Raw genomic sequence first — 55,910 nt, 5'->3', positions numbered from 1 at the left:
CCGAGATCCCGGCCGGGCGCCCCCGAGGCCGGATGACCAGGGACGCCCGCCGCGCCCAGCTGTTGGAACTGGCCACCGAGCTGATCATCGAGCGGGGAGTCGACGGCTTCTCCACCAACGAGCTGGCCCGGCGCGCGGGCATCTCCAACCCGCTGCTGTTCCACTACTTCCCCACCAGGGGCGACATCGTGCTCGAAGTGGTCAGCGCGACCATCGAGGACCTGGTGGAACGGGTGCGCCCGAACCCCGAGCTGTCCCCGATCGACCAGCTGACCGAGGGCCTGAGCCGCTACGTCGGCTACGTGGAGCGCACGCGCAACGGATACCTGTCCCTCGTGCGCGGGGCCGCCGCGGCCGACGCCGACCTGCGCGCGGTCGTGGACTCCAGCAGGACGCGGATCGCCGGGTACTTCACCGACAGCCTCACCGCGGCGGGCATCGAGGTGGACGCCGCGCTGTCGTTGCTGGTCCGCGGCGCCGTGGCGTTCGTGGAGGAGATCGCGCTGCACTGGGTCTCCGGCCCCCAGCTCGACCGCGAGGACCTCGTCGAACTGCTCCGCGACTCGCTGCTGCGCGCGCTCCCCTTCTCCGCCGAGCAACTCGAAGCCCTCACCACCACCTGACGCGCGCGGGGTTCACCCCACCATCGCGAACGCCGCGTTTGGTGCGCCGAACTCCCTGAATGACCCTTTCAGTGCGTTGAGCGCACCGAACGGGTCGTTCAGGGCTTCCCCGCGCACCGAACAGGCCGTTCGCCACGTTGACGTGCTGAATGACTCGTTGAGGTGGTTGAGCGTGGTCAATGACTCGTTCAGCACGCTCAACGGACTGAACGAGTCATTGAGGTGGTTGGAGCCGCCACCGCGACCCCGGAACGGGGAAGGCCCCGCACCACGTGGAGTGGTGCGGGGCCTTCGCCTCTGCGTACTGCGGTGCTACCCGAGCGGGATGGCTTACTGGCCGCCGGAGAGCTTCTCGCGGAGCGCCGCGAGCTGCTCGTCGCTGGCCAGCGAGCCCGAGGACTCGCCACCCGAGGAGTAGTTGCCACCACCGGTCGCGGCGCCACCAGCGGAGCTGGAGGAACCGGCGGCCGCGGCCTCGGCGCCACCGTTCGCGGCGGCCTCCGCCTCGGCCTCGGAGGCCTTGACGACCTGCTTGATGTGGGCGTCGTAGCGCACGCGGGCCTCGGCGTACTGCCGCTCCCACTCCTCGCGCTGCTTGTCGTAGCCCTCGAGCCAGTCCTGGGTCTCCGGGTCGAAGCCCTCGGGGTAGATGTAGTTGCCCTCGCCGTCGTACTCGGCAGCCATGCCGTACTGGGTCGGGTCGAACTCCGAGTCCGCGGTGAAGCCCTCGTTGGCCTGCTTCAGCGACAGCGAGATGCGGCGGCGGTCCAGGTCGATGTCGATGACCTTGACCATGACCTCGTCGCCGACCTGCACGACCTGCTCCGGGATCTCGACGTGGCGCTCGGCCAGCTCGGAGATGTGGACCAGGCCCTCGATGCCCTCGTCCACGCGGACGAACGCACCGAACGGAACCAGCTTGGTGACCTTGCCCGGCACGATCTGGCCGATCGCGTGGGTGCGGGCGAACTGGCGCCACGGGTCTTCCTGGGTGGCCTTCAGCGACAGGGAGACGCGCTCGCGCTCCATGTCGACGTCGAGCACCTCGACGGTGACCTCCTGGCCGACCTCGACGACCTCGGAGGGGTGGTCGATGTGCTTCCAGGACAGCTCGGAGACGTGCACCAGGCCGTCGACGCCACCCAGGTCCACGAAGGCACCGAAGTTGACGATGGAGGACACGACGCCCTTGCGGACCTGGCCCTTCTGCAGCTGGTTGAGGAACTCGCTGCGGACCTCGGACTGGGTCTGCTCCAGCCAGGCGCGGCGGGACAGGACCACGTTGTTGCGGTTCTTGTCCAGCTCGATGATCTTGGCCTCGAGCTCGCGACCGACGTAGGGCTGGAGGTCGCGCACGCGGCGCATCTCCACCAGCGAGGCGGGAAGGAAGCCGCGGAGGCCGATGTCGAGGATGAGACCACCCTTGACGACCTCGATGACGGTGCCCTTGACGGGCTCGTCCTTCTCCTTGAGGGCCTCGATCGTGCCCCAGGCGCGCTCGTACTGGGCGCGCTTCTTGGACAGGATCAGGCGGCCTTCCTTGTCCTCCTTCTGGAGAACCAGGGCCTCGACGTGGTCACCGACGGAGACGACCTCGGCCGGGTCGACGTCGTGCTTGATCGACAGCTCGCGCGAGGGGATGACGCCCTCGGTCTTGTAGCCGATGTCGAGCAGCACCTCGTCGCGGTCGACCTTGACGATGGTGCCCTCGACGATGTCGCCATCGTTGAAGTACTTGATGGTCTTGTCGATGGCGGCGAGGAAGTCCTCTTCCGAACCGATGTCGTTGATCGCGACCTGGGTCTTGGCAGGCGCGGGACCGGCGTAGGAAGGGATGGTGACGGTGTCGGTGGACATTAGGTGGGGTGCTCCGGTACGGATAGGTGTAGTTGGCCTCTGCACGTTCTTTCGCTGCGGGCTTTGTCTAGCCGGCGCAAGTCATAGTGCTACAAGGCCAACAACGAGCGACGAGCGCCCCCTGTTCCGAGCAGTCTGCTTCGAGTACGTCGAGAGATGCCGGTAGCAGGCAGCGCGCACCCACCGCGCGGACGGTATCGTACGCGCCTGCTCGACGGCCGGGCAAACCGGTTACTCCGATCCGATCCCCAGTAGGAGCAGTGTGTCTGAGCAGCACCAGCACGCCAGCGCGGAACGAGCGCTCGGCACGGTCGGGATCGTCAGGCGCGAGGCGGGCGTCGTGGAGTCCCGGTTGGCGAACATCGCCTGGTGGGACGCGGACGCGGACGACTACCGCGAGGAGCACCGGGACTTCCTCGGCGCCGCGGACTTCGTCTGGTGCCCGGAGCGCCTGCGCGAGGAGGACGCCCGGCTGCTCGGCGACGTGAGCGGGCTCGACGTGCTGGAGCTGGGCTGCGGGATGGCCGCGTGCGCGCGGTGGCTGGCCGCGCGGGGAGCGCGCACCACGGCGCTGGACGTGTCGGCGGGCATGCTCAAGCACGCCGCGAGCGACAACGCGGCCACCGGCATCCACGTGCCGCTCGTGCAAGCCAGCGGTGACGCGCTGCCGTTCGCGGACGGCTCCTTCGACATCGTGTGCTCCGCCTTCGGCGGCGTGCCCTTCGTCGCCGACGTCGAACTGCTGATGCGCGAGGTCGCCAGGACGCTGCGGCCGAGCGGCCGGTGGGCGTTCGCGGTGACGCACCCCGTGCGGTGGTGCTTCCCCGACGACCCCGGCCCCGACGGGCTCACCGTGATCCAGTCGTACTTCGACCGCTCGCCGTACGTGGAGGTCGACGAGGTCGGCAGGGCCACCTACGTCGAGCACCACCGCACGCTCGGCGACTTCGTGCGCGCGATCACCGCGGCGGGCATGGCGCTCAAGGACATCGTGGAGCCGGAGTGGCCTGACGGGCACACGGGGATCTGGGGCCAGTGGAGCCCACTGCGCGGCAAGCTGTTCCCTGGCACGGCGATCTTCCTCTGCGAGAAGCTGTAGGACATGACCGGCGACGCGGACCTGCTCAGCGCACAACGAGCCCGCTTCACCGCTGTCGACCCCGCACTCCCCGAGGCCGTCGCGCCTCCGTGCGACGACCGCACCGAGACGCTGACCGCGGCACTGCCGGACGGTCGTCGGGTCACCGCGAGCCTCGCGCACGCTTCGTACCCCGCGGGCTCCGCGCACCGACTGTGGTCTGCGGCGGAGGTTTGGGAGCTGATGCCGCTCATCGGCGACACGGGCAGCGTGGGGCTCAACGCGCTGTTGAACGCGTGGGTGGAACGGATGCGCACGGTGAGCCCGCCGACATCCGACTCCTCGTGTCTGGTCAGTTGGCCCAGCAGGGACGTGGAGGCCACGCGGGTGTTCCTCGACCACGGGTTCCAACCCCTGACCACGCTCGCTGTCCGCCGTTCCGTGCAGCAGCCGCAACCGCGCGTTGAACCGCTCGTGGTGCGACGGGCGCGGAATGCGGACATGGACGCGATGCTCCAGCTGACGCTCGCGGAGCTGCGGTACTCAGCATCGGTCGGCGCGACGGTGTTCCGGGAGAACGCTGTGCCGCTCAAGCGGGACGCGCTGCGCAAGCGGCTCCTCGACGGCGACCCGGTGTGGGTGGCGGAGCGCGACGGGATGACACTGGCGCTCGCCGACTGCGCGTGGACGCCCGTGACGCCCGGCAGCTGGGCGGGGAGCCGGTTGCAGCCCGGCAACTGGGGCTACGTCAACTGCGTGTCGGTGCTGCCCGGCGCGCGCGGCAACGGCATCGGCAGGCGGCTGATGGACGTCGTGCACGCCGAGTTCACGCGCGGTGGCGCGAGCGGGACCTACCTCTACTACAACCCGCCGAACCCGCTGTCCTCGGTGTTCTGGCCACGCCAGGGCTACCGTCCACTGTGGACGCTTTGGGAAGTCCGCCCCGCCACCGCACTGCGCTAACCCGCCGCCCGCCGCGAACGCCTCGTTTGGTGCGCCCAAGTACCTGAAAGGGCCGTTCGGGGAGTTGAGGTACCCGAAGGGGTCGTTCAGGGCGTCCGGAGTACCTGAATGACTCATTCGGTGCGTTCAACCACGCCAATGACTCGTTCAGCACGCTCAACCACATGAAGGAGTCATTGAGGCGGGGAGGGATTGTCCGGTTGGTGAGGGTCGGACGCGGATCACAGGTCGTGGAGTTGCTTCACGTTCGACACAGGACCACTATTTGAACTGACCGGTCAGTTCGAGTAGGAGGCGTCGTGCAGATCCAGGCCAAGGCGGTGGGCGTCAGGGGCCCGCACGGACCGCTGCTGCGCCCCACCTCGCTGCGGGTCGAGCCCGGTCAGGTCGCCCTGGTCACCGGCGAGCCCGGGGCGGGGCACACGGTGCTCGCGCTGACGCTGGCGGGGCGGATGCAGCCGCACGAGGGCGCGGTCCTGCTCGACGGTCGCACGAACGACTCGGGGCTGCGCGCCGGAGTCGCGGTGGTGGACGCGCCGGGGGTGACCGAACCGGACGGCTCGCTGCGGCTGCGCGACGTGATCGGCGAGGAGCTGGCCATGGCGGGGCTGCGGGCGAGCCGCGGGGCGGTGCGCGAATGGCTCGCCGAGCGCGACGCGGAGCAGCACGCCGACGCGCGCTTCGAGACGGTGCCCGCGACCACGCGCACGCGCCTGCTGACGGAGTCCGCCGCGGCGCGGCCCAGGGTGAAAGCGCTGGTCATGGACTGCCCGGACCGGCACACCGACGATCCGCACGCGTGGTGGTCGCTCGCCAGGCAGCAGGCAGAGCAGGGGCTCGCGGTCGTGGCGCTGTGCACCGAGACGTCCTCGCGCCTGCTGGGGATACCCGCCGCGCGTCTCGGCTGCCAGGAACAACCGCCCGCGCTCACCGTCCACCGCCGCCACGAAGCCCAGGAGATGACCAAGTGACCCCGTTCCGCCTCGCCGCGAACGAGCTGCGCCGGCTGACCGCGGGGAAGCTCCCCCGGCTGGCCGTCTTGGCGATCACGCTCGTGCCACTGCTCTACGGCGCGCTCTACCTCTACGCCAACTGGGACCCGTACGGGAAGCTCAGCGAGGTCCCGGCGGCGTTGGTGGTCGCGGACACCGGCGCCAGCCGCGAGGACGGCACGGAACTGAAGGCCGGGCAGAAGATCGCCGACAAGCTCGACGACTCGGGCACCTTCGCCTGGACCAAGACCAACGCGGCCGACGCCGACGCGGGGGTGCGCGACGGGCGCTACACCTTCTCGATCACGCTGCCGGAGGACTTCTCGCAGGCACTGCTCTCCCCCGCCGAGTACAAGCCGCGGCAGGGCATCATCGTGATGACCACCAACGACGCCAACAACTACCTGGTCAGCACGATCGCGGACAAGGTCGTCGGCGAGGTGCGGCGCGCGGTGGCATCCGAGGTCGGCACGGAAGCGGCCGACAAGCTGCTGGTCGGCTTCTCCACGATGCGCGAGAAGACGCAGCAAGCCGCCGAGGGCGCAGGCAAGCTCGCGGACGGCTCGGCGAAGGTCCGCGACGGCGTCGGCACCGCGCGGGAGAAGATCAACGAGCTTGGCACCGGGCTGACGAAGCTCTCCGACGGCGGGCAGAAGCTGCACGACGGCGTCGTCAAGCTCTCCGGCGGGCTGGACGAGCTGAACAAGAAGACCGCTGAGTTGCCCGCGAAGTCCAAGCAGCTCAGCGACGGCGCGAAGCAGGTCTCCGACGGCAACAAGCAACTGGCCGACAAGGGCGCGGCGGTCGCGGACGCGTCGAAGCAGCTGGTCGACACCTTGGACGGCAAGCGGGACGACATCGAGAAGAAGCTGCGCGCGCTCGGGCTGCCCGAGGAGCAGGTGCAGAAGGTGCTGGCCCTGATGACTGAGGCTGGCAAGCCGTTGCACCAGGCCAACGACAAGGTGCAGGGGCTGTCGGGCCAGCTCAAGACGCTCGCCAACGGCGCGAAGCAGGTCTCCGACGGAGCCGCGACGCTCGCCGCGCAGACGCCCCAGCTGTCCTCGGCGATCAAGCAGCTCGACGACGGGGCCGGTCAGCTGGCCGCGAAGACGCCGGAGCTGCGCGACGGGTTGAAGAAGGCCAGCACGGGCGCGGGCCAGCTCTACGACGGCACCAAGCAGCTCAGCGACGGCGCGAACCAGGTCGCAGACGGCAACAAGGAGTTGGCGGGCAAGCTCAGCGAGGGCGTCGAGACGATCCCGAACCTCGACGAGCAGACCCGCAAGGACACCGCGAAGACCATCGGCGACCCGATCTCGGTGCGCGCCATCGGCGAGAACAAGGCGGGCAGCTACGGCGCCGGGCTCGCGCCGTTCTTCCTCGGCCTCGCCAGCTGGATCGGCGCGTTCGTGCTGTTCCTGCTCGTGCGCCCGCTCTCGCGGCGGGCGCTGACCTCGGGCGCGGCGCCGTGGCGGGTCGCGCTCGGCGGGTGGATGCCGGCCGCTCTGCTCGGCAGCGTCCAGGTGTCGCTGCTGTTCCTCGTCGTGACCACGGTGATCGGGGTCAGCCCGGCGAACCCGTTGGGAACACTGGGTTTCATGGTCCTGACGTCACTGGCGTTCACCGCGGTGCTGCACGGGCTCAACGCGCTGCTCGGCCCGAGCGGCAAGTTCGTGGCGCTGGTGCTGCTGGTGTTGCAGCTGACCACGGCGGGCGGCACGTTCCCGTGGCAGACCACGCCGGAGCCGCTGCACGTGCTGCACCTGGTGCTCCCGCTGTCCTACGTGGTCGACGGGCTGCGGCACCTGATCTACGGCGGCGGCTGGGCGAACATGGGCACCGACATCGGCGTGCTCGGTGGATATCTGATCTTCGGCTTGCTGCTGGCGGTGCTGGCCGCGTACAAGCAGAAGGTGTGGACGCCCAACCGCCTCAAGCCGGAGCTCGTGCTGTGAACCCGCGGCCCGCGCGCACCGCGGTGACCAAGCAGAAGCTCTTCGACGCCGCGCTGCGGCTGCTCGGGGAGCGCGGGGCCGCCGAGGTGACCGTCGACGAGATCGCCTCGGCGGCCGGGGTGGCCAAGGGCACCGTGTACTACAACTTCGGCAGCAAGGACGCGCTGATCGACGCCCTGCTGCGGCACGGGGTCGACCTGCTCGCCCAGCGGCTGCGGCCCGCCGAGGACACCGCTGAGCCGGTGGAGCACCTGGTCGGCGCCGCCCTGGAGTTCTTCCGCGACTACCCCGCATTCGGCCAGCTGCTGGTGAGCGAGATGTGGCGCAGCCCAGGGCAGTGGCACGGCACGCTGAGCCTGCTGCGCGATGACATCGTGGCCATCTTCAAGCAGGTGATACAGCGCTCGGCGGAGCAGGGGAAGCTGCCGGAGGGCGTGCAGGCGGGCACGGCTTCGGCGGCCCTGTTCGGCACGCTCCTGGTCGTGGCGCTGGACTGGCAGGTGTTCCAGCCGGAGCGCAGCCTCGACCAGGTGCGCGACTCGGTGATGGTGCTGGTGCGCGGGGTCAGCCCGCACCCGCGATGAGCTTCTCCAGCGCGTCGAGCTGACTGGTGCACCCGGCCTGCCGCCATTCGGGCTCCTCGTGCCCGTCGAGGAACGCGCCCTGTTCGGTGAGCAGGAGCCGGGTTCCACCGGCGACGGCCTCGAACTGCACGGTCGACTGCGAGACGGTCGCGACGGTGTCACCGACGCGCAGGACGCCGCAGTAGAGGATGCGCTCGTCGGGGACGATCTCGCGGTACACGCCCTCGAAGACCAGCGGCTCCCCCTCGCCGTTGACGCCCTTGGCGATCTCCGTGCCGCCGACGCGGAAGTCCAGCTCGTGCTCGGCCTTCGGCCCGGCGAACCACGTGGCCTTGCTCTTCGGGTCGGCCCACCGCGCGAAGACCTCGGCGGGCGGCACGGGGAAGGTCCGCTCCAGCGTGAACGTGGAGTGCTTGATCATGTCCTGCTCCTCACGAGTCGGGTTCCAGTAGCTCGCCCAGCCGGTCGAGTCGGTTCTCCCAGCCGGCGCGCTGGCCGGACAGCCACGCCTCGGCCTGCCGCAGCCCGTCGGGCTGGAGCGCGCACGTGCGGACCCGGCCCACCTTCTCCGTGCGCACCAGACCGCACGCTTCGAGCACCTTGAGGTGCTGCATCACGGCCTGAAGCGTCATGGAGCGCGAGCCGGCCAGCTCGCTGACCGAGGCCGGTCCCCGGACGAGCCGCTCGACCATGTCGCGCCGGGTGCTGTCGGCCAAGGCGTGGAACAGCCGGTCCAGACGCTCTCGATGGTCAAGCATGTACTTGAGTATTGCCCCGACCCGCCCAACAGTCAAGTGATTGCTTGAGTATCTGGGCAGAGAAGATCCCCGCCCAGCTGGGACGGCAGCTGGACGGGGATCGTCGGGGGTGGCTAGCGGCCCGGCCAGCTGGACGGGGCGTCCGCCCAGCCCGCGTTGCTCGCCGTGCTCAGGATCTCGATCTTCGAGCTCTTCTGGCCGGTGCTGACGGCGGTGCCGTTGCCCAGCGAGACCACCACGTGCCCGTAGGTCGAGTTCATGTACATGAAGACCAGGGTGCCCGCGGGCGCGGCTCCGGACTTGAGGCGACCGGAGGACCTGGCGGCGTTGTAGTGCGCCTTGGCCGAGGCGTAGCGGCCGCTGGTGCCGTAGGCCAGCTCGACGAACAGCTCGCAGTAGTGGTGGTACTGGCTCTTGCCGACCATCGACTTCGCCCACGACACGGCCTTGGCGCGGCCGGGGTGGGCGGCGGCGACGGAGACCTCGTCGGCGGCGGCAGACGGAGCCGCGACGGCGACCGGCGCGGCGGCGCCGATGCTGGCCACCGCGATGGCGCAGGCGGTGCCCAGCTTGGCAATAGCGGAAAGACGCATCACAAACCTCCGTTGTGAAGGGGGGCAGGGGACCCACCGCAGAAGATCCGCGCCGCCGCTTGTCTCTCGCTGGTCCCGAATCGTCCTCCCAGCCTCTTGAGAGCGGATTCCAGCAGGTCAGAGCGTGGAGCCATTCGGTTGTTCGAAGGTGTCTGGAACTCATCGGCAGCGGGCGGTGAAGATTGGGCTCCGCGATGGTGGGGAGGCGTGAGAAATGGAATTCCGGCTCCTCGGTCCGCTCGAAGTGGTGGCGGGCAACGAGATCGTGCGCATTCCCGCTGCCAAGCACCGCGCGCTGCTGGCGGCGTTGTTGTTGCGCGCCAACCAGGTCGTGCCCTCCTCCGAGCTGATCACGCAGCTGTGGGGCGAGGACCCGCCGTCCAGCGCGCGCACCACACTGCAGGGCTACGTGCTCAGGCTGCGGCGCACGCTCGGACCGGTGATCCTCACGCGCAACTCCGGCTACCTGATCGAGGTCGGCGAGGACGCGCTGGACCTGAAGCGCTTCGAGCGGCTGGTGGAGCGGTCCAAGGTGGCCGAGGCCGAGGGCGAGCTGCCCCAGGCCGCGCGGCTGCTGCACACCGCGCTCGCGCTGTGGCGAGGTCCGGCGCTCTCCGACGTCGGCTCGGACTGGATGCACCGTGTGGAGGCGCCGCGGCTGGCCGAGCTGCGCGGGCGCACGCTGCACCGCAGAGCCGAGATCGACCTGCGCCTTGGCAAGCACGCCGAAGTGATCGGCGAGCTGACCGTGCTGGTCGCGGAGAACCCGCTCGACGAGGGCTTCAGCGCGCAGCTCATGCTCGCGCTGCACCGGTGCGGGCGCCGCGCCGAGGCGCTGGAGGTCTACCGCCAGGCGCGGCGGATGCTGGTCGAGGAGCTGGGTGTCGAGCCCGGCGCCGAGCTGCGCAGGCGTGAGCAGGAGGTGCTGCGCGCCGAGCCCGAGCAGGTCCGACCGCGAGCCGCCGAGCCGTTGCGCGCTCCGCACGTGCTGCCGCCGGACATCGCCGACTTCATCGGCCGCTCCGAGGAAGCGGCGTCACTGCGCGCCGAGCTGAGGCCCGATCCCGGCGGGTGCAGCCCGAAGGTGATCACCGTGGTGGGCATGGCCGGGGTCGGCAAGACCGCGCTCGCCGTGCACGTCGCGCACGGTCTGCGCGAGCAGTTCCCCGACGGCCAGCTCTTCGCGCGGCTGCGCACGGCGAACGGCCCGGCGAGCCCCGCCGAGGTGCTGGGCAGGTTCCTGCGCCTGCTCGGCATGGTCGGCAGCCACCTGCCCGAGGACGTCGAGCAGCTGGCCGAGCTGTTCCGCGACCGCCTCTCCGGCCGCCGCGTGCTGCTGGTGCTCGACGACGCCGTCGACGCCGCCCAGGTCCGGCCGCTGCTGCCCGGCGACGGCGGCTGCGCGGTGCTGGTGACCGGGCGCAACCGGCTCACCGGGCTGACCGGGCGCTCGATCGACCTCGACGTGCTCACCGAGGAGCAGGCGATCGACCTGCTCGGCGAGATCACCGGCGTGGCAAGGATCTCCGCTGAGCCGGAGGCGGCGCGGGTGCTGGTGCGGCGGTGCGGACTGCTGCCGCTGGCACTGCGCATCGCGGCGGCCAGGCTCCGCTCGCGTCCACAAAGGACAGTCGCGTGGCTCGCGGACGAGCTGGCCGACGAGCACCGCAGGCTGGACCGGCTGGTCACCGGCGACCTGGCCGTGCGGGCGAGCATCGGGCTCAGCGAACAGGGTCTGGACGACGAGTGCAGGCGCGCGCTGCGACTGCTGAGCGCCGTGAAGGTGCCGAACTACCCGGCCTGGCTGAGCGCGGCGGTGCTGGACCGCTCCCCCGAGCAGACCGAGCGGATCATCGACGAGTTGCTGGACGCGCAACTGCTCGAAGACGCAGGTGGATCGGCGCGCGTCCGCTTCCACAACCTCGTCCGGATCTACGCCGAGGAACAGCTCGAACTCGCACCCGAGCCGGTGTTGGAGCGCGCACTCCCCGCGATGGTGCGCGCGGCCGAGGAACGCGGCGCGCACCTGCCGAGCAGGTCGTGGAATGGCTGCGCGCCAAGGGAAAAGCCCTCCAGCGGCCTGGAGTGGTTCATCGCGGAGCAGCCCGTGCTCGTCGGCGCGGTGCGACAGGCCGCGGCGACGGGCGACGCCGAATCGGCGTGGCGGCTGACCTCGGCGCTGACCGGCTACCTCGACCTGCGCGGCGACTGGGACGACTGGCGGCGCACGCACTGCTGGGCGTTGTCGGCGTGCCGCTCAGCCGAGGACTGGCACGGCGCGGCGCGCATGTCCTACGGGCTCGGCCTGCTCGCCGCCGCCCGCGACCGCTACCCGCAGGGAGCGCGGTGGTTCGCCCGCGCGCTCAGCGGCTGGCGCTCCCTGGGCGCGCGCTCCGAGCAGGGCCACGCGTGGATCGGCATCGGCGACATGCACCACCAGCTCAGCGATCTGCGCCGGGCTTCGCGGTGTTTCCGAAGGGCCGCAACGACCTTCGCGGAGATCGGCGATGAGCGGGGCGCGGCGTGGGCCCGGATGAGCCTCGCGCTGGTGCACCGCGACCGCGGCGAACGCGATCAGGCGCTGGAGTCCCTGCTGCGCACGATCGAGGACTTCGACCGGCTCGGCGACACGTACTCGGCGACCGAGGCTCGTTTCTTCCTCGCACTCACCTACAACCGGTGGGAGCGACCCGAGGAGGCGCTGAGCTGCGCGGAGACCGCGCGAACGGCTTTCGCCGAGATGGGCGCGCGGCTGAAAGAGCTGCGCTGCCAACGAGTTCTGGGGCACGCGCTGGCCTCCTCCGGCGATCCCGACGCGGCGCAGCCGCTGTTGGAGGAGTGCGTGCGGGAGTTCCGCGACCAGGGCGACACCTTCAGCGAGGCCGTCAGCCTGTGGAGCCTCGGCGAGCTGATCCGGCGGCACCGAGGGCCCGCCGACGCGGTGGAGGTCCTGACCAAGGCGTGCTCGCTGTTCACCGCGGCCGGGGTACCGACCTGGCGCAGGCGGGCGGCGGCGAGCCTGCATTCCGCGCTGCGCGGCTGAAAGCCTGAGCCGGGCGGTCCCCCGTCAACCCCGTGCGGGGGACTCGCCCGGCCAGGGCGTCGCGCTCCGTCAGCCGGGAAGGCCAGGACGCCCGACGCCGGTCTCGAACTGGAACAGCTCGCCCGTGGCGCGCCACATCTCGCAGCGGTTCGGCCAGGTCCTGGTGTAGGACACCGCGTTGCCGCGGTAGGTGCCGTACGCGGTCGCGGTGACCGGGCTGTACTCGTCGGTGCACGGACCCTCGCGGTGGCTCAGGCGCGCGATGTCGCCGTAGACCTCCCGCAGCCGGTCGCACGCCTGGTGGGTGCGGGAGTGGGTGCCGCCGAGCGGCTCGCACGCCAGCAGCGCGGTGTGCCCGGCGGGCAGCGCGCGCTCCCCCGAGGCCACGGTGAGGACCAGCGCGATCGGTCCGGCGCCGCGCACACCGGAGGAGCCCGCGGCCATCGCCGGGGCCGTGCACACGCCGGCGAGCAGCACGCCCGCCAGGACCGCCTTGGCCAACCTCATTCGTGGACCTCCTCGACTCACCTGGCGCGTCGGCTCGCGCCACCGATTCGGGGATATCCGATCACGATCAGCGGAGCCGCCTTGACCATCGAGCACCGCTCCACCGCATCGTGAGCGCCATCAGACCCGGTCGATGCGGCGGCATCACACACTGTTGATCACAAACCTGAGGGTTGCTCGGCAACCGCCTGAACCTTCCACGGAGCCGAGCCCTCCCCTATCACCGTCCGCACCCGCCCCCACCGTCCACAATGGACGTTCCGCCCCCACGCACGCCAATGCCGCGTTTGGTCCGTTGAACGTGCTGAACGAGTCATTGAGGACGGTCGACCACCTCAACGAGTCATTCAGTGCGTTCAACCACCTCAACGAGTCATTCAGGGCGTAAGCGGCCTGGAGGACGTGGGCTAGTGGGCGGCGTCGTCCCAGGAGCGGCCGTAGCCGACGGAGACCTCCAGCGGGACGGAGAGCTCGTAGGCGCCGCCCATCTCCGCGCGGACGAGCTTCTCGACCTGCTCGTGCTCGCCGTCGGCGATCTCCAGCACGAGTTCGTCGTGCACCTGCAGCAGCACCCGCGAGCGCAGCTGCGAGGTGGACAGCGCCTTCTGCACGCCGAGCATGGCGACCTTGATGATGTCGGCCGCGCTTCCCTGGATCGGGGCGTTGAGCGCCATCCGCTCGGCCATCTCGCGGCGCTGGCGGTTGTCGCTGTTGAGGTCCGGGAGGTAGCGGCGGCGGCCGAGGATGGTCTCGGTGTAGCCGTCCTTGCGGGCCTGCTCGACGATCTGCTGCAGGTAGTCGCGAACCCCGCCGAAGCGCGAGAAGTACGCGTCCATCTGCGCCCGCGCCTCCTCGGCGGAGATCTTGAGCTGCGCGGCAAGGCCGTAGGCGGACAGGCCGTACGCCAGGCCGTAGGACATCGCCTTGACGCGGCGCCGCAGCTCGCCGGTGACCTCGGTCGTCGGCACGTCGAACGCCTTGGACGCCACGTAGGTGTGCAGGTCCTCGCCGGTGTTGAACGCCTCGACCAGGCCCTCGTCGCCGGAGAGGTGCGCCATGATCCGCATCTCGATCTGGCTGTAGTCGGCGGTCATCAGCTCCGCGTAGCCCGAGCCGACCACGAACGCCTGCCGGATCGTCCTGCCGTCGTCGGTGCGGATCGGGATGTTCTGCAGGTTCGGGTCGGTCGAGGACAGCCGCCCGGTGGCTGCGATGGTCTGGTTGAAGGTGGTGTGGATGCGCCCGTCCGGGGCCACCGACTTCAGCAGGCCCTCCACGGTCACCTTCAGCCTGGTGGCGTCGCGGTGGGCCAGCAGGTGCTCCAGGAACGGGTGCTGGGTGTCCTCGAACAGCTTCTGCAGCGCCTCGGCGTCGGTGGTGTAGCCGGTCTTGGTGCGCTTGGTCTTCGGCATGTTCAGCTCGTCGAAGAGCACCACCTGCAGCTGCTTCGGCGAGCCGAGGTTGATCTCCTTGCCGATCTCTGCGTAGGCGTCCTGGGCGGCCTGGCGCACCTTCGCCGCGAACGCCGACTCCAGCTCGGTGAGCCGGTCGTCGTCCACCGCGATGCCCGCGGCCTCCAGCTCGGCCAGCTCCAGCAGCAGCGGCAGCTCCAGCTCGGCCAGCAGCCTGGTGCCGCCGGTGCGCTCCAGCTCCTCGTCCAGCGCGTCGGCCAGCTCCGCGACCGCGCGGGCGCGCACGATCTCCGCGACCGCCGCGCGCTCGGTGTCCTCCTGCTCGTCGGAGAGCAGCGAGAGCTGGCCGTCGGCATCGCCCTCCTCCGCGCGCAGCTCGCGCTGGAGGTAGCGCAGCACCAGGTCGCCGAGGTCGAAGGAGCGCTGCCCCGGCCGCACCAGGTAGGCCGCGAGCGCGGTGTCGGTGGTCAGCCCGGCCAGGCTCCACCCCCGGTCGCGCAGCGCGTGCAGCCCGCCCTTGACGTCGTGCGCGGCCTTCGGGATCGCGGCGTCGGCCAACCAGGCGGCCAGCGCGCGCTCGTCGTCCTCGGTCAGCGCGGAGGAGGCGAGGTAGCCGCCCTCACCGCGCGCCCCGGCCAGCGCGAGCCCTTCGAGGTCGCCGCTGCCCCGGCCCCAGCTGCCACGCAGCGCGAGGCCGATCCGGTCGCCGCCGCGCGCGTGCTGGTCCAGCCAGGCCGCGACGCCGCCCGGCGCCACGAGACCGCCGGTGACCTCGAAGCCGTCCTCGGCCTCCGGCTCGCTGGTGGACAGCGTCGCGAACAGCCGCTCGCGCAGGACCCGGAACTCCAGCTCGTCGAAGAGCTTGTGCACGCCGTCGCGGTCCCAGTCGCGGGCCGCGAGGCCGTCGATGGTGACCGGCAGCTCGACGTCCTTGACCAGCTCGGTGAGCTGGCGGTTGAGCAGCACCGAGGACAGGTTGTCGCGCAGCGCCTGGCCCGCCTTGCCCTTGACCTCGTCGGCGCGGTCGACCAGCTGCCCGAGCGAGCCGAACTCGGTGATCCACTTGGTGATCGTCTTCTCGCCGACGCCGGGGATCTTCGGCAGGTTGTCCGAGGGGTCCCCGCGCAGCGCCGCGAAGTCCGCGTACTGGTCGGGGCGCACGCCGTACTTGTCCAGCACCGCCTGCGGGGTGTAGCGCGCCAGCTCCGAGACGCCCTTCACCGGGTAGAGCACGGTGATGTGGTCGTTGACCAGCTGCAACGCGTCGCGGTCCCCGGTACAGATGGCCACGGCCAGGCCCTGCTCGGTGGCCTGCGTGGCGAGGGTGGCGATGAGGTCGTCGGCCTCGAAGCCCTCCTTCTCCAGCGTGGTCACGCCGAGCACCGCGAGCACGTCCTTGATCAGGCCGACCTGGCCGCGGAACTCGTCCGGCGTGGCGCTGCGGGTGGCCTTGTACTCGGGGAACTGCTCGGTGCGGAAGGTGACCCTGGAGACGTCGAAGGCCACCGCGATGTGATCCGGCGCCTCGTCGCGGAGCAGGTTGATCAGCATCGAGGTGAAGCCGTAGACCGCGTTGGTCGTCTGGCCCGTGCCGGTCTGGAAGTTCTCCTTCGGCAGGGCGTAGAAGGCGCGGTAGGCCATCGAGTGGCCATCGATGAGCAGCAGCTTGCGGTCTCCGGGAGCACTCACGCCGGGGAGTCTAGGCCGAGGCACCGACACTCCGATCGAGCTACTCCGGCCAGACCTCCAGGCCCACGCTCCGCGCCGCCTCCGCCAGCCTCCTGTCGTAGGTCACGAACGTCATCAGCTCCGCCCCTGGCTGCCCCGAGAGCACCTGCGCGGTGGCGAGGTGAACGGCGTTGAGGGAACGCGGCAGCGGATCGGCGTACACCGCCGCCGTCTGCCGCACGGTCGCGTCGATCTCCACCAGGTACAAGGACGCCAGAACGCTGGGGACCCTGGCGATGGCTTCCGGGGCGTTTCGTCGCACCGCGCGCGGCAACTCGACCTCGGCCAAGGCGGAGGCGACCCGCGGTAGTCCGTTCCGCTGGGCGGCGTTGAGCCAGGTGACCAGGTCCTCGGAGTGCTCCTCCCTGCGCACGAGCTTCATCAGCGCGGCGGTGTCGAGGTAGATCACCAGCGCTCGTCCTCGCGATCAGCGGCCAGCGCGGCGGCGGAGTCCACGTCCGGGTCCCCCAGGACCGGCGGCATCGACACCGGCCCCTGCGGGATTCGCGGCGGTTGGGCGCGCCCGCTCAGGACGAGCTGGTCGAGCACCCGGTCGCGCTGCCGCACCGGAGTGAGGTGCGCGATGGGCACCCCCCGGTCGGTCACGGTGTAGGCGTGACCCTCGCGGACCCGCTGGAGGGTGGCCGAGGTGCTCTGGTTCAGCTCGCGCACGCCGATCCGCTCGCTCCCGCGCCACACCCGCACGTCGAGTTCCTCGACCAGGTCCCTCTCGCTCATGGGCGCAAGTGTAGGACAAAATGTTCTACATTGGGACCGCCCGACAGGGGAATGCTTTTCGAGTCCCAAGGGTTCCGTTTTATGCTGTCGATCCCGCCGTCCCCGCAAGGAGCGCCCGTGAACCTCCCCGCAGCCGTCCCGAACCTGGTGCAGGCAGAGCAGCTCACCGACAAGCTCGGCATCGAGATCACCGAGTGGAACGCCGAGCGCCTGGTCGGCACCATGCCCGTCGCGGGCAACCGCCAGCCGTACGGGCTGCTGCACGGGGGCGCCAGCGCCGCGTTCGCGGAGACGCTGGGCTCGATCGCGGCGGTGATGAACGCGGGCGAGGGCCGGATCGCCGTCGGCCTCGAGCTGTCCTGCACCCACCACCGCGCCGCGCGCGAGGGCGTGGTCACCGGCGTGTGCACGCCGCTGCACGTCGGCAGGACCACCGCCACCTTCGAGATCGCGATCACCGACGAGTCGGGCAAGCGCGTCTGCACCGCCCGCCTCACCTGCGTGGTGCGCGACGCCCCTCCCGGCGAAAAGGCTCGATGATCTTCGGCAGATCTAAAGCCACCCCTTCGGCAGATCTAAAACCAGAATCGAGTATCGACAGCTCAGCGACCCGCAGCGCCGGGAAAGCGGATGCCCGGGAACCGGGCTCCGACGCATACTGCGGCATGGACTTCGCGGGGCTGACCGACGACGGTGACGGGCCCCCGTGGGTGGCGGCGGACGAGTCGGGGTGGACCGGCGGGGCGGTGCTGCACCAGCGCGTGATGACGCACGCGACGGTGCGCGTGGACGACGTGCTCGCGGGCGCGCTGCTGGGAGAACTGCGCGCCAACACGGGGCTTCGCCAGAGCCGCGAGGTGAAGTTCTGGCAGTTCGAACGGGACAAGCCGCTCGCGGCGCTGGTGGACCTGCTCGGCGAGGGTGGAGCGCTGCACGGCCGCGCCTCGGTGCTGGTCGAGGACAAGGTCGCCCTCACGGTGTCGACGATCGCCGGGCTGCTCATCCAAGAGGACCCGGAAATCCTTGTCCGCCAAGGAGAAGCACTCCTGGGTACACAGTGGACACAACTGGCCACGGCGCTGGCGGGCTTCGCGAGGGGAACGCGCCGCAACGGCAGGGCGGTGGACCTCGACGAGCTGTTCGCGCTCTTCGCGCGAGCCCGCGAAACGTGCGCGGGACACCCTGCGGCGGAGGTCCTCGCGCACCTGGCAAACAGCCGCGAACGGGCGAAGGAGCTCCTGGCCGAGGAGCCGCCGAGCCTGGACCCGCTCCCCCGCATGCTCGCGGAGCACGTCGAGCGCAGAACGGCCGAGCTCGGCGAGTTCCGCCTGTTGCACGACCGGCACAAGGTGCTGGCCGAGCTCGCGCCGGAGCAGAAGGTGCACACCTTCGCGGTCGGCGCTTCCGATGAGCACCCGTCCGTCCAGCTCGCGGATCTCATCAGCGGCGCGGGACGCGTGGTTTTCGAGCAGCGCCAAGGGAATCCGAGCAAGCAGGGCGCCGCGCTGCGCGAGGTCGTCGAAGCATTCCTGGTCAACGCGTGAGAACGGGCACCCTCCACAGTGGAGGGTGCCCGTTCACGGGAACCGCGCCTCAGGCAACGCCGAGGTAGGCCTCCTTGACCGACGGGTCGGCGAGCAGCTCCGCCCCCGTGCCGGTCTTCACCACGCGCCCGGTCTCCAGAACGTAGCCGCGGTGCGCCCTGCTGAGCGCCTGCTGCGCGTTCTGCTCGACCAGCAGCACGGTGGTGCCCTGCTCGTTGATCTCCTTGATGATCCGGAAGATCTGCTGGATGAACTGCGGCGCCAGGCCCATCGACGGCTCGTCGAGCAGCAGCAGCCTCGGCCGGGCCATCAGCGCCCGCCCGATCGCGACCATCTGCTGCTCACCGCCGGACATGGTGCCGCCCACCTGCGTCTTGCGCTCGGCCAGGCGGGGGAACAGGTCGAAGACCCGCTCGAAGTCCTCGTCGATGGCCTTGCGGTCCTTGCGGGTGTAGCAGCCCATCTCCAGGTTCTCCATCACCGTCATACCGGGGAACACGCCCCGGCCCTCCGGTGACTGCGAGATCCCGCGCACCACGCGCAGGTCGGCCCGCATCTTGCTGATGTCCTGGCCGTCGAAGACAACCGAACCGCCGGAGAGCGGCCGGATGCCCGAGACGGCCCGCATCGTGGTGGTCTTGCCGGCGCCGTTGGCGCCGATCAGCGAGACGATCTCGCCTTCCTCCACGTGCAGCGTGATGTCGGTCAGTGCCTGGATGCGCCCGTAGTGCACGCACATCCCGTTCAGCTCAAGCAGCGCCATCGTCGGGCACCCCCAGGTAGGCCGCGATCACCGCGGGGTTGTCCCTGATCTCCGCAGGCAGGCCCTCGGCGATCTTCTTGCCGAACTCCAGCACCACGATCCGGTCGGTCACACCCATGACGAGCTTCATGTCGTGCTCGATGAGCAGGACGGTGTAGCCGTCGTCGCGGATCTTGCGGATGAGCCCCATGAGCTCTTCCTTCTCCGCCGGGTTGAAGCCGGCCGCCGGCTCGTCCAGGCAGAGCAGCTTCGGCTCGGTGGCCAGCGCGCGGGCGATCTCCAGCCGCCGCTGGTAGCCGTAGGGCAGGTTGCGCGCCTTGTCCGCCGCCCGGTCGGCGATGCCGACGAACTCCAGCAGCGCCATGGCCTTGTCCACCGCGGTCTGCTCCTCCCGGTGGTGCCGGGGAAGCCGCAGCAGCGCGCCGATCACGCTGGTCTTGTGCCGCGCGTCGGTGCCGACGACCACGTTCTCCAGCGCGGTCATCTCGCTGAAGAGCCGGATGTTCTGGAACGTCCGCGCGATGCCGAGCCGGGTGATCGCGTTGCGCTTGGACCGCCCGAGGGGCTTGCCCTCCAGCAGCACCTTGCCCTTCGTCGGCCGGTAGACACCGGTCATCACGTTGAAGCAGGTGGTCTTGCCCGCTCCGTTGGGCCCGATCAGGCCGAGGATCTCCCCGCGCCGGATCTGGAAGTTCACCGAGTCCATGGCGGTGAGCCCGCCGAAGGCCATGGTGACGTCGTCCAGCTCCAGCAGGGTGTCCCCGACGGCGACGGCGATGTCCCGGTCGGCGGCGACGGCCTCGGCCACCTCGGCCTCGTGCGCCGCGCGCTCCTCCGGGCTCATCCGCTCCAGCTCGGCGACCAGGCCGCCCTCGGCGGGGACGTCGGGCTCGGAGGTGTCGTTGGTGCGGTCGTCGCTCATCCCTGAACCCCCTTCGCCGAGTCGGTCATCGCGCTCTCCTTGGCGATCTGCTCGGGTCTGCCGAGCAGTTTGCGGTACGCCTGTCTGCCCTTGGCCAGCAACCGCTGGCGCGAGCCGAGCAGACCCTGCGGACGGAAGATCATCAGCACGATCAGCGCGAGGCCGAAGATCAGGTACTTGTACTCGGCGATGGCCTGGAAGCGGTCGGGCACGTAGGAGATGACGAACGCGCCCAGGATCACCCCGACCTTGTTGCCGGAGCCGCCGAGCACCACCGCGGCCAGGAACAGCACCGAGGTGACCACGTCGAACTTCTGGTTGTTCACGAAGCCGACCTGCCCGGCGTAGATCGCCCCGGAGAGGCCACCGATCGCCGCGCCCATGGTGAAGGCCCAGATCTTGAACTTGAACGTGGGCACGCCCATGATCTCGGCCGCGTCCTCGTCCTCGCGGATGGCCACCCACGCGCGGCCGACGCGGCTGCGCTCCAGGTTGCCGACGAAGATCAGGATGATGATGATCACCGTGACGACCAGCCAGTACCACGGCGTGCCGTCGGAGGAGTTGAAGATCGCGGTGCCGTCGGCGTTGAGGCCCTCCGGCCGCCCGACGTCCTGGAAGCCGCGCTGGCCGCGCAGCGGGGTCACGTTGTCGGCGAGCAGCCGGACGATCTCACCGAAGCCGAGCGTGACGATCGCCAGGTAGTCCCCGCGCAAGCGCAGTGTCGGTGCCCCGAGCAGGACACCGGTGGCCATCGTGATCACCACCGCGACCGGGATGATCGCGATCCACGGGTAGTCCCACCGCAGCGCCGAGTCCGGGCTGGTCAGGATCGCCGCGACGTAGGCGCCGACGGCGAAGAAGCCGACGTAGCCCAGGTCGAGCAGACCGGCCTGGCCGACCACCACGTTCAGCCCGATCGCGATCAGCGCGAAGCGCGCCGCGTTGAACAGGGCGATCTGGAAGTCGGTTCCCGGCTCGGTGGTCAGCAGCGGCGGGTTGAGGATCGGCAGCGCGTAGATCAGCACCACCAGCGGGATGAGCACGCCCCACTGCTGGAACCGGTTCAGGCCGTTCCACCAGTCGCGCACGCGCTGCCCGAACGGGGCTCTGCCTGGAGAGCGGCCCTGTGCAGAAGTCTGTTGGTGCGCGTTCATACCCGTGCCTTCCCAAGGGACTCGCCGAGGATGCCCGTCGGCCGGAACATCAGGATCACGATCAGCAGCACGAAGGCGACGATGTCGCGCCACTCACCGCCCAGCAGGGACTGGCCGTAGTTCTCCACGACGCCGAGCAGCAGGCCGCCGAGCAGCGCGCCGCGCAGGTTGCCGATGCCGCCGAGCACCGCGGCGGTGAACGCCTTGATGCCCAGCAGGAAGCCGCCGTTGTAGACCACGCCCTGCGGGATCTGGAGCATGTAGAAGACCGCGGCCGCACCGGCGAGCACACCGCCGATGAGGAAGGTCAGCATGATCACGCGCTCCCGGTTGACGCCCATCAGCGTCGCGGTGACCGGGTCCTGCGCGACCGCGCGAACGCCCCTGCCGAGGCGCGAGCGGTTGATGAACATGTCCGCGACGACCATGAGCAGCAGCGCGGCGACGATGACCAGCAGGTGGATGTTGGTCACCCGGGCGCCGAAGATCGTGAAGACCTCGGTCGGCCGGATCAGCCGCAGCGCGGGCTCCGGGTTGGCGCCCCTGGTGACGAAGAACAGCTGCTGGATCACGAAGGAGGCGCCGACCGCGGTGATCAAGAAAACGAGCGTCGGCGCGTTGCGCTTGCGCAGCGGCCGATAGGCGACGCGTTCCAGAACGACCGCGGAGACCCCGGAAATGATCATGGCGACGGCCATCATCAACAACAGGTAGCCGATGATCTCGACTATGCCGAGCCGGGCCGTCGGTCCCGGTTTGAGACCGAGGGCCTCCAGGGTGAAGTAGGCGCCGAAAGCGCCGGTGATGAAGATTTCGGAGTGCGCGAAGTTGATGAGGCGGAGAACGCCGTACACCAGCGTGTAGCCCAGCGCGATGAGGGCGTAGATGCTGCCGTAGGCGAGCCCGTCGACCGTGTTGCTCCAGAACTGGTCGAGGAAGAGGCCGACGTTGAAGTCGATCCAGCTGTCCTCGGCCTGCGCGAGCATGGCCGTAGCTTGAACAATCACTGATCTGCCCGTTCCCGTGCAAAGCGCCAGGGGCACGGCGACGGCAGGCGCTTCCCCGCCGTGGCCGTGCCCCTGTGCGACAACCGTTGCGTCGTGCTCTGCCGGTTAACCGATCGGCTTGTTCTTGACGATCTTGCCGCCCTCGACCTTGTAGGACCAGACGGGCGTCTCGGTGAGCTCACCGGTGGCGTCCCACTTGAACTTCTTGGTCAGGCCCTGGCCCTCGTAGGTGCGGACGAACTCCAGCACGCTGGCGCGGTCCTTCTTGCCGCCGTCGATCGCCTTGAGCAGGATCGTCGCGGCGTCGTAGCCCTCGGCCGAGTAGGTCGACGGGTCGGTGTTGGCCAGCTTCTTGTACTCGTCGGTGAACTCCTTGAACTCATCCGCCGGAACGCACGGGCAGGTGAAGTAGGAGCCCTCGGCGGCGTCGCCGGAGTTCTTGACGAACTGGTCGTCCTTGGTGCCGTCCGGGGCGACCAGCTTGGCGGTCACGCCCTTGTTGAACAGCTGGTCGGCCAGCGGGGCCGCCTCGGTGTAGTAGCCGGAGTAGAAGATCGCGTCCGGCTTGGCCGCCTCGACCTTGCTGACGGTGGCCGCGAACTCCTTCTGCTTGCTCTTGACCTGGTCCTCGCAGACCACCTTGCTGCCCAGCGCCTCCTTGACCGCGGCGGCCAGGCCGCTGCCGTACTCGGAGTCGTCGCGGATCACGCAGACCTTGGAGGCCTTGAGGTCGTTGGTGATGAACTTGGCCGCGGCCGGGCCCTGCACGCTGTCGTTGCCCAGCGCGCGGAAGAAGGTCTTCCAGCCGTTCTTGCTCAGGCCCGGGTTGGTCGCCGAGGGGCTCAGCGTGACCAGGCCCGCGTCGGAGAAGGTCTTGCCGACGGCCTTGGACTCACCGGAGAACGGCAGTCCGACGACACCGAGGATGTCCGGAGTGTTCACCGCCTGCGCGACGACACCCGGGGCCTTGTCGGGTGAGCCCTCGGAGTCGAACTCCCGCAGGTTCACCTGACAGCCGGGGTTGGCCGCGTTGTGCTGCTTCACGGCGAGGCGAGCGCCGTTGAGGATGGCGAGGCCCAGCGCGGCGTTGTCACCGGCGATGGTGCCGATGTAGGCGAGCGAGGCGTTGCTGCACTGCGCCTTGCCGTCGCCGCGCGGGTCGGCGGCATTGGCCGCCTTGGTCGGTCCGGCGGCACCGCTGGTGCCACCTCCGCCCGTCGTGTCGCCGCCGCCGCCCCCGCACCCTGCGATAGCCAGAGCCACCACGGCAGTCGTCGCAAGGGCCCGCACGAGTCGTGTCCCAGACACCCGTACCTCCGTAAACCCAATTCACCACAATGCACGTTTGCCTGGTGGTGAGCCCCGTTCGATCAGGGGCGTGGTCAGGGCAGGAAGCTAACTGCCGAAAAGCGGCATTGCACAGCAACTGTGGACGCTCGTAGCCACATCGTGACGATGAAGAGCAACCGGACTCGGCCAATAGTTTGGCAACCACAGACTTTCGTCACCGATGGGTGACGCGACCGTTACTTCCGGTCAACCAATATTCTCCACGACGGCATCCGCAACCGCCTTCATGGTGGTACGGCGGTCCATGGCGGTGCGTTGAATCCAGCGGAAGGCCTCGGACTCGTTCAGGCCCTGCTTCGTCATCAGCAGACCCTTCGCCTTCTCCACCACCTTGCGGGTCTCCAGGCGCTCGGTCAGCCCGGCCACCTCGGTCTCCAGCGCCTGCAGCTCGGCGAAGCGGGAGACCGCCAGCTCGATGGCCGGGACCAGGTCGCGCTTGGCGAAGGGCTTGACCAGGTAGGCCATCGCCCCGGCGTCGCGGGCGCGCTCGACGAGGTCGCGCTGGCTGAAGGCGGTCAGGATGACCACGGGGGCGATGCGCTCGCCCGCGATGGCGGCGGCGGCCTCGATGCCGTCCTTGCGAGGCATCTTCACGTCCAGGATGACCAGGTCCGGGCGCAGCTGGGTGGCCAGCTCGACGGCCTCGACGCCGTCGGCGGCCTCGCCGACGACCTCGTAGCCCTCCTCGCGCAGCATCTCGACCAGGTCGAGGCGGATGAGCGCCTCGTCCTCGGCGACCAGAACGCGGCGCTGGACGGGCGTGGCCTCGGGGGCCTCGGTAGCCGGCTGGGTCACCGGGGTCCTCCTCAGATCGGGCTCTCGGGTCGGTTCCGCAGCTTACTCGCGGGAGGTGTCCGGGACGGGCGCGCGAGGCTGTGACGTTGCCCGACCCGGCCACCCGCCCGCGATCGTCCACAGTGGACGCTCATCCGCACCGTCCGAGGTGGACGGTGCGCGCGAGCGCGTCATGGCCGGGCGGCGCGCCCGTCTCCCCTCTGGGCGCACCGGGAGGTCGGCTCGGCTGACAACGCCGGTCCGCTCGGCTATAGAGGAAGAAGACCCCGAGCGGGACGGAGGACTCCCATGAACGACGAACCCCGCCGCACCCGGTCCGTCATCGGCACCATCGGCCTCATCGCGGGCGGAGTCGTCGCCGCCGTCGCGGTCCCGATCGCCACCACCCTCGGCGCGCTCGGCGCCGCGCTGTTCGTGGCGGCCAAGCACAGCGGCCCGGAGCCGGCGCCGGTGTTCGGGCCGAATCCGGCCGTGGAAGAAACGATCGAGGGCCCCGGAACGACAGACAGGGCAGCGGGCGCCGAACGGGCGCTCTAGCGACGCGGTCACCGAGATCCAGCACACCGAGACCCAGCACCGAGGAAATCGGCGGTGGCCGCGAAGGAAATGGACAGCGAACGCGCGGGAAGCTCCGGCCGAAATGTGGTTTCGGCCACCGATTACCGCGGGTATTCCCGGACCGGCAGCAGCACCGGCTGCCGCTCCACCTGGAGGGAGGATCATCCGATGGCCGATAGGCGCGGAAAGAGAAGGTCGGCGATCGCCGTCGCACTGACCCTCGGAGTCTCCGTTGGCGTCCCCCTCGCCGTCACCACGCTCGGCGCGGTGGGTGCCGCGTTGTTCGTCGCGGCGAAGTACACCACCGCCGACCTGAACCCAACGCCCCACGCGGCCCCCGTGGCCGCCGTCGAGGCTGCCGCGGGCCCGGAAACCCCGGCAGGACCGGGTGTGGCCCCGAGCACGGAGAGCTAGTCGCAGCACCGCACCGCGATGGCCGTCGACCCCCTGGTCGGCGGCCATCCGCACGTCTCGGCACGTCTCAGGAACGCCCCGGCCAGCGGTGTTCACGGCGCGTCACCCGCGCCACCCGGTCGAGTGGTCCGCGCTCCCTACACAGCCCCGACCTCCGCTGATAGGGTGACGCGTTTACGCATTCCGGTGAAAATGAGAGCGTTTCGGCATCCGCCGGGAGGCGTGCCCTCTAGGGTGTACTCCCTCGATCACCCTGTGCTATCGTTCCCGTCATTTCGACGGCCTGTTCGCACTGGGAAAGGGAAATCTCCAGCTGAATATCGTTGGGAAATAAACGGTAGCTTCGAAAGTCGCAGAGCAGGCATTTCTACCACTATCCCCGGGACGGCATTCCTCCCACCTGCGCACGGTCCCGGGGTAGCACACGAACTTGTGGAGCGTCGTGAAGACCGACAGCGAGATGAACAAGAGCCACAAGTCGATCAGAACAAGGCTCACCGGCACGGTTCTGATCCCCAGTGTGGCGCTCATGGTGATGTGGCTGGGTGGCGCGTCGTTCTTCCTGTTCGAGAGCGTCTACGTGCGCGCGGTCCTCAGCGGTGTGCGGGATGTGTCCATCCCCGCCGTGACCGCGCTCGCCTCCGCGGAGAAGGAGCGCCAGCTCAGCATGGCCTACCTCGGCAAGCCCGAGAGCGGGCTGGCCGAGCTGCACTCCCGCCAGCAGCAGACCGACCGCTCGCTCACCACGATGCAGACGGCGGCCAACGAGCTGGCCAAGAACGCGCCCAAGGAGATCGTCGACCGGCTGACGCGGCTCAACGGGCTGATCGCCCAGCTGCCGAGGAAGCGCTCCCAGGTGGACACCAGGGAGATCAGCAAGCCCGACATCTACAGGTTCTACAACGACATGCTCGACGCGGGCACCGACCTCTTCGAGACGCAGGCCCGCGTCCTGCCCGACGTGACGGTGGCGCTCGGCGGCCTGACCTCCTCCGCGCTGTTCCGGGCCAACGACCTGATGTCCCGTGAGACGGCGCTGATCGCCAGCGCGCTCGTCTCCGGCACGCTCAGCCCGCAGGACCACCTCGAGCTGACCAAGCTCGTCGGCGTCTACCACACCGAGCTGAACACGAAGATCGCCTTCACCCAGCCCAAGGTGCAGGAGGGCTACACGCAGCTGGTCGAGAGCGACGCGTGGAAGCAGCTGGAGCAGGCCGAGCAGTCACTGATCAGCTTCGGCCCCTGGTCCTCCACCGGGCGCAACCGCACCGAACCGCCGGTGAACGAGCGGCAGTGGACCGACATCACCACCCAGGTCGGCAACAGGTTGCTGGACCTCACGATCCTCAACGCCGACGAGGTCTCCGGGATCGGGCTCGCCGAGGCCGACACCGCGTTGATCAACGTGGCCATCGGCACCGTCGCGGCGCTGCTCGCGGCCATCGCCGCGATCGTGATCGCGCTGCGGATGTCGCGCAAGCTCGTCGACAAGGCGCTCGTCGTGCGCCTGGCCAGCCTGCGCAACGAGGCGCTGGAACTCGCCCACCGCAAGCTGCCCAACCTGGTCAACCGGCTGCGGCGCGGTGACACCGTCAAGGTCTCCACCGAGATCCCCGAACTGGACTACGGCAAGGACGAGATCGGCCAGCTGGCCAGCGCGTTCAACGCCGCCCAGCTCACCGCCGTCGCGGCCGCGGTCAAGGAGGCGCAGGCCAGGGAGGGCATCAACAACGTCTTCCTCGGCATCGCCCACCGCAACCAGGGCCTGGTGCACCGCCAGCTGAAGATCCTGGACCGGATGGAGCGGCACGAGGAGGACCCGGAGCAGCTGGAAGGGCTGTTCCAGCTGGACCACCTCGCCACCCGCGCCCGCCGCAACGCCGAGAACCTGATCATCCTCGGCGGCGAGCAGCCGGGACGCCGCTGGCGCAACCCGATCCGCCTGGTCGACGTGCTGCGCGCGGCGATCTCCGAGACCGAGCACTACGTCCGGGTCCGGCTGCAGCGGGTGCCCGAGGCCGCGATCGTCGGCTCCGCCGTCGCCGACACCATCCACCTCGTCGCCGAGCTGGTCGACAACGCCACCTCGTTCTCCCCGCCCCGCTCCCAGGTCCAGGTGCACGGCTCGCTCGCGGCCAAGGGCGTCGTGGTGGAGGTCGAGGACCACGGCCTCGGCATGAGCGAGGACGACCAGGCCGCGGCCAACGCGATGCTCAACGACCCGCCCGAGTTCGACGCGATGGCGCTCAAGGGCGACTCGCGACTGGGCCTGTTCGTCGTCGCGCGGCTGGCCTCCCGGCTCGGGGTCAAGGTGGAACTGCGCACCTCCCCCTACGGCGGCACCAGGGCGATCATCCTGATCCCCAACGAGGTGCTGGCCTCCCGGGTGGCGCAGGACGACGGCAGCGCCGGGACCAACCCGGGGCTCGCCCGCCAGCACCCGCACACCCCGCCCAACGGCACGCCGTTCCCGCCGCAGAGCCGGACCGAGCAGACCGGGGTCGACCAGGCGGCCGCCCAGCAGCGCGTCACCCAGGTGGACTCCGGCGCCCGGCTCGGCGCCGACCTGGAGAGCTTCTGGTCCGAGCCGCTCGGCGACTCCGAGGACGCCGACGGCGGACGCCCGCTGAACCTGCTCGGCGGGCTGAGCTTCGAGGCCGTGCGGGAGGTGCCTGGACCCGAACCGATCGCCGACGAGCCCGGGAGCGGCCACCCTGTGGAGACGCCGAGGTACAGCCACACCGGACCCATCCCGGTGTATACCGGCAATAGCCAGACAGAGCCGCCCGTTACGGAAGCTGCCCGACCGGCCTGGGAAGATAGCGTCACACAACGCCCGGCCTTACCGCAGCGCAAGCCGCAGCAGAGCCTGGCTCCCCAGCTCAGGGCGGAACCGGCACCGGTCCCGCAGGCCGCTGAGGACCCGGCTGAGAACCACCGCTCCGCAGAGGAGATCCGCAACACCATGTCCGCCTTCCAGCGGGGCACCCGCGAGGGCCGCAACGCGGACAGTCCGTTCGAGTCATGAGCCACGTGGAAGACGGAGAAGGTCACCCCCACATGAGCGAGAAGTCTAATCAGCACACCGACCTGAACTGGCTGCTCGACGAGCTGGTCAGCCGCACGGTCGGGGTCCAGCACGCGGTGGTGCTCTCCGCTGACGGGCTGCTCATCGGGCGTTCCAAGGCGCTGTCCAAGGACGATTCCGAGCACCTGTCGGCGATGGCCTCGGCTTTTCAGAGCCTGGCCCGCGGCACCGGCAGGCACTTCGGCGGCGGCGCCGTCCGGCAGACCGTCGTGGAGATGGAACACGCGTTCCTCTTCGTCACCGCGGCCGGGCGCGGTGCCTGCCTCGCCGTGCTGGCGGAGGAGAACGCCGACGCCGGCATGATCGCTTACGAGATGAACCTGCTCGTGAAGCAGGTCGGTGTGTACCTGAGCTCTGCTCCCAGGTCCGAACAGGCCGCGGCCAACGGCGCGTCGAGGGCGTGATGTGATGTCCGAACCAGATGACCGATGGTTCGACGAGGCAGCAGGTCCCCTGGTCCGTCCCTATGCCATGACCAGGGGCAGGACCCGTCCCGGGAACACCGACCTCGACCTGGCGACCCAGGTCGTCACGGTGTGGACCGAGAACGACTCGGGCTCGCTGAGTCCCGAGCACCAAGCCGTCATCGAGCTCTGCCGCACACCGTTATCGGTGGCCGAGGTGGCCGCCTACGTCGACGTCCCGCTGGTCGTGGTGAAGGTGCTGCTCAGCGACCTCATCGAACGCGGGGACGTGGTGGCACGAGCGCCTCGAACGGCGAACAACCTGCCGGACCGGAATCTACTTCAGGCGGTGCTTGATGGTGTCCGTAGAATCTGAGGCCCAGGGAGCCGCGATGGTCATCCCCACCTCGGTCAAGGTCCTCGTCGCGGGCGGTTTCGGCGCCGGCAAGACGACGATGGTCGGCTCGGTCAGCGAGATACCCCCGCTGAGCACCGAGGAGCTGCTCACCGAGGCCAGCACCGACGTCGACGACCTGGTGGGCGTCGAGGAGAAGACCACGACCACGGTCGCGCTCGACTTCGGCCGCATCACCATCAATCCCGAGATCGTGCTCTACCTTTTCGGCACGCCGGGACAGAACCGGTTCTGGTTCATGTGGGACGAACTGGCCAACGGTGCGATCGGGGCGATCGTCCTCGTGGACACGCGCAGGCTCGACAGCTCGTTCCCGTCGGTGGACTTCTTCGAGCGCCGGAAAATTCCGTTCATCATCGCGGTGAACTGTTTCGACGACGCCCACCACTACCAGACCGACGAGGTCCGGCAGGCATTAGCGCTGAGCGCGGAGATTCCCATTCTCATGTGCGACGCGCGGGAGCGGGAATCGAGCAAGCAGGCTCTGGTGCGGCTGGTGGAGCACGCGCTCAGCAGGGTGCCGGCGACGGCCGACGGCTCTCGCTAGGCCCGAGCCCACCCGAGTGTGGGACACCCGATCAGCGACACCCACGCGTGCGACGGCGCCCGGGAGCGTCCGGCGGCCCCTCGGGCCACGGGACCCCCGGGCGCCGTCGCACGAACGTGCCGTACTCTTGCGCCGAAAAGAACGCGCTGGTTACGATCTCGCGAAGACACAGAGGGTGAAGTTGGAGCGAGCGAGATTCGCATTGGTGTCAGAGTGTGCGGCCCGGGGCCACAAGGTGTCGTGCGCTAGATAACTCGCGGTAACCGCTACGACACTATACGGTGAAACAACAGTCACCGTATGGGCGGTATTGGCAACAAGATCATCTCGCGTAGCATTGTCAAATAGTTGACAGTCCAATTTCTCTGCAAGAATAATCGTCGGCCGAGGGCTGTCGATCGGTTCGGCAAGCTGTTCGTTCTGGCAGGAGGAGCCTATTCATGGACTTGTCCGCTATTTCGCTTAGCGATTACGCCAGAGAGCAGTTGCGCAACATGCATCGCGCCGTGGGTCTGGCTGACGCGCCCAGCGAACTGATCGATCCGATCGGCGACCTGTTGGGCCCCGGCGGGGCGCATCTGCTCTCTGAACCACCATTATGGTCATCCGAACTCTCGGACGACAAGACTCCAATCGAGTTCTCGGTGGCGTTTGAGGGCGAGCAAACGCCTACCGTGCGCTTATGCGTCGAGCCGCTGGCGAAGAGCCCGAGCCACGCCGCGAACGTGCAAATCTCCAAAGAAATACTGCAATTTTACTCCGAACGGTTCAGCTTCTCTCTGGACCAGTTCGACCAGGTGAGCGAACTGTTCCTCGATCCGGGACTGCCCGGCCGCTTCTCGGTCTGGGTCTCGGTCGTGCTGAAGCGGAACGACTCACCCACGTTCAAGGTGTACTTCACGCCCGACCAGCAAGCGCTTCCCGCCGCGCCCGAACTGATCGAGCAGGCGCTCGTCCGGCTCGGTTTCACCGAGGCTTTCGCGCCGTTGCGCAGGCACGTGATGCGGCCGGAGCCCGGACTGGACCAGTTCACCTTCTTCTCGCTCGACCTCGGTGAGCGCATGCGCTCGCGGGTGAAGGTGTACGCGTCGCACTACAACGCGGACACCACCGACATCGAGCGGGCGGCGAGGCTGGCGCGCGGGGTGGAGCCCGGCAGGCTGCGCGACTTCTGCTACCTGGTCGGCGGCGGTCCCGGGCCGTTCGCGGCGCGCCCGCTGATCTCCAGCTACGCGTTCGTGGAGGGCGACACCGACCGGCCCAGCGGCTACACGCTGCACCTGCCGATCAGGGACTACGTCACCGACGACCAGCAGTCCAGGGCGCGGGTCAACGCCCTGCTGTCCCAGCACGGCTTCCCGACCGCGCCGTTCGAGCGCGCGCTCGGGGTGATGGCGCGGCGGCCGCTGGAGGGCGGGGTCGGCATGATCCCCTACGCCTCGCTGCGGCTGGGCCTCGTCCGCCCGGGGGTGACGATCTACCTGGCCTCCGAGCTCTACGATTCGGTGCGCCCGCGCTCCTGGCACGCGCTCGCGGAGAACTTCTCCGCGCCCGGCACGGTGGTGCCCACCGGCCGGACCTCGGAGGACCTGTCCCTCAACTCGGTCACCTAGAGAGGACCGCCCGCAGCATGCCGATCATGGAGCCGTACCGGATCAAGGTCGTCGAGCCGATCCCGATCACCACCCCCGAGGATCGACGACGCTGGTTGGCCGCCACCGGGTACAACCAGTTCAGCCTGCGCAGTGAACAGGTCACCATCGACCTGCTCACCGACTCGGGCACCGGTGCGCTCTCGGCGGCGCAGACGGCGGCGGCGGCGAGCGCGGACGAGACCTACGCGGGCGCCAGGTCCTTCTACCGCTTCCGCGAGGTGGTCAGCGACCTCACCGGCTACCAGCACATCCTGCCGGTGCACCAGGGCCGGGCGGCCGAGCGCATCCTGTTCGGTTGCGTGCTGCGCAAGGGCATGATCTCGATCAGCAACACCCACTTCGACACGACCAGGGCCAACGTCGAGCTGCTCGGCTGCGTCGCGCTGGACATCCCGTGCGAGGAGGCCGCCGACCTCGACAGCACCGAGCCGTTCAAGGGCAACATCGACCTGGCGCGGCTGGGCCAGCTGCTGAGCGGGCCGGAGCGGCCACGGATCGGCCAGGTGCTGATGACGATCACCAACAACGGTGGTGGCGGTCAGCCGGTGTCGATGGCCAACATCGAGGCCGCGAGCCAGCTCTGCCGCGAGCACGGCGTGCCGTTCTTCCTCGACGCCGCGCGCTTCGCGGAGAACGCGTGGTGGGTCACCAGGCGGGAGCCGGGCTACGCGGACTGGACGCCCCGGCGGGTGGCGCAGCGGGCGTTCGCGTTGGCCGACGGGTGCGTGGCGAGCCTGAAGAAGGACGGCATCGTGCACATGGGCGGCCTGGTCGCGGTCAACGACCCCGAGCTGGCCGAGCAGTGCGAGATGATGTGCACCGCCACCGAGGGCTTCCGCACCTACGGCGGGCTGGCCGGGCGCGACCTGGAGATGCTGGCGCAGGGCCTGATCGAGGTCACCGACCCGCAGTACCTGCGCGCGCGGGCGGACGCGACGCGCTACCTCGGCGATCTCGCGAAGTCCGCCGGGGTCTCGATCGTGGAGCCGGCGGGCATCCACGCGATCTACCTCAACGCCAAGCGGTTGCTGCCGCACCTGAGCGCGGCGCAGTTCCCCGGTCACGCGTTGGCCTGCGAGCTCTACCTGCAGGGCGGAATCCGCTGTGTGGAGCTGGGATCGCTGTACCTGGGCACGCTCGACGAGCAGGGGCGGTTGCAGAGCGGTCCGCCGTTCGAGCTGGTGCGGCTGGCGGTGCCCCGGCGGGTGTACACGCAGAGCCACCTGGAGTACGTGGGCGAGGTGCTGGAGGAGATCGCCAAGCAGCCCGAGCGCGTGCCCGGCTACCGGATGACGCACGTGCCGAAGCTGTTGCGGCACTTCAACTGCCGCCTGGAGCAGATCCGCGACTAGGACAGCTCGTCCGTTTCGTTCCGTTCTTCCGGTATTCGGGGGTTCGAGCACCTCCCCGATAGGGTGATCACCGGTATCCCCCAGTCGGAGGAGGGAATATGCCCAGCACGTCTGCCCTGCCGGTCGGCCAACCCTGTTGGGCTGAGCTCCCGACCGCGGACTCGGCGGCGACGCGGGAGTTCTACCGCGCGGTGCTCGACTGGGAGTACGAGGTCCGCCGGGACGACCAGGGCGCGGAGTACACGATCGCGACCCTGTTCGGCGAGCCGGTGGCCGGGCTGCGCCCGCACGAGGGCGCGGTGCGCGACTGGACGCTCTACCTCGCCGTGGCCGACCTGGCCAAGGGCGCGCACCAGGTGCGGCGCTTCGGCGGCTCGGTGCTGGAGCAGCCGCAGGTGATCCCGGGGCTCGGCGCGAAGGTGCTCGTCGACGACCCCAGCGGGGCGACGGTCGGGCTGTGCCAGCCCGCGCGTGACTGGAACTTCACCGTGGGGCTGCCGGGTTCGCTGGTGTGGGCGGAGCTCGTCACGCCGAGGCCGACGTTGGCGGACCGGTTCTTCGGCGCGGTGTTCGGCTACGAGCAGCGCCAGGTCGCCGACGGCGTGCGCGTGGACCACGTGGTCTGGTACGTCGAGGGCGAGTCGGTGCTCGCGCGGGTCAGGATGAACCTGGACACCGCGGAACCGGTGCCGCCGAGGTGGATCGCGCACTTCGCGATCGACCCGGACGTCGGCTTCGACGAGACGCTGGACCGCGCGCGGGCGGCCGGGGCCCGGCTGCGGTTCAAGCCTTACGGCTCCACCCTCGGCAAGGTCGTGGTGCTCTCCGACCCGCTCGGCACGAGGTTCGCGCTCATCGACCCGAGCCAGGCCGTCGACGAGTACGACTCCCCGCCCGAGGACCCCTACGACGACTGAGCCTGACTGTCAGGGGTCGAACCTATGGTCGGCCCCATGACGGATCAGGTGGTCGAACTGCGCCAGTACACCCTTCGCCCGGGGACCAGGGACACGCTCGTCGAGCTGTTCGACCGCGAGTTCGTGGAGACCCAGGACGCGGTCGGCGTGCGCGTCATCGGGCAGTTCCGGGACGAGGCGAACCCGGACCGCTTCGTGTGGCTGCGGTCCTTCCCCGACATGGAGCGGCATGAGCGGTCGCTGAGCGCCTTCTACAACGGAGAGGCGTGGGCCCAGCACCGCGACGCCGCGCGGGAGACGATGGTGGACACCGACAACGCGTTGCTGCTGCGACCGGTCGGCGAAGGTTTTCCCTTGCGTGACAGGCCTTTACCGGGTTCGACCGAGTTACCGGAGAGCCGCTTCCTCGTCACCGTCCACTACGGCGACGAGCCGTTCACCGACGCGTTCGCCGACTCGCTGGGGTACGAGCCGTTGGTGTGCCTGCGTTCCGAGTACGCCGCGAACACCTTCCCCGCCCTGCCCGTGCGAGAGGGCGAGCACGTGTTCGTGACGGTCGAGCGCTTCGCCGGAGTGCTGCGCGGTGGCGAGCGGACGGAGGAGGTGGTGCTGCGACCCACGTCGCGCTCCGGGCTGCGGTGAGCTGGCCGGTTCCGGGTTTGGCGCCTCAGCTGAAGTACGACATCCAGTGGTCCCAGAAGGCCTGGACCGCGAGCAGCGCGATCATCACCAGCCAGGTGGTCACGACCGTGCTGTGGAAGCGCACGAGCAGCGGTGCGCGCAGGCGGCCCAGGTAGCCGCGGTCCATGTTGTGCACGGTGGTGTACCAGAAGATCGGGATGGTGACGGCCCACACGACCATGCAGTACGGGCACAGCGCGCGGATGTCGTACATGCTCTGGATCATCAGCCAGTGCACGAAGACCACGCCGAGGGTCGCGCCGGCCTGCAGGCCGGTCCACACCCAGCGCGGTAGCCGCGCCCCGGCGAGCAGCACCACGCCGAGCGTGGTCACCACCGGGAACGCGATCACGCCCAGCACCGGGTTGGGGAAGCCGAACAGCTCCGCCTGCGGGGAGCGCATCACCGAGCCGCAGCTGAGCACCGCGTCCAACGTGCACGACGGGATGTGGAAGGGGTTGGCCAGCAGGAGGAACTTCTCGATCACCAACGCGAACGAGGCCGCGGTGCCGAGCACACCGCCGATCGTCAGCACCCACGCGATGAGCCTCGTCGAGAGCACCGGCTCGTCGTCGTAGTCCTCGTCGTCCTCGTCGTCGTAGCCGTCGTAGCCGTCGTGCTCGGCGCTGTCCGCGTCGATCGCCTCGCTGCTCGCCGGGCGGGCTGGCTGGGAGGTCGCCTCGTCGTGCTCACCGCTCTTGTCGCGGGGGTCGCCCGTGGTGTCGGGTGCGGCGGTGCTGGGCCGGTCGGTCACGCCTGTCGCCTCCGGTCGTCGCTCGCGCCGGTGGACGCGGGTCTCGTGGCCGTGCCCGCGACGAGGTCGGTCGTCATCGCGGTGCTGGTTGGTGCGGTGCCGATTGTGGCGGTCTTGATCGCTGCGGCGCTAGGTCCGCTAGGTCCAGTCCGGAAGGTGGTTGAGCTGCCGGTATCGGTGCCAATGCCACCAGAGGGTTGGGGCGTCTTCAAGACCGTCAAACCACCCTGTCGATCATCGTCAACCACGGCAAACCCACCGCACCACGGGTTGTCGTGGGTGAAGACGGACAAACCCAGACGGAAGGGGAGGGGGCTCATCGGCCAGCCAGGGCGTTGTCGATGGCGGTGCGGAGGTCCTGCATGGAGCGGGGGGTGAGCTTGGCGCCGTTGACGTAGAAGCTCGGCGTGCCCTCGACCCCGGCGGTGGCGCCGTCGGCCTGGTCCTTGGCGATGCGCGCGGCGGTGGCGGGGTCGGCGACGGCGGCCTTGAACTTGGCGAGGTCGAGGCCGAGTTCGGTGGCGTAGCCCTCGAAGACGCCTCCGCGGGACTCGGTGCTGTGACCCCAGCGCTCCTGGTTCTCGAAGAGCTTGATGTACATCTGCTCGAACTTGCCCTGCTGCGCGGCGGCCTCGGCGGCGCGGGCGGCGTTGTGGGCGTTGGGGTGGCTGTCGATCGGGAAGTAGCGCACGACGTAGGTGATCTTGCCGGCGTACTCCTTGCGCAGCTGCTCGACGGCGGGGAACGCGCCCGCGCAGGCCTCGCACTCGAAGTCGAGAAACTCGACCATGGTGGCCTTGCCGTCGGCGGCGGTGGAGATCTTGTGGCTGTCGGGGCGCACGAGGACCTCGGCGGGCACGCGCGGCACCTGGGAGGTGGTGGGGGCCGGGGCGGCGCCATCGGCCTGGGGAGTGCCACCGCCTCGGAGCAGCACGAACGCGGCCACGATGATCACCACCGCGGCGATGGTGCCGATGGTGATCTTGGCGTTCTTCGTCATCGTGCGCGCTCCTGTGCGTGGGCTGTCCGCGCCCTGTGTACCCGGGGACCTGTCAAGGCGGGGTGATGTCGCCACCCACCCTGTCACGTCAACCTGGGTTGACTTCAGCGCGCCCGTCAACCTAAGTTGACGCCAGGAGGTGGTGGGCGTGCGGGGACGGACGTTGAGCGCGCGGGTTCGGGGAGCGGGACCGGCGGTGGTGCTGGACTGCGGCGGTGCGGGCGCTGGGGTCGACGGGGGTTGGGGGCCGGACCTGGAGGAGCTGCTGGCGCGGAGCTGCACCGTCGTCAGCTACGACCGCGCCGGGTCGGGGCGCTCCGGCGGGGAAGCTCGGAGCACGGTCGCGGCGATGGCTGACGATCTCCGGGAACTGGTGCGGGAGTTGGGGATCAGCACGCCAGCGGTCTTCGTGGGCTGGTCGTTCGGAGCTCTGGTGACGCAGGTGTACGCGGCACAGCACCCGGAGGACGTGGTCGGGCTGGTGTTCGTGGACCCGACGCCGACAGGCGAGCGGCCGGGGTCGAAGGTGATGCAGCGCGCGGGGTTCGAGGTCACTCCCCTGCTGTTGCGGATGAACGCGCGGACCCGCGAGCTGGGGCGCGCGCTGCGGCACATGCGGGAGAACATCGCCGAAGCGACCGAGACCGTGGAGCGGGACGGGTTGCCCGCAGTGCCGTTGCGGGTGCTGGGAGCCTCCGTGCGGCCGAGACTGCCGAAGGCGCAGGCGGAGTTCCAGGACCGGAGCCTGCGGGAACTGGCGGCGCGGTCACCGCTCGGCGAGTTCGTGCTGGTCGACGGCGCGAGCCACAACATCCCGTGGGAGCGACCCGAAAGCGTGGTCGACGCGGTGCGATCGGTGCTCGCTGGTTGACCTCGCCCCTGGGGCGAGCCGCAGACTGCGACAGTGCAGATGCTCGACCCCGCAAGCGGGTCTTCGGTGACGATGCTCGACCCCGCAAGCGGATCTTCGGCGACCGATTCCCACCTGCTCGCCGGGCGGTTCGGGGCGGCAACGCGGCTGTCGCCGAAGGCACTGCGCCTCTACGCTGAGCAGGGGTTGCTGGTGCCCGCGCGGGTCGATCCGGCGACGGGGTACCGCTACTACTCGCGGGAGCAGGTGCCGCGGGCCAGGCTGATCGCTCGGCTGCGCCAGCTCGGCCTGCCGGTCGCGCGGGTCGCCTGGCTGGTGACGCTTTCGCCCGAAGCGCTGGTCCTGGAGCTGAGGTCGTGGTTGCGGGCGCAGAGCGAGCGGCTGGCGGAGCAGACCGAGATCGTGGAGGCGGTGGCGCGGCACGCCGAAGGCGCTCCCGCTGCCGCCGTCGAGGTGCGCGCGGTGGCGGCCAGCAAAGTGCTCTACCGCCAGGGATTCGTCGACGTCGTGAGCCTCCTTGACTTCATGGCGGAGGCGGAGGCCGAACTCCGCGAGCACCTGCGGGCGCACGGGCTGGCCGCTGACGGCGCGATGAACGTGCACTACCACGACGAGATCACCCGCGACGGCGAAGGCCGCGTCGAAGCCTCGATCGCCTACGAGGGCAACATCGAGCCCGCGGCGGACCTGCGCATCAGGCTCAGGCCAGCACTGCGCGAGGCCTACGTCCCGGTTCCGGCGGAGGACGCGCAGTTCCCCCAGGTGCTGCGGTTGTACGACGCGGTCGAGACGTGGCTGGACGACCAGGGTCTGACCACTGTGGACAGTCCATACGAGATCTACCCAGGCACGGGTGGCGCGCCCTTCGACGTCGCGTACCCCCTCAACCCCTAGGAAGCACCGCCATGGCGCACTTTTCCTACGTCGGCTCCGGCCCCTACTGCTACAGCAACTCATTCGCGATGATGTTCGGGGCGGACGCGCCGTCCACTGCCGTGATCGAGGTCGCGACGGGGAGCCCGTTCGGCGTGCAGCTGGTCGGCGGGCACCTGCCGTTCTTCGATCCGCACGGCTGGGTCCCGGAGACGGGTTTCGACACCGCGCTGACCGCGCTCGGGTGGACTTCGACGCAGAAGCGGGGCGAGAACGCCGACGAAGCGCTCGCGCTGATGCGGGAGTCCCTTGTGGACGGTCCGGTGTGGGTGGGCCCGGTGGAGATGGGGCACCTGCGGCACCAGCCGGAGATGACCGGGGCGATCGGCGCGGACCACTACGTCGTCGTGCTCAGCGTGGACGACGAGCGGGTGCTCATGCACGATCCGCAAGGATTCCCGTACACCTCGTTGCCGCTGAACGACTTCGTGGAGGCCTGGCGGATCGAGAAGATCGAGTACGGCACGCCGTTCACGATGCGGACGGGCTTCACCAAGGTCGTTGAAGTGTCCGAAGTGGACGCGATCACGGCTTCGGTGCCCAACGCGGTGCACTGGCTCTCCCAGGGCGACAACGGTGCCGCGGTCGAAGCGCTCGCGGCACTGGTCGAAGCCGGGCAGCACCCGCGCGAGCACCTGGTCCACTTCGCGGTGCGCGTGGGTGTGCGGCGGTTGGCCGACGCGGCGACCTGCTTGGCGCGCATCGGGTTCACCGAGGCATCGGAGATCGCGGGCGAGCAGGCGCGCGTGCTCGGGTCGACGCAGCACCCGTTGGTCGTCGGCGACCACAAGAGGGCCGCCGACGCGTTGCGGGCGCTCGCGCCGACCTACGACAAGCTGCTCAGCGCTCTTCGAGATCGCCTTCGGTGCTGAGGTAGATCTGCTGGAGAGCGTCCAAAGTGGACTTCTCCGGGTGCTCCCACATGCCCCGGTTCGCGGCTTCGAGCAGGCGTTCGGCGATGCCGTGCAACGCCCACGGGTTGGACTCGGTGAGGAACTTGCGGTTCTCCTCGTCGAGCACGTAGGTCTCGGTGAGCTTCTCGTACATCCAGTCCGCGACAACGCCCGTCGTGGCGTCGTAGCCGAACAGGTAGTCCACCGTGGCCGCCAGCTCGAAGGCGCCCTTGTAGCCGTGCTTGCGCATCGCGGCCAGCCAACGCGGATTGACCACACGGGCGCGGAAGATCCGTGTGGTCTCCTCGCTGAGCGTCCTGGTGCGCACTGCGTCCGGCCGCGTGCTGTCGCCGATGTAGGCGGCGGGTGCCTTGCCGGTGAGCGCGCGAACCGTGGCGATCATGCCGCCGTGGTACTGGAAGTAGTCGTCGGAGTCGGCGATGTCGTGCTCGCGGGTGTCGATGTTCTTGGCAGCAACCGCGATCCGCTTGTATGCGGTCTCCATGTCCGGCCGCGCCTGCACTCCGTCCAGCGAGCGGCCGTAGGCGTAGCCGCCCCACACCGCGTAGACCTCGGCCAGGTCGGCGTCGTCGCGCCAGTTGCGGCTGTCGATCAGCGGGAGCAGGCCGGCTCCGTACGCGCCCGGCTTGGAGCCGAAGATCCGCATCGTGGCGCGGCGCTCGTCGCCGTGCGCTGCCTTGTCGGCGAGCACGTGCGCGCGGACGAAGTTCTGCTCGGCGGGCTCGTCCAGCTCGGCGACCATCCGCACCGCGTCGTCGAGCAGCCCGACCACGTGCGGGAACGCGTCGCGGAAGAAGCCGCTGATGCGCATGGTGACGTCGATGCGCGGGCGCTCCAGCTCCGCGAGCGGGATCACTTCGAGGCCGGAGACGCGGCGGGACTGGTCGTCCCAGACCGGCCGGACGCCGAGCAGCGCGAGGACTTCGGCGATGTCATCGCCCGAGGTGCGCATGGCGCTGGTGCCCCAGATCGACAGACCGACCGAGGGCGGCCACTCACCGGTGTCCGCGCGGTAGCGGGCGAGCAGCGAGTCGGCCATCGCCTGGCCGGTCTCCCACGCGAGGCGGCTGGGCACCGCCTTGGGGTCGACGGAGTAGAAGTTGCGCCCGGTCGGCAGCACGTTCACCAAGCCGCGCAACGGTGATCCGCTCGGCCCCGCGGGCACGTAGCCGCCGTCCAGCGCGTGCAGCACCATGTCCAGCTCGTCGGTCGTGCGAGCCAGGCGCGGGACCACCTCGACCGCCGCGAAGGTAAGGATCTCGGTGATCTGCTCGTCAGCTCGGCCCAGGACATCGCGGGAGACGTCGAGCGCCGCCGAGGCGTCCCACTGCGCGTTCTCCATGCCCTGCACCAGGTTCCGCGCGGTCTCCTCCACCGCGTCGGTGCCGGCCCTGGACGCGCTGCCGTCCTCGACGAGCCCCAGCGCCTCGCGCAGGCCGGGCAGCGACGTCGCGCCGCCCCACATCTGCCGCGCCTGGAGCATCGCCAGCACCAGGTTCACCCTGGCCTCGCCGGTGGGCGCCTGGCCGAGCACGTGCAGGCCGTCGCGGATCTGCACGTCCTTGACCTCGCACAGCCAGCCGTCGACGTGCAGCAGGAACTCGTCGAACTCCGCGTCGTGCGGGCGATCGGCCATGCCCAGGTCGTGGTCGAGCTTGGCGGCCTGGATCAGCGTCCAGATCTGCGCGCGGATCGCGGGCAGCTTCGCCGGGTCCATCGCGGCGATGTTGCCGTACTCGTCCAGCAGCTGCTCCAGCCGCGCGATGTCGCCGTAGCTGTCCGCGCGCGACATCGGCGGCACCAGGTGGTCGACGAGCGTGGCGTGGGCGCGGCGCTTGGCCTGCGTGCCCTCGCCGGGATCGTTGACCAGGAACGGGTAGATCAGCGGGAGGTCGCCGAGCGCGGCGTCCGGACCGCACGCGGCGGACATGCCGACCGTCTTGCCGGGCAGCCACTCCAGGTTGCCGTGCTTGCCGACGTGCACGACCGCGTGCGCGCCGAAATCGTCGGCGAGCCAACGGTAGGCGGCCAGGTAGTGGTGGCTCGGCGGCAGGTCGGGGTCGTGGTAGATCGCGATCGGGTTCTCACCGAAGCCGCGCGGCGGCTGCACCATCACCACGACGTTGCCGGTGCGCAGCGCGGCCAGCACGATCTCGCCGTCCGGGTCGGCGGAGCGGTCGACGAACAGCTCGCCGGGCGCGGCGCCCCAGTGCTGCTCCATCCCTTCGCGCATGTCCTCGGGCAGCGTTTCGTACCAGGAGCGGTAACGGGCGGCGGGCATGCGCACGGGGTTGCCGGTGAGCTGCTCCTCGGTCAGCCAGTCCGCGTCCTGGCCGCCAGCCGCGATCAGCGCGTGGATCAGCGCGTCACCGTCGAGCGAGGCGAGGCCCGGCAGCGCGTCGGGGCCGTCGAGCGGGCCGACGTCGTAGCCGCGCTCGCGCATCTCGGTGAGCAGCCGCACGACGCTGGCCGGGGTGTCGAGCCCGACCGCGTTGCCGATCCGGGAGTGCTTCGTCGGGTAGGCCGAGAGCATGATCGCGATGCGCCGATCGGCGGGCGCGATGTGCCGCAGAACGGCGTGGCGGTACGCGATCCCGGCCACCCGGCGGGCTCGTTCGGGATCGGCGACGTAGACCGTCAGGCCGTCCTCGTCGATCTCCTTGAAGGAGAACGGGACGGTGATGATCCGCCCGTCGAACTCCGGGATGGCCACCTGCGTCGCAGTGTCCAAAGGGGACAGTCCGTCGTCGTTCTCGTCCCACGCGGCGCGGCTGCTGGTGAGGCAGAGCGCTTGCAGGATCGGCACGTCCAGCGCCGCGAGCGCCCCGACGTCCCAGGCCTCCTCGTCGCCACCCGCCGACGCGGCGGCGGGCTTGGTGCCCCCGGCGGCGAGGACGGTGACGACGAGCGCGTCCGCTTTGCCCAGCTCCGCCAGCAGTTCCGGCTCGGCCGTGCGCAGCGAGGAGCAGAAGATCGGCAGCGCCCTGGCTCCGGCCTCCTCGACAGCGTCGGCCAGGGTGTGGATGAAGGATGTGTTCCCCGCCACGTGATGGGCTCTGTAGTAGAGGATCGCGACGGTCGGGCCGCTGTCACGTCCGCTTTCTCGTTCCAGAGGCCCCCATGTCGGTGTGGGAGCGGGCGGCGCGAAGCCGAAACCGGTCAGCAGCACGGTGTCGGAGAGGAACTTGTGCAGCTCGGCCAGGTTCGCCGGACCGCCGTGCGCGAGGTAGGCGTGAGCCTCGGCGCAGACGCCGCCGGGCACCGTGGACAGCTCCATCAGCTCGGCGTCGGGGGCCTGCTCGCCGCCGAGCACGACCACCGGGACGGAGCCCGCGAGCAGCGCGTCCAGGCCTTCTTCCCAGGCCCTGCGGCCACCGAGGATGCGGACTACGACCAGGTCAGCGCCCTCGACGAGGCCCGGAAGGTCCTCGACCTCGGTCCTCGCCGGGTTGGCCAGCCGGTAGTCGGCGCCGCTCGCGCGGGCGGACATCAGGTCGGTGTCGGAGGTCGACAACAACAGCAGCACAGCACGCTCCGCTCCCCCGGGGTCCTCGCCCCGGCTCGTGTGGGCACAGCGCTGCCGGAGTTCCTGGCTCCTCTTCGCAGAGTGACAGTGGCGGGACCGCGCCGGATTCACACCGGCTTCCTCCTGGCAGTGCCGTTCGTGGTGACCCTACCGACTGTGCGCGTTCGTTCCGAGTGGCAAGTAGCATCCGGCTCGTGCCAGCAGACGCCCCAGCCGACCGCTCGCGCCGGGACGCGTGTCCCGGCGCGGTCTCCGTGCACAACGCGGCGGACGGCGGGCTGGCGCGCATCCGGGTGCCCGGCGGCACGATGACCGCTCCGCAGTTCCACGCGGTGTTCGCGGCGTCGGCGGCGTTGGGCGACGGCCAGTTGGAGCTGACCTCGCGGGCCAACATCCAGATCCGCGGGTTACGGCTGGGCGCCGAGGCGAAGCTGGCGGAACGGCTGCGCGAGGTCGGGCTGCTGCCCTCGGTGACCCACGAGCTGGTGCGCAACATCATCGCTTCGCCGTTGGGTGCGGAGCAGCCGTTGGTCAACGAGTTGGACCGGGAGCTGTGCTCGTGGCCGGAGCTGGCCGAGCTGCCCGGCCGCTTCCTGATCACCGTGGACAGCCAGGGCGACGTGAGCGGATTGGGCGGGGACGTCGGGCTCGCCAAGGTCGGGCCGGACTGGGCGCTGCTGCTGGCCGGTGAGGACACCGGTGTGCGCGTGCCGGAGAACCAGACGGTGACGACGGTGATCGCTGCCGCGCAGGAGTTCCTGGTGGAGCGCAGGCGGCAGGGTTCGGTCGCGTGGCGGATGAACGAGCTGACTGAAGGGCCGCAACGGGTTCTGCAACGGTTGGGACTTCCCGCGACGCGCCGCAGGCTAATGGTCCGGCCAGCTGTGCCGCTGCCGACCGGGTTCGCGACTCCTCGGACGCTCGTCGTCGGCGCTCCGCTGGGCAGGCTCGACGCGGCGCAGTGCCGGGAACTGTTGCGCGCGGCGGGTTCCACGGTCCGGTTGACGCCGTGGCGCAGCGTCGTGCTTCGCGGCATCGAACCGTCCACTGTGGTCGGTCGTGACCTGATCACCGATCCGAACTCGCCGTGGCACGGAGTGACCTCGTGTGCAGGAATGCCGGGCTGTGTCAAGGCTTTGGCCGATGTGCGCGCGGATGCCGCAGCGTGGCTGCGGTCCCGTCCCGAACCGAGTGCGCAGCGCGTGCACTGGTCGGGGTGTTCGCGGCGGTGCGGCCGTCCACAGGGCAGCGTGGTCGACGTCGTGGCGACCGGCGAGGGCTACCAGGTCAACGAGAAGCTGGCCAACGACACGGCCGCCGCGATCGCGGTGGCTCGGAGGGACATGTGACCGGGTACATCAAGGACGGCGCGGAGATCTACCGCCGGTCCTTCGCCACCATCCGCGCGGAGAGCGAACTGGACGGGCTCCCGCAGGACATAGCGCGGGTGGCGGTGCGCATGATCCACGCGTGTGGGATGACGGACCTGGTGCAAGACATAGCTTTCTCGCCGCGCGTGGTGGCTTCGGCTCGGGCGGCACTGCTCGACGGAGCGCCGATCCTGTGTGACGCCACCATGGTCGCGGCCGGGGTGACGCGCAAGCGCCTTCCCGCCGACAACGAGGTGCTGTGCATGCTCGGCGACCCTCGCGTGCCTGATTTGGCTGTGCAGCTGGGAAACACGCGCAGCGCGGCGGCGTTGGAGTTGTGGCGCGACAAGCTCGAAGGCTCGGTGGTGGCGATCGGCAACGCGCCCACCGCGCTGTTCCACCTGCTCGACATGATCGCGTCAGGGGCGCCTCGACCGGCGGCCGTGCTCGGCGTTCCGGTGGGCTTCATCGGGGCCGCCGAGTCGAAGGAAGCACTGGCGGACAACGACGTGGGGCTTGAGTACCTGGTCGTCCGAGGTCGGCGCGGCGGCAGTGCGATCACCGCGGCGGCTGTCAACGCGATCGCGAGCGAGGAAGAATGAGCGGGCGGTTATACGGCGTCGGCGTGGGGCCGGGCGACCCCGAGCTGGTCACGGTCAAGGCAGCGCGGCTGATCGGCGCGGCCGATGTGATCGTCTACCACAGCGCCCGGCACGGCCGCAGCGTCGCACGTTCCATCGCTGAGCCCTACCTGCGCGGCGATCAGATCGAGGAGCAGCTGGTCTACCCGGTCACGACCGAGGAGACCGACCACTCCGGCGGCTACCAGGGCGCGATCGACGAGTTCTACGAATCCTGCGCGCAGCGCCTTGCCTCGCACCTGGAAGCCGGGCGCGACGTGGTGGTGCTCGCGGCGGGCGATCCGTTCTTCTACGGCTCCTACATGCACATGCACAAGCGGCTCGCGCACCGCTTCCCCACCGAGGTCGTTCCCGGCGTGACGTCCGTGAGCGGCGCGTCCGCCGAGCTGGGGCGGCCGTTGGTGGAGCGCGACGAGACGCTGACCGTGCTGCCGGGAACCCTGCCTACCGAGGAGCTGGCCACACGCATCGCTGCGATCGACTCCGCCGCGATCATGAAGCTGGGGCGCACTTTCGAAAGCGTTCGGTCTGCTTTGGACAGTGCTGGACGGCTCGAAGACGCGTGGTATGTGGAGCGCGCGACGACGGGCAGGCAGCGGATCTCGCCGCTGGCCGATGTCGATCCCGCTTCGGTGCCGTACTTCTCGGTCGCGATCCTGCCGAGCAAGGCGCATCTGCCCGATCCGTCCACGTCGGACACTGCTCGATCTGGCTCCGGTTCCGGCGAGGTCGTCGTCGTGGGGCTCGGTCCGGCCGGGCGGGAGTGGACGACGCCGGAGGTGCAGGCTGCTTTGGCTTCGGCCGACGACCTCGTGGGCTATGTGACCTACATCGACCGTGTGCCGCCGAATCCGCGCCAGCGCAGGCACGCCTCGGACAACAAGGTGGAGGCCGAGCGCGCGGCGTTCGCATTGGACCTCGCCAAGCGTGGTTCGCGGGTTGTCGTTGTGTCCTCAGGTGATCCCGGCGTGTTCGCGATGGCCAGCGCCGTGCTCGAAGTGGCGGGCGAGGAGCAGTTCGCCGACGTGCCCGTGCGCGTGCTGCCCGGTTTGACCGCCGCGCAGGCCGTCGCGAGCCGGGTCGGCGCTCCGCTCGGGCACGACTTCTGCGTGCTGTCGTTGTCGGACCGGTTGAAGCCGTGGGAGATCATCGCCGAGCGGTTGACGGCGGCGGCTCGGGCGGATCTCGTGCTGGCGATCTACAACCCGGCCTCACGGAGCCGGACCTGGCAGGTGGAGCGGGCGCGGGAGCTGTTGCTGGAGCACCGTTCGCCGGACACTCCCGTGGTGATCGGCCGCGATGTCGGCGGGCCTTCGGAGGCCGTTCGCGTCGTGCGCCTCGAAGACCTCGATCCGTCCACTGTGGACATGCGGTGTCTGTTGCTCATCGGGTCCTCCATGACCCAGGTTCGCGACGGGGTGGTGTTCACTCCGCGCCGCTATCCCGCATGATCCAGTCGCGGGCCTCGGCCACCGTCGCGACGTGGGCGACGCCTTCGGGCAGCGGCGGGCGACGGAGGACCAGCACGGGCAGGCCGAGGTGACGCGCCGCGACGAGCTTCGCCTTCGTCATCCTGCTTCCGCTGTCCTTGGTGACGATCACGTCGATCTCGTGCTCGCGGAGCAGGTCGATCTCACCGTCCACTGTGAACGGTCCGCGATCGAGCACCACGTGGGACCTCGGCGGCAGCTCGTCCGGCGCGTCCACCGAGCGGACGAGGAAGTACTTGTCCAGCTTCATGAACGCGTGCAGGTCGCGTCTGCCTGTCGTGAGGAAGACGCGCTCTCCCAAGGACTTCACGGCTTCGGCGGCTTCGTGGATCGAGTCCACCCAGTGCCAGCGGTCACCCGGCTCCTCGGTCCAGCCCGGTCTGCGCAGCACCAGGAACGGCAGGCCGAGCCGCGTGGTGGCTTCGGCGGCCGAGGCGGTCATCGTGGCCGCGAAGGGGTGCGTGGCGTCGACCACCTCGTCGATCTCGTTGTCCGCGAGCCACGCCATGAGGCCGTCCACGCCGCCGAAGCCGCCGATGCGCACTTCGCCAACGGGCAGCTTCGGGTCGCGGACGCGCCCGGCGAGCGAGGAGATCACCCTGCGCCGCGGGTGGACCTCTTCGGCGAGGCGCCGCGCCTCCCCGGTCCCACCCAGGACCAGCACCGTTCTCGTCACTGTTGCATCCTCTCCTGGTGAGCACGAAACTGCGCTTCGGCTGGACGACGGGGGCGTGCGCCACGGCCGCGACCACGGCCGCCTACACGGCGCTGCTCACCGGCGAGTTCCCCGACCCGGTGGAAATCGTGCTGCCCAAAGGACAACGGCCGAGCTTCGCGCTCACCCGCGAACAGCTCCGACCCGATTTCGCGTACGCCACGGTGGTGAAGGACGCGGGCGATGACCCCGATGTGACTCACGGCGCCTTGATCTCTTCGACTGTGTCGCACGGTTCGCCTGGCAGCGGCGTGGTTTTCCGCGCGGGGCCGGGCGTCGGCACTGTAACCAAACCCGGGCTCCCGCTGCCTGTCGGGGAGCCCGCGATCAACCCGGTGCCGCGCGAGATGATGCGTTCGCACGTCGCGCTCGTGGCGGCGGCGCACGGGGGCTCCGGTGACGTCGTCGTGGAGATCTCGGTGGACAACGGCGAGGAGATCGCCAAGCACACGTGGAACCCCCGTTTGGGAATCCTGGGCGGACTGTCCGTTTTGGGCACGACCGGGATCGTCGTGCCGTACTCGTGCTCCGCGTGGATCGACAGCATCCGTCGCGGTGTCGACGTCGCGCGCGCCGCCGGATATCAGCACGTCGCGGGGTGCACCGGGAGCACGTCGGAGCGGGTCGCGGCGGAGCTGTACGGCTTGCCGGAGGACGCTCTGCTGGACATGGGCGACTTCGCGGGCGCGGTGTTGAAGTACATCAAGCGGCATCCCGTGCCGCGGCTGACCATTGCGGGCGGGATCGGCAAGATGTCCAAGCTCGCCGATGGGCATCTCGACCTGCACTCCGGGCGTTCGCAGGTGAACCACGAGCTGCTGGCTTCGTTGGTGGCGCAGGCGGGCGGCTCCGCGTCGCTCGTGACGGCCGTGCGCGAGGCCAACACCGCGCTCGGCGCGCTGCACCTGTGCCAGGAGGTCGGTCTGCCGCTAGGTGATCTCATCGCGGCGGGCGCGCTCGCCACGTGCCGTTCCGTGCTGGCAGTGGCTCCCGTCTCGGTTGACGTCGTGGTGATCGACCGTGCCGGAGTGATCGTCGGCCGCGCTTAGCCGCGGCGAACAGGTGCTTCACAGGCGCACCTCGGTCCGGCTATGGTTTTGGGCGAGTGCCCAAGTCACTTGCCCAAGAAAGGGAGCGCGATGCGGACGCGTGGCCACGAGGTGCGGGAACGGCTGACCGAGGCGGCGGCGGAGCTGATCGTCGAGCTGGGCTGGAGCGGGGTCAGCACGCGGGTGCTCGCCGAGCGGGCCGGGGTGACGCCGGGGTTGGTGCACTACCACTTCTCCTCGCTCCAAGCCCTGCTGACCGAGGCCGCGGTCGGCGCGCTCAGGCGGATGGTCGACGGCCTCGGCGCGCTGCTTGAGCAGGCGCAGACCCCGGAGGACGTGGTCGAGCACCTGACGGCGACGATGTCGGAGCACTCCGGGATCGATCCGATGTCTTTGCTGGTCAGCGAGACATTTCTCGCGACGACGCGAGACGCTGAGCTGCGCAGCGCCGTGGCCGCGGTGCTCGCCGACTTCCGGGCGGGCCTGAGCGCGCGCTTCGCAGAACTCGGCGTGGAGGCACCGGAAGCGACGGCCGCGGTGCTCGCGTCGACGGTGGACGGGCTGCTGCTGCATCGCGCTCTGCTACCCGAGCCCGCGGCCATGACGGCTGTGCTGCGCCGGATCGTGGCGGTGCGGTCATGAGGGTCGTGATCTGCGGAGCGGGGATCGCCGGGCTGGCGCTCGCGGTGCGGCTGAGCGCGAGCGGCGAGGACGTCGTGGTCCTGGAGCGCGCGTCGGGGCCTCGCGCACAGGGCTACATGATCGACTTCTTCGGCCCGGGGTACGCGGAAGCGGAGCGGATGGGGTTGCTGCCCCGATTGCGCGAACTGGGCTACCGCATCCCCAGGGCGAGCTACGTCGACGAGGACGGACGCGTGCGCGCGTCGCTCGGGTTCACGCGGTTCGCCAAGGCGATCAACGGCGGACTGATCAGCATCATGCGGCCGGACCTAGAGCTTGCGCTGCGCGAAGCGCTCCGCGTGGACGTGCGCTTCGCGACGACGGTCACGGGAGTGGACAACCGCGCGGACGGCGTCACCGTCACGCTCTCCGACGGCACCTCGATGGCGGCGGACCTGCTCGTCGGCGCTGACGGCATCCACTCCTCGGTCCGCGAAATGATCTTCGGTGAGGAGCGGGAGTTCCTGCGCTACCTCGGTTTCCACACGGCGGCCTTCACCTTCGACGACCCCGACGTCCGGGCCGAGGTGACCAACGGGTTCTGCCTCACCGACACCGTCGACCGGCAGATGGGCCTGTACGCGCTGCGCGACGGGCGGGTCGCCGCGTTCACCGTGCACCGCGCCGCCGATCCCGTTCTGCCGGACAACCCCACGTCCGCCGTGCGCGAGGTGTACGGCTCGATGGGGTGGATGGTGCCCCGCGCGCTCGCGAAGGCGCCCGAGGAGATCTACTACGACCAGGTCGCGCAAATCGTTGCGCCCCAATGGAGTTCGGGGCGGGTTGTGCTCATCGGCGACGCCTGCCACGCGGTGTCGCTGCTCGCCGGGCAGGGCGCCTCGCTCGGGCTGGCGGGAGCTGGGCTGCTCGCTGACGAACTGCTGACCAGGCCGACGATCGCCGAAGCGCTGGCGAGCTACGAACGCCGGTGGCGCCCGGTCGTCGAGGAGAAGCAGCGCGTCGCCCGCAGCGGGACGCGGTGGTTCCTGCCAGATTCGCGAGCACGCTTGTGGGCGCGCCGGGTGGCGCTGAAGCTGGCGCGGCTGCCGCTCGTCGACCGTGCCGTGGCGACAGCGCTCGTCGGCAAGCTCTGAGGTCAGGTGCGGCAGCGCGCGGCGGAGTAGAGGTGGCTGTCGAGGAATCCGCTCGCGGTGAGCACCTTGCCGACCACGATGACCGCCGTCGTGCGGATGCCTGCGGTGTGCACCTGGGCGGCGATGTCGGCGAGGGTTCCGCGCAGGACGACCTCGTTCTCCCGGCTCGCCCACGCCACGACCGCGACCGGGCAGTCCGCGCCGTAGTTCGGCACGAGTTCGGCCACCACCTCGTCGATCCGTTGCACCGCAAGGTGAATCACCATCGTCGAGCGGCTGCGACCCAACGACGTCAGGTCCTCCCCCTCCGGCATCGGCGTGGACCGCGCGGAAGTTCGGGTCAGCACAACGGTTTGGCCGACGCCAGGCACGGTGAACTCGCGCTTCAGGCTCGCCGCTGCCGCTGCGTAGGCCGGGACGCCGGGCACCACCTCGTACGGCACACCGGCGTCGTCCAGGCGGCGCATCTGCTCGGCCATGGCGCTGAACAGCGACGGGTCACCGGAGTGCAGCCGCGCCACGTCCTTGCCTTCTCCGTGCGCCGCAACGAGTTCGGCCAGGATCTCGTCCAGGTTGAGCTTCGCGGTGTCGATCACGCGAGCGTCCTCCGGGCACAGTTCGAGCAGTTCGTCCGGCACGAACGCGCCCGCGTACAGGCACACGGGCGCGGACTGGATGACTCGCTGACCGCGCACCGTGATCAGGTCGGCCGCACCGGGCCCGGCTCCGACGAAGTACACGGTCACGGCAAATCTCCTTTGGTAGCAACCCAGATCGTCACGGGCATCATCGCTCGCCAGCCGGTGAACCCACCGACGGGCGCGCCTCTGCTCACTGCCAGGCGCACCAGTTCTCCGCCGAGTTCGGCGTGCCAGCGCGCGAGAACCGCTTCCGACTCGACGGTGACCGCGTTGGCCACCAATCGCCCGCCCGGCTTGAGTTCGTCATAGCAGCGTTCGACAACGCCGGGCACGGTGACGCCGCCGCCGATGAACACCGCGTCGGGCTGTTCGTCCGGCAGCGCTTCGGGAACTTCGCCGAGCAGCACGCGAATCGACGGCACGCCAAGCTTTTCCGCGTTGGCCGTGACGCGAGCGGCGCGCTCGGGGTGCTTCTCGACGGCGATGGCTCGGCAGCTCGGATGCGCGCGTGACCACTCGATCGCGATGCTGCCCGCTCCTGCGCCGATGTCCCACAACAGCTCCCCCGGCACCGGCGCGAGCATGGCCATGGTCACCGCGCGGACCTCGCGCTTCGTGAGCTGACCGTCGTGGTCGAAGGCGTCGTCGGGCAGGCCCGGCACTGCGGAGAGCTTCGGCCCGACGCACTCCACGGCGATCACGTTGAGCGCGGCGCACTTCTCGCGCCACTCCGCCGCTGTCGAGCTGATCATGCGTTCGTCGGGGCCGCCGAGGTGTTCGAGCACGGTCAGCGCGCTGGCGCCGAATCCGCGCTCCGTCAACACCTTCGCGACCTCGGCGGGCGTGTTGCCGTCCGCGCTCAACACCATCAGTCGGCGGCCGGGGTGCAAGACGGCGTTCGCGGGGCGGCCCACCGCGGAGACGACCTGCACCTCGTCGAGCGGCCAGCCGAGGCGGGCGCAGGCGAGGGAGATCGACGACGGGTGCGGCACGACGTGCAGGCGGTGCGCTCCGACGAGCCGCGCCAGGGTCGAGCCGATGCCGAAGAACATCGGGTCACCGCTGGCCAGCACGCAGATCGCCTTGCCGCGATGGGCTTCGAGCAGGCCCGGCAGCGCGGGCAGCAGCGGTGACGGCCAGCTGACCCGCTCGGCGCCGCCGGGCACGAGGGCGAGTTGCCGCGAGCTCCCGAAGAGCACGTCCGCGGCCAGCACGAGGCGGCGCGCGCTCTCCGGAAGTCCGTCCCAGCCGTCGGCCCCGATCCCGACGACCGCGATCTGGTCAGCGTCCACGCGCTGACCCTACGACAGCTGCGAGGTGATCCAGTCCGCGTAGTGAGCAACACTGCTTCCGACGGTCGGGTAGCGCTTCTGGCCGCACGGCCCAGCACCCCACGAGATCACGCCGACGAGCTTCCCCTTGGCGTACATCGGGCCGCCCTGGTCGAGGACGCAACCGCCCGTGCCCTCGCCGCCGCCGACGCACAGCGCGCCATCGCCGACCGGGAGGACGTCCTTGTAGTTCGCGGCGCACGTGGCGTGCGGCACCGGCTTCTGCGTGACCTTGCGCAGCGAGTTCTGCGGCTCGTTCTTGGCGTTGAACCCCCACCCGGCGAGGACCACGTCGCCGCTCGCCTGCTCGCGGCTGAGCTCGGCGGGGCGGATGCGCTTGGTGGGCGCGACCTTTTCGGCCAACCGAAGGACCGCGAGGTTGTTCGTCAGGTTGGCGACGTCGTAGGCCGGGTGCACGGTGACCTTCTCCACGGCGACCGTGCGCTGTCCCGACGCCGGGACGCGCAGGGAATGCCCGCCCAGCACCACTTTCAGCGTCGCGGGGTCGGGTTGGCGCACGCAGCTGGCGACCGTGAGCACGTGCTGCTCACCGATGAGGATCGCGCCGCACGCGAGGTCGGGGCCCTCCTGAACGTATGCGGCGGAAGGGAATTCCCCCGACTTCGCCGCGCTCCCACCGGCGATGGCGTTCGCCGGAACGGCTGGCAACAGTGCTGTCAAGGAAAGTGTTGCTATTGCGAGGGGCTTTCGGCGCACGATGGCGGTTTCCCTTCGGGTGGCGTGAACATCGGCCCGCAGAGTATGGCGAAGATCGTCGGGGATGGCATGCTCGCCGCATGGCACTCTTCACGCTTGACGAGGCACGTGCGGAGCTGCGGAGGCTTCTGCCCGTGTTGCGCGAGATCGTCGCCGTGCGCGCCGACGCCGCCGAACTCGCAGGCGCGGTCGCCGAGGGCGGGCGCTGCGTGCGGCTCGGCGGTCTGCCGGAGTTCAAGGCGGCGCAGGCGAGGCTCGACGAGTTGATGACCCACGTTCAGGGGACCGGCGCCGAGCTGAAGGGCTTCGCGCCGCTGCTGGTCGACTTCCCCGCCGAGCTCGACGGCGTGCCCGTGCAGCTGTGCTGGCTCGAAGGCGAGGCCGAGCTCGGCTGGTACCACCGTGCCGACCTCAGCTTCGCCGCCCGCCGTCCCCTTCCCTGACCGCTTGGGGACAGGGGCGCCTTGTGCCATCGTGGCCGCTCGATGTTCAGGGGGTGTGATCGTGGTGCACGAGCTGTCCGAGAAGGTCCGGCGCTGGGTGAGCGACGCGGTGGGCGGCGCCTCAGTGGCCACAGCTACCGGCTTGCGGCAGGGAGGCAATCCGTGGTTGTTGACCTTCGGCGTCGAGTCGGCCGTGCTGCGGCTCGGGAACCCCGCTGATCCCGACCACCGCCGGCGGTTCGCCACCGAGGTCGCGGCGCTGCGAGTCGTCGGCGACCACCAAGTGCCCGCGGCCGAGCTGATCGCGTCGGATCTCGACGGTTCCGCGACCGGCTTCTTGGCGGTGCTGACCACCGTCCTGCCCGGGCACAGTCGCATCCCCACGGTTGCCACCACCGAGCGGTTGCAAAGCTTGGGGGCCGCCGCGGCCGCGTTGCAGGCGATCCCGTTGGCGCCTCAGGCTTCTCTGCCGCTGCGGACCCGCTCGATCGCGGACGTGGACTTCGCGGCTCAACGCCGGGAGAGGGGCACCACCGCGCTGCTGGCGGCTGCGGAAGAACGCCTGCGGCAGCTTCCCGTGCCCGGCGGCCCGACCGTCTTCGTGCACGGTGACCTGTGGTTCGGGAACACGCTGTGGTCCGGCGACCGCTGCACCGGCTTGGTCGACTGGGACTGCGCCGGGGCCGGATCGCCCGGGGTCGACCTCGGCGGGGCGCGCTTCGACGCGACCCTGATGTTCGGGCTCCCCGCCGCCGACCAGGTGCTGGCGGGCTGGGAACGCGCTGCTGGCCGCCGAGCGGAGCAGGTCGCCTACTGGGACGTCGTCGCCGCGTTGGTCTCCTTGGCCGACATGGCTTTCTGCGTTCCGGCGCTCCACGACCAGGGCCGGACAGACCTCAACGCCGACCTTCTCGGGCAACGACGGGACGCGTTCCTCAGCGCCGCACTGCGCCAGCTCGACGCCGCGACAGGCTAGACGTTGGGGATGACGCGCTTGTCGTATCCGGTCTGGACCAGGCGTTCGCAGGCGGACCAGACCTCGGAGGGCATCTCCTGCGGGATCGCGTGGCCTTGGTCGCCGTAGACCTTGATGCGCTGGGTGTCGGCAACGATGGTGTTGATGACCCGGGCGTCGTCGCCGATCCCGGCCAGGTAGTCCACCAAGCCGACATCCTGCGAAACGCAGATCACTTCGACCTCGGGCCACACCTTCCGGCAGGCGGCGTACGCGCGGCGCTGTTGGTACGGGCGCGAGATCAACATGACCGACCGCACCGCAATCCCCCGCGACTCCAGCAGAGCGCGGGACAGCTCAATGTTCGCGCCAGTGTGCTTCGCCTCGGGCTCCACCAACACCGCATCGTTAGGCACGCCAAGGGAACGAGCGTGCTCGCGATAGTGGACAGCCTCCCCGCGCGGGAACCGGTCGATCGTGGTCGGAGCGTTCGCACCGCTGAAGACGATCAGCGGGAAGTAGCCCGCGTGGAACAGCTCCGCGGCTTGCGTGGCGACACCGAGGTCATGGCTGCCGAGGCCGATCCCGACATCGCACGGGCGCAGCTCGTGGCCCATGTGGTTGTAGTCCCACAACACCTGAACGTCGGCCAACACCTCGGCGGGCAACCGCTCCCCCATCGCGCGCTCCTAGTCAGGGATCGGGAAGCTGTAGGACCAGGCGAATCGGCTCGCCGCATGCACGCCCCGCGCGAACACGGTTTCAGTGATCGCGTCCGGCTCCAAGCCCTGCATGGTCAAAACCGCGAACTGCTCCTGAGCTACCGATCGCACCAGCTCAGCGTCGAGATCGTCAGCGCCGCATCTTCTTCAACACGCCCAGCTCGAACGCGAACGACGCGATCTCCTCGGCACCTCCGTCGTCGAGCGGGCTGGTCTCAGTGCCGGTACCACTGGCCACGTGAACGTCCCTTCTAACGGTCAGCGAGCTTGATCGGTGCCGATGCTCCCGCGTCAACGCTGGCAATCTTGCACCCTAGGAGCATCGGCCTGGCAGCATGAAGTTGTCCTCACGATGCCTGGTTCGGGAGTTGCTCATGACGATTCAGAGCACTGAGACGACATTTCGCGGTCTCGACGGACTTCACCTCGCGGGCACACTCGTGCTGCCTGATCTCCCTGTCGAGCGCGCGGTAGTTCTCGTGCATGGTGGCGGAGTCACTCGTGATGAGGGCGGGTTCTTCACCAGGCTAGCCGTCGCTCTGGCGGAGTCAGGGGTCGGCAGCTTGCGATTCGACCTGCGAGGCCACGGCGCGAGCGACGGCAGCCAGGCAGACCGCACGCTGTCGGCCCACCTCAACGACATTCGCTCGGCCTTCGAGCACACTCGATCGTTGTGGGGCGCCCCGGCCCTCAGCTTGATCGGGACCAGCTTCGGCGGCGGACTGGCCGCTTACTACGCAGCACGTGGTCCCGATGACCTGTCGCGACTCGTGCTGCTCAATCCCCAGCTCAACTACAAGGACCGCTATATCGACCAGAAGCCGCACTGGCACAACGACCAACTCGCAGACGAAGAGGCGGAGCGTCTCCGAAAGTTGGGTTACCTAGAGCACTCGCCGACTGTCAAGCACGGCCGTGCGTTCTTGAACGAGGTCTTCTGGATCAGGCCGAACGACGCGCTCGGCGACATCGTTGCGCCAACGCTGATCGTGCACGGTACGAAGGACACCTTCGTACCGGTCGAATTGTCGCGCTGGGCGGCCCGGCAACTCCGCGTGGAGCACGAACTCGTCGAGATCGAAGGAGCACAACACGGTTTCGCGGTGCACGAGGACCCCGAGTACCTCGATCCGCAAAGCCAGCGGTGGCAAGCCTTCGTCATCAACAAGGTCGTCGAATGGCTGACCGCCACCTAACCCCGCAACGCCTCCCGTAGCTGTCTCGGACCGGGACGGCTCCCCCAGGGCCGCAATGACTGGAGGGTGCGTTCCAGTTCACGCGTGGTCCGCCGAGAGGCCGTCGCCGTGGCCAGCGTGGCCGCCTCAAGCCCTCGGACCGCCGCCTCGTCTGGCTCGCCGGACAGTGCGAGGGCCGCGGCCAGCCTGGAGAGGAAGTAGCCCTGGTCGCGGCGCGACAACATGTTCGCCGCGAGCACTTCGGCGTAGAGGGCTGCCGCTTGGCGGGGTTTGCCTGCCTCGATGTAGCAACTGGCGGTTCGCAGCGCCAGCGTGCCGCCGTTGAAGTAGGTGCTGAACTGGCCCGCCGGGATCATCGTCGGCCTCGGCCGTCGCGAGGAGTCCTCGCGCGTCCTCCAGCTGAGGAATCCTGTGGTGGGTTTGTAGTGGTTAACGATGATCAACAGGGGGGTTTGGGGGTCTTGAAG

At 69.6% G+C, this 55,910-nt stretch carries 55 protein-coding genes and 1 riboswitch (1 of these 56 running past the window's edge); of the genes, 31 read left to right on the top strand and 24 right to left on the bottom strand.

All coding sequences use genetic code 11. The features are described 5' to 3' along the window. A protein-coding gene (locus CCN37_RS03560) for a TetR/AcrR family transcriptional regulator (RefSeq protein ID WP_086819172.1) crosses the window boundary here: on the top strand, positions 1-623 show its 3' portion. It extends 25 nt beyond the left edge of the window; the window shows 623 of its 648 coding nt (coding positions 26-648); the start codon falls outside the window, past its left edge; its stop codon occupies positions 621-623. Positions 624-635: 12 nt separating this feature from the next. On the opposite strand, the gene CCN37_RS03555 is transcribed toward CCN37_RS03560, so the two are convergent. Both CCN37_RS03555 and rpsA read right to left on the bottom strand, forming a co-directional pair. Then, on the bottom strand, positions 636-824 hold the full coding sequence (locus tag CCN37_RS03555; RefSeq protein ID WP_143261402.1) for a hypothetical protein: 189 nt from the start codon (positions 822-824) through the stop codon (positions 636-638). 129 nt (positions 825-953) lie between these two features. Then, a complete protein-coding gene (gene rpsA / locus CCN37_RS03550) occupies positions 954-2,480 on the bottom strand; it encodes a 30S ribosomal protein S1 (protein WP_086819170.1) in 1,527 nt (508 codons plus the stop codon). A gap of 262 nt (positions 2,481-2,742) precedes the next feature. Between rpsA and CCN37_RS03545 the strand changes: the two genes are divergently transcribed. From CCN37_RS03545 to CCN37_RS03525, 5 genes are all read left to right on the top strand, one after another. Continuing rightward, positions 2,743-3,579, top strand: a complete 837-nt coding sequence (locus CCN37_RS03545) for a class I SAM-dependent methyltransferase (protein WP_246842794.1) — start codon at positions 2,743-2,745, stop codon at positions 3,577-3,579. Positions 3,580-3,582: 3 nt separating this feature from the next. Next, positions 3,583-4,521: a GNAT family N-acetyltransferase gene (locus CCN37_RS03540; RefSeq protein WP_086819168.1), complete on the top strand. Its 939-nt coding sequence runs from the start codon at positions 3,583-3,585 to the stop codon at positions 4,519-4,521. 299 nt (positions 4,522-4,820) lie between these two features. Beyond that, the gene (locus CCN37_RS03535) at positions 4,821-5,492 is read left to right on the top strand and encodes an ATP-binding cassette domain-containing protein (RefSeq protein ID WP_086819167.1); all 672 of its coding nucleotides are present in this window, start codon (positions 4,821-4,823) and stop codon (positions 5,490-5,492) included. Then, positions 5,489-7,468: a YhgE/Pip domain-containing protein gene (locus tag CCN37_RS03530; RefSeq protein ID WP_086819166.1), complete on the top strand. Its 1,980-nt coding sequence runs from the start codon at positions 5,489-5,491 to the stop codon at positions 7,466-7,468. Before CCN37_RS03535 ends, CCN37_RS03530 begins: the two co-directional genes overlap by 4 nt. Beyond that, positions 7,465-8,052 (top strand): TetR/AcrR family transcriptional regulator, encoded by a 588-nt coding sequence (locus CCN37_RS03525; RefSeq protein ID WP_210407858.1) that lies wholly within the window; start codon positions 7,465-7,467, stop codon positions 8,050-8,052. Before CCN37_RS03530 ends, CCN37_RS03525 begins: the two co-directional genes overlap by 4 nt. On the opposite strand, the gene CCN37_RS03520 is transcribed toward CCN37_RS03525, so the two are convergent. From CCN37_RS03520 to CCN37_RS03510, 3 genes are all read right to left on the bottom strand, one after another. Continuing rightward, positions 8,033-8,473, bottom strand: a complete 441-nt coding sequence (locus CCN37_RS03520) for an SRPBCC family protein (RefSeq protein WP_086819164.1) — start codon at positions 8,471-8,473, stop codon at positions 8,033-8,035. The two genes, CCN37_RS03525 and CCN37_RS03520, sit on opposite strands and share 20 nt — an antisense overlap. 10 nt (positions 8,474-8,483) lie before the next feature. After that, complete coding sequence (locus CCN37_RS03515; protein ID WP_086819163.1) at positions 8,484-8,810, bottom strand: helix-turn-helix transcriptional regulator; 327 nt, start codon at positions 8,808-8,810, stop codon at positions 8,484-8,486. A 113-nt stretch (positions 8,811-8,923) separates the two neighbouring features. After that, positions 8,924-9,403: an NlpC/P60 family protein gene (locus tag CCN37_RS03510; protein WP_086819162.1), complete on the bottom strand. Its 480-nt coding sequence runs from the start codon at positions 9,401-9,403 to the stop codon at positions 8,924-8,926. A gap of 214 nt (positions 9,404-9,617) precedes the next feature. On the opposite strand from CCN37_RS03510, the gene CCN37_RS03505 reads away from it, so the two are divergent. Continuing rightward, positions 9,618-12,446: a BTAD domain-containing putative transcriptional regulator gene (locus tag CCN37_RS03505; RefSeq protein ID WP_086819161.1), complete on the top strand. Its 2,829-nt coding sequence runs from the start codon at positions 9,618-9,620 to the stop codon at positions 12,444-12,446. A 69-nt stretch (positions 12,447-12,515) separates the two neighbouring features. Here the strand turns inward: CCN37_RS03505 and CCN37_RS03500 are convergent, their stop codons facing one another. The 4 genes from CCN37_RS03500 to CCN37_RS03485 form a co-directional block, all read right to left on the bottom strand. Beyond that, positions 12,516-12,953, bottom strand: coding sequence for an SSI family serine proteinase inhibitor (locus CCN37_RS03500; protein ID WP_086819160.1), 438 nt, complete (start codon positions 12,951-12,953; stop codon positions 12,516-12,518). A 407-nt stretch (positions 12,954-13,360) separates the two neighbouring features. After that, positions 13,361-16,006, bottom strand: coding sequence for a DNA polymerase I (gene polA, locus CCN37_RS03495; RefSeq protein ID WP_210407861.1), 2,646 nt, complete (start codon positions 16,004-16,006; stop codon positions 13,361-13,363). Positions 16,007-16,094: 88 nt separating this feature from the next. Next, positions 16,095-16,502 carry a type II toxin-antitoxin system VapC family toxin gene (locus tag CCN37_RS03490; RefSeq protein ID WP_086819158.1) on the bottom strand — a complete coding sequence of 136 codons (408 nt, stop codon included), beginning with the start codon at positions 16,500-16,502 and terminating at the stop codon, positions 16,095-16,097. Continuing rightward, the gene (locus CCN37_RS03485; protein ID WP_086819157.1) at positions 16,499-16,831 is read right to left on the bottom strand and encodes a type II toxin-antitoxin system Phd/YefM family antitoxin; all 333 of its coding nucleotides are present in this window, start codon (positions 16,829-16,831) and stop codon (positions 16,499-16,501) included. The genes CCN37_RS03490 and CCN37_RS03485 overlap by 4 nt, the downstream gene beginning before the upstream one ends. Positions 16,832-16,912: 81 nt before the next feature. On the opposite strand from CCN37_RS03485, the gene CCN37_RS03480 reads away from it, so the two are divergent. After that, positions 16,913-17,371, top strand: coding sequence for a hotdog fold thioesterase (locus CCN37_RS03480; RefSeq protein ID WP_086819156.1), 459 nt, complete (start codon positions 16,913-16,915; stop codon positions 17,369-17,371). A gap of 125 nt (positions 17,372-17,496) precedes the next feature. Continuing rightward, the gene (locus CCN37_RS03475) at positions 17,497-18,375 is read left to right on the top strand and encodes a hypothetical protein (RefSeq protein ID WP_086819155.1); all 879 of its coding nucleotides are present in this window, start codon (positions 17,497-17,499) and stop codon (positions 18,373-18,375) included. Between the two features lie 49 nt (positions 18,376-18,424). Here the strand turns inward: CCN37_RS03475 and CCN37_RS03470 are convergent, their stop codons facing one another. The 6 genes from CCN37_RS03470 to CCN37_RS03445 form a co-directional block, all read right to left on the bottom strand. Next, complete coding sequence (locus CCN37_RS03470; RefSeq protein ID WP_086819154.1) at positions 18,425-19,138, bottom strand: ABC transporter ATP-binding protein; 714 nt, start codon at positions 19,136-19,138, stop codon at positions 18,425-18,427. Beyond that, the gene (locus CCN37_RS03465; protein ID WP_086819153.1) at positions 19,125-20,060 is read right to left on the bottom strand and encodes an ABC transporter ATP-binding protein; all 936 of its coding nucleotides are present in this window, start codon (positions 20,058-20,060) and stop codon (positions 19,125-19,127) included. Before CCN37_RS03465 ends, CCN37_RS03470 begins: the two co-directional genes overlap by 14 nt. Then, positions 20,057-21,217, bottom strand: coding sequence for a branched-chain amino acid ABC transporter permease (locus CCN37_RS03460; RefSeq protein WP_086819152.1), 1,161 nt, complete (start codon positions 21,215-21,217; stop codon positions 20,057-20,059). Before CCN37_RS03460 ends, CCN37_RS03465 begins: the two co-directional genes overlap by 4 nt. Further along, positions 21,214-22,203, bottom strand: a complete 990-nt coding sequence (locus tag CCN37_RS03455; RefSeq protein ID WP_086819151.1) for a branched-chain amino acid ABC transporter permease — start codon at positions 22,201-22,203, stop codon at positions 21,214-21,216. Before CCN37_RS03455 ends, CCN37_RS03460 begins: the two co-directional genes overlap by 4 nt. Before the next feature lie 126 nt (positions 22,204-22,329). Further along, positions 22,330-23,532, bottom strand: coding sequence for a branched-chain amino acid ABC transporter substrate-binding protein (locus tag CCN37_RS03450; protein ID WP_086819150.1), 1,203 nt, complete (start codon positions 23,530-23,532; stop codon positions 22,330-22,332). A 228-nt stretch (positions 23,533-23,760) separates the two neighbouring features. Beyond that, positions 23,761-24,369: an ANTAR domain-containing response regulator gene (locus CCN37_RS03445; RefSeq protein WP_086819149.1), complete on the bottom strand. Its 609-nt coding sequence runs from the start codon at positions 24,367-24,369 to the stop codon at positions 23,761-23,763. Positions 24,370-24,657: 288 nt separating this feature from the next. Here CCN37_RS03445 and CCN37_RS03440 point away from each other — a divergent pair, with 288 nt between their 5' ends. The 10 genes from CCN37_RS03440 (at position 24,658) to CCN37_RS03395 (ending at position 34,361) form a co-directional block, all read left to right on the top strand. Next, positions 24,658-24,906: a hypothetical protein gene (locus tag CCN37_RS03440; protein WP_086819148.1), complete on the top strand. Its 249-nt coding sequence runs from the start codon at positions 24,658-24,660 to the stop codon at positions 24,904-24,906. 189 nt (positions 24,907-25,095) lie between these two features. Further along, positions 25,096-25,341: a hypothetical protein gene (locus CCN37_RS03435; protein WP_086819147.1), complete on the top strand. Its 246-nt coding sequence runs from the start codon at positions 25,096-25,098 to the stop codon at positions 25,339-25,341. A 442-nt stretch (positions 25,342-25,783) separates the two neighbouring features. Next, complete coding sequence (locus CCN37_RS03430; protein ID WP_246842792.1) at positions 25,784-28,369, top strand: nitrate- and nitrite sensing domain-containing protein; 2,586 nt, start codon at positions 25,784-25,786, stop codon at positions 28,367-28,369. Positions 28,370-28,401: 32 nt separating this feature from the next. Further along, positions 28,402-28,833 carry a roadblock/LC7 domain-containing protein gene (locus CCN37_RS03425; RefSeq protein ID WP_030431546.1) on the top strand — a complete coding sequence of 144 codons (432 nt, stop codon included), beginning with the start codon at positions 28,402-28,404 and terminating at the stop codon, positions 28,831-28,833. 4 nt (positions 28,834-28,837) lie between these two features. Beyond that, positions 28,838-29,209: a DUF742 domain-containing protein gene (locus tag CCN37_RS03420; RefSeq protein ID WP_086819186.1), complete on the top strand. Its 372-nt coding sequence runs from the start codon at positions 28,838-28,840 to the stop codon at positions 29,207-29,209. Then, positions 29,190-29,795: an ATP/GTP-binding protein gene (locus tag CCN37_RS03415; protein ID WP_086819146.1), complete on the top strand. Its 606-nt coding sequence runs from the start codon at positions 29,190-29,192 to the stop codon at positions 29,793-29,795. Before CCN37_RS03420 ends, CCN37_RS03415 begins: the two co-directional genes overlap by 20 nt. A 440-nt stretch (positions 29,796-30,235) precedes the next feature. Beyond that, complete coding sequence (locus tag CCN37_RS03410; RefSeq protein WP_086819145.1) at positions 30,236-31,408, top strand: tryptophan dimethylallyltransferase family protein; 1,173 nt, start codon at positions 30,236-30,238, stop codon at positions 31,406-31,408. A gap of 17 nt (positions 31,409-31,425) precedes the next feature. Continuing rightward, positions 31,426-32,802: a tryptophanase gene (locus CCN37_RS03405; RefSeq protein WP_086819144.1), complete on the top strand. Its 1,377-nt coding sequence runs from the start codon at positions 31,426-31,428 to the stop codon at positions 32,800-32,802. A 98-nt stretch (positions 32,803-32,900) separates the two neighbouring features. Further along, positions 32,901-33,719 carry a VOC family protein gene (locus tag CCN37_RS03400; protein WP_086819143.1) on the top strand — a complete coding sequence of 273 codons (819 nt, stop codon included), beginning with the start codon at positions 32,901-32,903 and terminating at the stop codon, positions 33,717-33,719. Positions 33,720-33,755: 36 nt separating this feature from the next. Continuing rightward, entirely contained in the window at positions 33,756-34,361 is a 606-nt protein-coding gene (locus CCN37_RS03395; RefSeq protein ID WP_086819185.1) for an NIPSNAP family protein, read from the top strand. Positions 34,362-34,386: 25 nt separating this feature from the next. Here the strand turns inward: CCN37_RS03395 and CCN37_RS03390 are convergent, their stop codons facing one another. Then, positions 34,387-35,154 (bottom strand): vitamin K epoxide reductase family protein, encoded by a 768-nt coding sequence (locus CCN37_RS03390; protein WP_371503585.1) that lies wholly within the window; start codon positions 35,152-35,154, stop codon positions 34,387-34,389. Positions 35,155-35,470: 316 nt separating this feature from the next. Then, positions 35,471-36,154, bottom strand: coding sequence for a thioredoxin domain-containing protein (locus CCN37_RS03385; RefSeq protein WP_086819142.1), 684 nt, complete (start codon positions 36,152-36,154; stop codon positions 35,471-35,473). Between the two features lie 148 nt (positions 36,155-36,302). Between CCN37_RS03385 and CCN37_RS03380 the strand changes: the two genes are divergently transcribed. Genes CCN37_RS03380 through CCN37_RS03370 form a run of 3 tightly spaced genes read left to right on the top strand, consistent with a single transcriptional unit; the run spans position 36,303 to position 38,830 of the window. Continuing rightward, positions 36,303-37,025 carry an alpha/beta fold hydrolase gene (locus tag CCN37_RS03380; RefSeq protein ID WP_168200501.1) on the top strand — a complete coding sequence of 241 codons (723 nt, stop codon included), beginning with the start codon at positions 36,303-36,305 and terminating at the stop codon, positions 37,023-37,025. A gap of 39 nt (positions 37,026-37,064) precedes the next feature. After that, a complete protein-coding gene (locus CCN37_RS41310; protein ID WP_246842795.1) occupies positions 37,065-37,919 on the top strand; it encodes a MerR family transcriptional regulator in 855 nt (284 codons plus the stop codon). Between the two features lie 11 nt (positions 37,920-37,930). Next, positions 37,931-38,830, top strand: a complete 900-nt coding sequence (locus CCN37_RS03370; RefSeq protein WP_086819140.1) for a hypothetical protein — start codon at positions 37,931-37,933, stop codon at positions 38,828-38,830. Here CCN37_RS03370 and cobN read toward each other — a convergent pair. Further along, positions 38,799-42,398, bottom strand: a complete 3,600-nt coding sequence (gene cobN / locus CCN37_RS03365) for a cobaltochelatase subunit CobN (protein WP_086819139.1) — start codon at positions 42,396-42,398, stop codon at positions 38,799-38,801. The two genes, CCN37_RS03370 and cobN, sit on opposite strands and share 32 nt — an antisense overlap. Before the next feature lie 38 nt (positions 42,399-42,436). Beyond that, positions 42,437-42,568, bottom strand: a riboswitch (cobalamin riboswitch). A gap of 24 nt (positions 42,569-42,592) precedes the next feature. Between cobN and CCN37_RS03360 the strand changes: the two genes are divergently transcribed. From CCN37_RS03360 to cobJ, 3 genes are read left to right on the top strand one after another with little or no spacing between them, the layout of a single operon-like run. Beyond that, positions 42,593-43,747 carry a hypothetical protein gene (locus CCN37_RS03360; protein WP_086819138.1) on the top strand — a complete coding sequence of 385 codons (1,155 nt, stop codon included), beginning with the start codon at positions 42,593-42,595 and terminating at the stop codon, positions 43,745-43,747. After that, the gene (locus CCN37_RS03355) at positions 43,744-44,370 is read left to right on the top strand and encodes a precorrin-8X methylmutase (RefSeq protein WP_086819137.1); all 627 of its coding nucleotides are present in this window, start codon (positions 43,744-43,746) and stop codon (positions 44,368-44,370) included. The genes CCN37_RS03360 and CCN37_RS03355 overlap by 4 nt, the downstream gene beginning before the upstream one ends. Beyond that, positions 44,367-45,860, top strand: coding sequence for a precorrin-3B C(17)-methyltransferase (cobJ, locus tag CCN37_RS03350; RefSeq protein WP_086819136.1), 1,494 nt, complete (start codon positions 44,367-44,369; stop codon positions 45,858-45,860). The genes CCN37_RS03355 and cobJ overlap by 4 nt, the downstream gene beginning before the upstream one ends. On the opposite strand, the gene CCN37_RS03345 is transcribed toward cobJ, so the two are convergent. Next, positions 45,835-46,575 carry a cobalt-precorrin-6A reductase gene (locus tag CCN37_RS03345; RefSeq protein WP_086819135.1) on the bottom strand — a complete coding sequence of 247 codons (741 nt, stop codon included), beginning with the start codon at positions 46,573-46,575 and terminating at the stop codon, positions 45,835-45,837. The two genes, cobJ and CCN37_RS03345, sit on opposite strands and share 26 nt — an antisense overlap. Before the next feature lie 17 nt (positions 46,576-46,592). On the opposite strand from CCN37_RS03345, the gene CCN37_RS03340 reads away from it, so the two are divergent. The 3 genes from CCN37_RS03340 (at position 46,593) to CCN37_RS03330 (ending at position 49,438) form a co-directional block, all read left to right on the top strand. Then, a complete protein-coding gene (locus CCN37_RS03340; protein ID WP_086819182.1) occupies positions 46,593-47,663 on the top strand; it encodes a cobalt-precorrin-5B (C(1))-methyltransferase in 1,071 nt (356 codons plus the stop codon). Positions 47,664-47,753: 90 nt separating this feature from the next. Next, positions 47,754-48,305: a TetR/AcrR family transcriptional regulator gene (locus tag CCN37_RS03335; RefSeq protein WP_086819134.1), complete on the top strand. Its 552-nt coding sequence runs from the start codon at positions 47,754-47,756 to the stop codon at positions 48,303-48,305. After that, positions 48,302-49,438, top strand: a complete 1,137-nt coding sequence (locus tag CCN37_RS03330; RefSeq protein WP_086819133.1) for an FAD-dependent oxidoreductase — start codon at positions 48,302-48,304, stop codon at positions 49,436-49,438. Before CCN37_RS03335 ends, CCN37_RS03330 begins: the two co-directional genes overlap by 4 nt. Before the next feature lie 2 nt (positions 49,439-49,440). Here the strand turns inward: CCN37_RS03330 and cobM are convergent, their stop codons facing one another. Genes cobM through CCN37_RS03315 form a run of 3 tightly spaced genes read right to left on the bottom strand, consistent with a single transcriptional unit; the run spans position 49,441 to position 52,091 of the window. Then, positions 49,441-50,184 carry a precorrin-4 C(11)-methyltransferase gene (gene cobM, locus CCN37_RS03325; RefSeq protein WP_086819132.1) on the bottom strand — a complete coding sequence of 248 codons (744 nt, stop codon included), beginning with the start codon at positions 50,182-50,184 and terminating at the stop codon, positions 49,441-49,443. Further along, complete coding sequence (gene cbiE, locus CCN37_RS03320) at positions 50,181-51,371, bottom strand: precorrin-6y C5,15-methyltransferase (decarboxylating) subunit CbiE (protein WP_086819131.1); 1,191 nt, start codon at positions 51,369-51,371, stop codon at positions 50,181-50,183. Before cbiE ends, cobM begins: the two co-directional genes overlap by 4 nt. Positions 51,372-51,380: 9 nt before the next feature. Then, positions 51,381-52,091: a serine protease gene (locus CCN37_RS03315; protein ID WP_168200500.1), complete on the bottom strand. Its 711-nt coding sequence runs from the start codon at positions 52,089-52,091 to the stop codon at positions 51,381-51,383. A 116-nt stretch (positions 52,092-52,207) separates the two neighbouring features. Between CCN37_RS03315 and CCN37_RS03310 the strand changes: the two genes are divergently transcribed. Both CCN37_RS03310 and CCN37_RS03305 read left to right on the top strand, forming a co-directional pair. Further along, positions 52,208-52,570, top strand: a complete 363-nt coding sequence (locus CCN37_RS03310) for a DUF2203 domain-containing protein (protein ID WP_086819129.1) — start codon at positions 52,208-52,210, stop codon at positions 52,568-52,570. A 61-nt stretch (positions 52,571-52,631) separates the two neighbouring features. Further along, a complete protein-coding gene (locus CCN37_RS03305; RefSeq protein WP_246842791.1) occupies positions 52,632-53,546 on the top strand; it encodes an aminoglycoside phosphotransferase family protein in 915 nt (304 codons plus the stop codon). On the opposite strand, the gene CCN37_RS03300 is transcribed toward CCN37_RS03305, so the two are convergent. After that, positions 53,543-54,205, bottom strand: coding sequence for a YdcF family protein (locus CCN37_RS03300; RefSeq protein WP_086819128.1), 663 nt, complete (start codon positions 54,203-54,205; stop codon positions 53,543-53,545). The two genes, CCN37_RS03305 and CCN37_RS03300, sit on opposite strands and share 4 nt — an antisense overlap. 416 nt (positions 54,206-54,621) lie before the next feature. Here CCN37_RS03300 and CCN37_RS03295 point away from each other — a divergent pair, with 416 nt between their 5' ends. Beyond that, positions 54,622-55,443, top strand: coding sequence for an alpha/beta hydrolase (locus CCN37_RS03295; protein WP_086819127.1), 822 nt, complete (start codon positions 54,622-54,624; stop codon positions 55,441-55,443). On the opposite strand, the gene CCN37_RS03290 is transcribed toward CCN37_RS03295, so the two are convergent. Continuing rightward, positions 55,440-55,886: a hypothetical protein gene (locus CCN37_RS03290; protein WP_143261400.1), complete on the bottom strand. Its 447-nt coding sequence runs from the start codon at positions 55,884-55,886 to the stop codon at positions 55,440-55,442. The genes CCN37_RS03295 and CCN37_RS03290 overlap by 4 nt on opposite strands. Positions 55,887-55,910: the final 24 nt, after the last annotated feature.

This window comes from Allokutzneria sp. NRRL B-24872 (genome assembly GCF_002155965.1).
Classification (GTDB): Bacteria; Actinomycetota; Actinomycetes; order Mycobacteriales; family Pseudonocardiaceae; genus Allokutzneria.
Note: the sequence above shows the minus strand (reverse complement) of the source record. Positions and strands in the feature narration are given on the sequence as shown.

Excerpts from the sequence above, each read along its gene's own strand:
- CCN37_RS03520 (WP_086819164.1), bottom strand. The coding sequence starts at position 8,473 with ATGATCAAGCACTCCACGTTCACGCTGGAGCGGACCTTCCCCGTGCCG.
- CCN37_RS03440 (WP_086819148.1), top strand. The coding sequence starts at position 24,658 with ATGAACGACGAACCCCGCCGCACCCGGTCCGTCATCGGCACCATCGGC.
- CCN37_RS03300 (WP_086819128.1), bottom strand. The coding sequence starts at position 54,205 with ATGGGGGAGCGGTTGCCCGCCGAGGTGTTGGCCGACGTTCAGGTGTTG.
- cobJ (WP_086819136.1), top strand. The coding sequence starts at position 44,367 with ATGAGCGGGCGGTTATACGGCGTCGGCGTGGGGCCGGGCGACCCCGAG.
- CCN37_RS03415 (WP_086819146.1), top strand. The coding sequence starts at position 29,190 with ATGGTGTCCGTAGAATCTGAGGCCCAGGGAGCCGCGATGGTCATCCCC.
- CCN37_RS03330 (WP_086819133.1), top strand. The coding sequence starts at position 48,302 with ATGAGGGTCGTGATCTGCGGAGCGGGGATCGCCGGGCTGGCGCTCGCG.
- CCN37_RS03465 (WP_086819153.1), bottom strand. The coding sequence starts at position 20,060 with ATGAGCGACGACCGCACCAACGACACCTCCGAGCCCGACGTCCCCGCC.
- CCN37_RS03400 (WP_086819143.1), top strand. The coding sequence starts at position 32,901 with ATGCCCAGCACGTCTGCCCTGCCGGTCGGCCAACCCTGTTGGGCTGAG.
- polA (WP_210407861.1), bottom strand. The coding sequence starts at position 16,006 with ATGGCCTACCGCGCCTTCTACGCCCTGCCGAAGGAGAACTTCCAGACC.
- CCN37_RS03425 (WP_030431546.1), top strand. The coding sequence starts at position 28,402 with ATGAGCGAGAAGTCTAATCAGCACACCGACCTGAACTGGCTGCTCGAC.
- CCN37_RS03515 (WP_086819163.1), bottom strand. The coding sequence starts at position 8,810 with ATGCTTGACCATCGAGAGCGTCTGGACCGGCTGTTCCACGCCTTGGCC.
- CCN37_RS03395 (WP_086819185.1), top strand. The coding sequence starts at position 33,756 with ATGACGGATCAGGTGGTCGAACTGCGCCAGTACACCCTTCGCCCGGGG.
- CCN37_RS03370 (WP_086819140.1), top strand. The coding sequence starts at position 37,931 with ATGGCGCACTTTTCCTACGTCGGCTCCGGCCCCTACTGCTACAGCAAC.
- CCN37_RS03500 (WP_086819160.1), bottom strand. The coding sequence starts at position 12,953 with ATGAGGTTGGCCAAGGCGGTCCTGGCGGGCGTGCTGCTCGCCGGCGTG.
- CCN37_RS03485 (WP_086819157.1), bottom strand. The coding sequence starts at position 16,831 with ATGAGCGAGAGGGACCTGGTCGAGGAACTCGACGTGCGGGTGTGGCGC.
- rpsA (WP_086819170.1), bottom strand. The coding sequence starts at position 2,480 with ATGTCCACCGACACCGTCACCATCCCTTCCTACGCCGGTCCCGCGCCT.
- CCN37_RS03295 (WP_086819127.1), top strand. The coding sequence starts at position 54,622 with ATGACGATTCAGAGCACTGAGACGACATTTCGCGGTCTCGACGGACTT.
- CCN37_RS03470 (WP_086819154.1), bottom strand. The coding sequence starts at position 19,138 with ATGGCGCTGCTTGAGCTGAACGGGATGTGCGTGCACTACGGGCGCATC.
- CCN37_RS03420 (WP_086819186.1), top strand. The coding sequence starts at position 28,838 with ATGTCCGAACCAGATGACCGATGGTTCGACGAGGCAGCAGGTCCCCTG.
- CCN37_RS03540 (WP_086819168.1), top strand. The coding sequence starts at position 3,583 with ATGACCGGCGACGCGGACCTGCTCAGCGCACAACGAGCCCGCTTCACC.
- CCN37_RS03455 (WP_086819151.1), bottom strand. The coding sequence starts at position 22,203 with ATGCTCGCGCAGGCCGAGGACAGCTGGATCGACTTCAACGTCGGCCTC.
- CCN37_RS03460 (WP_086819152.1), bottom strand. The coding sequence starts at position 21,217 with ATGAACGCGCACCAACAGACTTCTGCACAGGGCCGCTCTCCAGGCAGA.
- CCN37_RS03405 (WP_086819144.1), top strand. The coding sequence starts at position 31,426 with ATGCCGATCATGGAGCCGTACCGGATCAAGGTCGTCGAGCCGATCCCG.
- CCN37_RS03510 (WP_086819162.1), bottom strand. The coding sequence starts at position 9,403 with ATGCGTCTTTCCGCTATTGCCAAGCTGGGCACCGCCTGCGCCATCGCG.
- CCN37_RS03385 (WP_086819142.1), bottom strand. The coding sequence starts at position 36,154 with ATGACGAAGAACGCCAAGATCACCATCGGCACCATCGCCGCGGTGGTG.
- CCN37_RS03335 (WP_086819134.1), top strand. The coding sequence starts at position 47,754 with ATGCGGACGCGTGGCCACGAGGTGCGGGAACGGCTGACCGAGGCGGCG.
- CCN37_RS03435 (WP_086819147.1), top strand. The coding sequence starts at position 25,096 with ATGGCCGATAGGCGCGGAAAGAGAAGGTCGGCGATCGCCGTCGCACTG.
- CCN37_RS03505 (WP_086819161.1), top strand. The coding sequence starts at position 9,618 with ATGGAATTCCGGCTCCTCGGTCCGCTCGAAGTGGTGGCGGGCAACGAG.
- CCN37_RS03480 (WP_086819156.1), top strand. The coding sequence starts at position 16,913 with ATGCTGTCGATCCCGCCGTCCCCGCAAGGAGCGCCCGTGAACCTCCCC.
- CCN37_RS03475 (WP_086819155.1), top strand. The coding sequence starts at position 17,497 with ATGGACTTCGCGGGGCTGACCGACGACGGTGACGGGCCCCCGTGGGTG.
- CCN37_RS03410 (WP_086819145.1), top strand. The coding sequence starts at position 30,236 with ATGGACTTGTCCGCTATTTCGCTTAGCGATTACGCCAGAGAGCAGTTG.
- CCN37_RS03310 (WP_086819129.1), top strand. The coding sequence starts at position 52,208 with ATGGCACTCTTCACGCTTGACGAGGCACGTGCGGAGCTGCGGAGGCTT.
- CCN37_RS41310 (WP_246842795.1), top strand. The coding sequence starts at position 37,065 with ATGCTCGACCCCGCAAGCGGGTCTTCGGTGACGATGCTCGACCCCGCA.